Genomic DNA, 56,624 nt, shown 5'->3' with positions numbered 1-56,624 from the left:
ATCCCGGCTGGGCTTTGCCCGAACGTGGCCATAGCAACCTTGATCGCGGCCACGTGCTCCTCTCGGCCCAGAGCACCCAGATAAGGAAAGTTCTCATACGTGGCACGCAACCCATTGTGCAGATCGTCAGGCTTTTGACCTTTGGGTTTTTCAGACATAAACGCAGTGATTGGCTCATAGTTTTTATCTGAGAACATCTCAATAAGTTCGGTATCAAACGCGTTACGGGTACTGGCCAGGTTCGACCGGTTCATGAACGGTGCCAATTGTTCTTTCCACTCACGCCTGATGGTGGGAACGCTGTCCGGTGCAGGCACGGTATTAACCAGCGGCCTGTGCGGTGAACTCACAAGTGGGGTTGGGTAAGCCGTAACGGGTGGCTGTGGTTTCGGCGCCTCATTCTCCCTGCTCATCCAGGTTTTAAGTGACACGACTAATGTACCCAACAACTTCAACAGCTCCCCCAGCTCTGCGTCCCGGTTTGAGTTGACACTTGGGCCAATCGGAGAATGTGCCGGTAATTTACCAAAGTGATTGGGTTGATCTGTCACTGCCTGATCAAGGGTTTTACCAGGCGATGTAAACCTTGAGTGCGCGGGCGAATAAGCAGGCTGAGTGTGCGTGAGCATGGTAGGGCGTCTCATTTGATCGAAGGGGGATAATCGCGAACGGTCTGGCACTACTTGCCCACTGCCACTGCCGAACCCGGCACTGAACAAGTACTCTTGCGTGGCCAGGCGGGGGGAAAGGTTCCGGCTCGACAGGTAACAACATCCTTCTCGCTTAACGGACCACTATCAGCCAATTCCTCAACGTTGCGTTTTTTGTCCGACTCCTTATCAGCGCATCCCCGCCTGCCGTATCCGATACTCCCCCGGCGTCATCTGCGCATACCGCAAGAAAAACCGGCTGAAATACGCCGGGTCCTTGAACCCCAGCTGGTAGCAGATTTCATTTGCCGAACTGCCGGTAAACAACAGCAGGCGCTTGGCCTCCTGCATCAGCCGCTCCAGGATCAGGCGCTTGGAGGGCAGGTCGGCAATGCGCCGGCACACTTCATTGAGCCGCGCCTGGGTCACGCCAATACTTTCGGCATAACGCGCCAACGGCCAATGTTCCAGGTAGTGGGCTTCGATCAGCTCGTTGAAACGATGGAAGATGCGCAGGTCTTCATGGGCGGTCGGGCGTGCCGGCTGGGCGTGGGCGCACAGGCGCAGCAGGCGGATCATGATCAGCCTTGTGAGGCTGTCGAGGGCGGCGGCGCGCCCTGCCCGTTCGGTGTTGATTTCACTGCACAGCGCCTCGAAGAGTTGCTCCAGCCCCTCGGCGTCGCCATTCAAGGCGACACAGGCCGCACCGGAGGCAAGGCTGGGATCGGCGTCGATCAGACTCCACACCAGCTGCTGGCGCACCGTCAATACATGCCCATCGGCATCCGCTTCGGTGACAAAAGCGTGGGCCACCGTGGGCGGCGTGAGAAAAAACATCGGCCCCGATTCAACGTACTGGCGGTCATCCAGATACACCCGCACCGCGCCACTCTTGACGTAATGCACCTGGAAAAACCGGTCATGGCGATGCACCGCCATATTGCGCCCGAAAAAACCCGCCAGGTTGCCGAGCTTGTCGTAATGCACCTCGGCGTCGCTGTAGCGCTGGTCGTAGACCTGCCCGATGTTGATGTTGGGGATCGGCTTCACGGGGCTCTCTTCTTGTTGTTGTGAGGCCAGTGCAGTGTGCCACGCTTGACGGTAGTTAACATATTAATTATAACGTTAACAACTTAACGAACTGCCTATGCAGCCGTCGTCACCGCCAGGAGAAACGCATGAGCCGTACCCTGCATGATGTTGCCAGCGGCACCCTGTTCGGCGTTGCGCTGAACTACCAGGGCCTGCTGGACCAGCATCTCGCCGCCTTCCAACAGGCGCCCTACCAGAAGCCGCCAGCCAAGCCGGTGCTGTTTATCAAGACGCCCAACACCCGCAATGCCCATCGCGGCGTAGTGCTGCAGCCTGCGGGCGAGCGCCTGCAACCGGGCCCGGCGCTGGGCGTGGTGATCGGCCAGCGCGCCAGCCGTGTCAGCCTGGAGAACGCCATGGCCCATGTGGCCGGGTATGTGGTGGTGAATGAATTCAGCCTGCCGGAAGACAGCTACTACCGCCCCGCCGTCAAAGCCAAATGCCGCGATGGTTTTTGCGCCCTGGGCCCGCAGCTGGTTGCGCGGGATCAAGTCGCCAACCCCAACCAACTGAGCCTCAAGCTGTTCGTCAATGGTGAGCTGCGCCAAGAAAGCTCCACCGCCGATTGGGTACGGGACATCCCGCAATTGATCGCCGAGATCAGCGAGTTCATGACCCTGCATCCCGGCGACGTGCTGATCACCGGCACCCCGCAAGGCCGCGTGGATGTACAGCCAGGCGATCAGGTCGAGGTCGACATCACCGGCATTGGCCGCCTGAGCAACACCATTGCAGCAGAGGCATCGGCATGAAACGCGCACGTATCCAATTTGAAGGTACCGTCCACAATGTGCTGGTGGAGGCCGATTGCAGCGCGCGCCTGGACGATGGCCGCCTGCTCACCGAAGACCAGGTGCAATGGCTGCCACCCGCCACCGGCAACATGTTCGCCCTGGGTTTGAACTACGCCGACCACGCCGCCGAACTGGCCTTTACGCCGCCGACCGAGCCGCTGGCCTTTATCAAATCGGTGGGCACCTACACCGGCCACCGCCAAGTTACCTGGCGCCCGGACAACGTCGCCTACATGCACTACGAGTGCGAGCTGGTGGCGGTGATCGGCAAGACCGCGCGCAACGTCAAACGCGCCGACGCCCTGGACTACCTGGCCGGTTACACGGTGTGCAACGACTATGCGATCCGCGACTACCTCGAGAATTACTACCGTCCCAACCTGCGCGTGAAAAACCGTGACGCCACCACCCCGGTCGGCCCATGGATCGTCGACGTGGCCGATGTGCCCGACCCAGGCAACCTGAAGCTGCGCACCTGGATCAACGGCGAACTGCGCCAGGAAGGCAGCACGAAAGACATGATTTTCGATATCCCCTACCTCATCGAATACCTGTCCAGCTTCATGACCCTGCAACCGGGCGACATGATCGCCACCGGCACGCCCGAGGGCCTGGCCGATGTGGTGCCGGGCGATGAAGTGGTGGTGGAAGTCGAAGGTGTGGGCCGCCTGGTCAACCGTATTGTCAGTGAAACGGAGTTTTTCTCCGCGCGCAAAGAGGCTTGAGCACCATGATCAAACACTGGATCAACGGCCGTGAGGTCGAAAGCAAAGACACCTTTATCAACTACAACCCGGCCACCGGCGAGGCCATCGGCGAAGTGGCCAGCGGCGGTGCCGAAGAAGTTGCGCAGGCCGTGGCGGCGGCCAAGGCCGCGTTTCCCAAGTGGGCCAATACACCAGCCAAGGAGCGCGCACGCTTGATGCGCAAACTGGGCGAGTTGATCGAACAGAACGTGCCCCACCTGGCCGAGCTGGAAACCCTGGACACCGGCCTGCCGATCCACCAGACCAAGAACGTGTTGATTCCGCGTGCCTCGCACAATTTTGATTTCTTCGCGGAAGTCTGCACGCGCATGGACGGCCACACCTACCCGGTGGACGACCAGATGCTCAACTACACCCTGTACCAGCCAGTGGGCGTGTGCGGGCTGGTGTCGCCCTGGAACGTGCCGTTCATGACCGCCACCTGGAAGACCGCGCCGTGCCTGGCGCTGGGCAATACGGCGGTGCTGAAGATGTCGGAACTGTCGCCGCTGACCGCCAATGAACTGGGGCGCCTGGCGGTGGAAGCCGGGATCCCCAACGGCGTGCTCAATGTGATCCAGGGCTACGGCGCCACCGCGGGCGATGCCCTGGTGCGCCACCCGGACGTGCGGGCGATTTCCTTTACCGGGGGCACCGCCACCGGCAAGAAAATCATGCAGACCGCCGGCCTGAAAAAGTACTCCATGGAACTGGGCGGCAAGTCGCCGGTGCTGATTTTTGAAGACGCCGATCTGGAACGCGCCCTCGACGCAGCACTCTTCACGATCTTCTCCCTCAACGGCGAGCGTTGCACCGCTGGCAGCCGGATCTTTATCCAGGAAAGCGTCTACCCACAATTTGTCGCCGAGTTCGCGGCGCGGGCCAAGCGCCTGATCGTCGGCGACCCCCAGGACCCCAAGACTCAGGTCGGCTCGATGATCACCCAGGCCCATTACGACAAGGTCACCGGCTATATCAAGATCGGTCTGGAGGAAGGCGCCACGCTGCTGGCTGGCGGCCTGGAACGTCCGGCGAACTTGCCGGCGCACCTCAGCCGCGGCCAGTTTATCCAGCCGACGGTGTTTGCCGACGTGAACAACCGGATGCGCATCGCCCAGGAAGAAATCTTCGGCCCGGTGGTGTGCCTGATTCCGTTCAAGGATGAAGCCGAGGCGCTGCAACTGGCCAACGACACCGAATACGGGCTGGCCTCCTACATCTGGACCCAGGACATCGGCAAGGCCCACCGCCTGGCGCGCGGTATCGAAGCGGGCATGGTATTTATCAATAGCCAGAATGTACGGGATTTGCGCCAGCCGTTCGGCGGGGTCAAAGGCTCGGGCACCGGGCGTGAAGGTGGGCAGTACAGCTTCGAAGTGTTTGCCGAGATCAAGAACGTGTGTATTTCCATGGGTAGTCATCACATTCCGCGCTGGGGCGTGTAGCCCAGGCTCAAACAAGCCTCCTGTGGGAGCCGGGCTTGCCCGCGATGCAGACACCGCGGTCCTTTAGCCGTACCGAGTCGATGCCATCGCAGGCAAGCCAGCTCCCACAGGGACCTCACAGGCCATACAAGAATAATTATTCAGGAGAGTCATCATGGGCGAAGTGGTTCTGGCAGCGAAGATCTGCCACGTACCGTCGATGTACCTGTCGGAACTGCCCGGCAAGCATCACGGCTGTCGCGAAGCGGCGATTGCCGGGCACAAGGAAATCGGCCGGCGAGCCCGAGAACTGGGCGCCGACACGGCAGTGGTGTTCGACGTGCACTGGCTGGTCAACAGCGGTTATCACGTCAATTGCGGTGAACAGTTCCAGGGCACTTACACCAGCAACGAGCTGCCGCACTTCATCAAGAACATGGACTACGCCTACCCCGGCTGCCCCGAACTGGGGGAGCTGATCGCCGCCGAAGCCAACCTGGCCGGCGTGCGCAGCATGGCCCATAACATCCCGAGCCTGGAGCTGGAATACGGCACCCTGGTGCCCATGCGCTACATGCATATGGGGGTGCCCGACGCAGAGAAATTCAAGGTGATTTCCATCGCCGCCTGGTGCGCCTGGCATCGCCTGGAAGACAGCTTCGCCTTCGGCGCCGCCGTGCGCCGGGCGATTGAAAAGAGCGACCGCAAGGTGCTGGTGCTCGCTTCCGGCTCGCTGTCCCATCGGTTCTCGGACGACCGCGAGGCTGAGGCGAATATTCACAACTGGACCCGCGAATTCGACAAGCAGGTGGACCTGCATGTCGTGGAAATGTGGAAGCAAGGTCGCTTCAAAGAGTTCTGCGCCATGCTGCCCGACTACGCCGAACACTGTTTTGGCGAAGGCAAGATGCACGACACCGCCATGCTCCTGGGCCTGCTGGGTGGGCCGGACTATGCCAAGCCGGCTGAGATCATCACGCCGCCGTTCGGCAGTTCGGGCACCGGCCAGATCAACGCGATTTTCCCGCTTTAACCCTGGGAGAGCCCCATGCCGCACTTTATCGCTGAGTACACCGACAACCTCGAACAGCAGGCCGACTTGCCCGGTCTGTTTGAAAAAATCCACCGCGTGCTGGGCGACAGCGGCGTGTTTCCGCTGGGCGGCATTCGCAGTCGCGGCGTGCGCCTGGACACCTGGCGCATGGCCGACGGCAAACACGACTATGCCTTTGTGCACATGACCCTCAAGGTCGGCCACGGCCGCGACCTGGCAACCCGCGAGGCCGTCGCCCAAGCAGTGTTCGCGGTGATTACCGAGCACTTCGCCGAGCTGCAGGCGCAGCGCTTGCTCGCGCTGTCGTTCGAGATGATCGAGCTGCACCCGCAGCTCAACTTCAAGCAGAACAATGTGCACGCGTTCCTGAACAACCCGGCAAGCTGAAACGGCCCCGCCCCCCCCCTGTAGGAGCGAGCTTGCTCGCGAAAAGCCCACAGGCACCGCGGACCCAACAGCGCTGCGTTTTCGTTGACGTTTTTCGCGAGCAAGCTCGCTCCTACAACAACAAAAAGAACACCACCATGAGCACAGCCAATTCCACTGCAAGCCTGCAGCTTGCCGAGCACGACCGCACCCATCGTTTGGTGACTTGGCGCCTGATGCCCTTGTTGCTGGTGTGTTACCTGTTCGCCCATCTGGACCGCATCAACATCGGCTTTGCCAAGATGCAGATGAGCAGCGACCTGCACTTCAGCGACACCGTGTACGGCTTCGGCGCCGGGCTGTTCTTCATCGCCTACGCGTTGTTCGGCGTGCCCAGCAACATTGCCCTGGACCGCGTCGGGCCACGGCGCTGGATCGCCTGCCTGATGGTGGTGTGGGGCCTGCTCTCCACCGGCATGCTGTGGGTGGAGAGCGCGCGCGGGTTCTACGTGCTGCGCTTTCTACTGGGGGTGGCCGAGGCCGGGTTTTTCCCCGGGATTCTGGTGTTTCTCAACCGCTGGTACCCGGCACGCCGTCGCGCCCAGGTCACCGCCTTGTTTGCCATTGCGGTGCCCATGGCCGGGGTGTTGGGCGGGCCGATTTCCGGGGCGATCCTGGAGAACTTCCATGATGTCGGCAGCCTGCGCGGCTGGCAGTGGATGTTCCTGATCGAAGGCGCGCCCGTGGTGCTGCTGGGACTGGTGGTGCTCAAGTGGTTGCCGGACAGTTTCGAGTCGGTGCACTGGCTGACTGCCGAGCAAAAACAGCAACTGCGCACCCAATTGAGCAACGAGGAACAGCGCAAGACCATCACCTCGTTCGGCGGCATCCTGCGAGACCCGCAGGTGTGGCTGCTGGTGGCTGTGTACTTTGCGGTGATGCTGGCGGTCAACACCCTGGCGTTCTGGATGCCCACCCTGATCCACGGCGCCGGCATCGGCCGTGACAGCCAGGTCGGCTTGCTCAGCGCCGTGCCGTACCTGGCCGGCTGCTTCTTCATGCTCGGCTGCGGGCGCTCGTCCGACCGCCACCGCGAGCGCCGCTGGCACCTGTGTGTGCCCCTGCTGATGGCGGCGCTCGGTATCGCCGTGGCGGGCCTGGCGCCCGGCAATGCGTTGCTGGTGATGAGCGGGCTGGTGGTTGCCGGGATGGGCGCAAGCGCCGCGCTGCCGATGTTCTGGCAACTGCCACCGGCGTTTCTTTCCCACACCACCCAGGCGGCGGGCATCGCCATGATCAGCTCGTTCGGCAGTATCGCGGCGTTCCTCGCGCCGTACCTGATCGGCTGGATGCGCGACGCCACCCAGAGCGCCAGCCTGGCCCTGTACGTACTCGCCCTGTTTATCGCCCTCGGTGGCTTGCTGGTGCTGCGCACCCAGGCCGCCATCGTCAACCCACACTAGAGACCGTTGCCATGCTCGACTCCCAGCAAATCCTCGCGGCCGCCGCAAACCTTGACCGCGCCGAACGCAGCCGCGAACAGGTGCGCCAGTTTTCCCTCGACTACCCCGGCATGACGATCGAGGACGCCTACGCCATTCAGCGTGAATGGGTCGCGCAAAAGATCAAGGCCGGGCGCACGCTCAAGGGCCACAAGATCGGCCTGACCTCACGGGCCATGCAGGTGTCGTCGAATATCACCGAACCCGATTACGGCGCCCTGCTCGACGACATGTTTTTCGACGAAGGCAGCGACATCCCCTTCGAGCGTTTCATCGTGCCACGGGTGGAAGTGGAACTGGCCTTCATCCTCGGCAAACCGCTCAAAGGGCCCAACTGCACGGTGTTCGATGTGCTCGACGCCACCGAATGGGTGATCCCGGCGCTGGAAATCATCGACGCCCGCATCCAGCAAGTCGACCCCCACACCAACGCCACCCGCAAGGTGTTCGACACCATCTCCGACAACGCCGCCAACGCCGGTGTGGTGCTCGGCGGCCGCGCCGTGCGCCCCACCGAGATCGACCTGCGCAAGGTGCCGGCGGTGTTGTATCGCAATGGCGTGATCGAAGAGTCCGGGGTGTCGGCGGCGGTGCTCAACCACCCGGCCAAGGGCGTGGCGTGGCTGGCTAACAAGCTGGCGCCCTATGACGTCACCCTGCTGCCCGGCCAGGTGATTCTCGGCGGCTCGTTTACCCGCCCCGTGGCAGCCCGCCCTGGCGATACCTTCCACGTCGACTACGACCTGCTCGGCTCGATTGCCTGCCGCTTCGTCTGAACCCAGGAGGACTGTCATGGACATGCCTGTCAACCGCTTCAAGCAACGCCTGCACAACCGCGAGGTACAGATTGGCCTGTGGCTCGGCCTTGCCAACGCCTACTGCGCGGAGCTGGCCGCCAACGCCGGTTTCGACTGGCTGTTGATCGACGGCGAACATGCGCCCAACCAACTGGGGGACATGCTCGCGCAGTTACAGGCCATTGCGCCCTACCCCAGCCAGGCGTTGATTCGCCCGGTGATCGGCGACACGGCCCTGATCAAGCAACTGCTGGATATCGGCGCGCAGACGCTGCTGGTGCCCATGGTCGAAAACGCCGCCCAGGCCCGGGAACTGGTGCGGGCCCTGCGCTACCCGCCCCAGGGTATTCGCGGGGTCGGCAGCGCCCTGGCCCGCGCCTCGCGCTGGAACAGCATCGCCGATTACCTCGACCAGGCTGATGCGCAGATGTGCCTGCTGGTGCAGATTGAGAATGCCGAGGGCCTGGCCAATCTGGACGCCATTGCTGCCGTCGAAGGCGTGGACGGTGTGTTTATCGGCCCGGCAGACTTGAGCGCGTCCATGGGCCACCGTGGCAATCCGGGGCATCCCGAGGTACAAGCGGCGATTGAGGACGCCATCGTGCGTATCGTCAAGGCGGGTAAGGCGGGAGGGATTCTCAGTGCGGATGAAAATCTCGCACGACGCTATATCGAGTTGGGGGCGACGTTCGTGGCGGTAGGAGTGGATACCACGGTGTTGATGCGGGGGCTGCAAAGCCTGGCCGGGAAGTTCAAAGACATACCTGTGGCTGCCAATACCGGTGGCGTCTACTGAGACTCAATGTGGGAGCTGGCTTGCCTGCGATAGCGGTGCATCAACGACAAATAAGCCAGCTGACCCGGCGCTATCGCAGGCAAGCCAGCTCCCACAGTTGATCGGTGGTGGTTCAGCAATTGAGTCAGCGCTTGATGTTCTTCAAGTCATCCAGCAACCCCAACAAGGTCTGGAATTTCTCTGCGCCCAACTGATCCTGCAAACGCTGATAGTTGGCCTCCATGCACTGGCTCATGGACTCGAAACTCGCCTTGCCCTTGTCCGCCAGGGTAATCAGCACCCGGCGCTGGTCCTGTTCGGCCTTGCGCCGGTGCACCATGCCGGCCGCTTCCATGCGCACCAGCACGCCGGTCATGCTCGGCTTGAGGATGCAGGCCAGTTCAGCCAGTTGATAGATCTCCAACTCACCGTGCTGTTCAAGGATGCGGATGATGCGCCATTGCTGTTCGGTCAGGCCGTGTTCATTCAGGGAAGGACGGAAAAAACTCATCGCGGCCTCGCGCGCTTGCAGCAAGGCCAGGGTCAGGGATTGTCGAGGTGTAGACATAGGGCTCAGGGTCACGAAGTATTTAGTTAATAGTTTAACGAAACTCTAACATTCCCGACCGGCGAGCGCGCTATAACTTATAGGTGCCCTCGCCCGTGGCGCGCTGAATCAAAAACCCGGGCACGCAGGATCAAGACTTCCAGCCCGCCAAGGGCCCTAATGGAGGCATCCGCTTTAGCGCCTTCCTTCACTTTTTCAGGCTGCGCCATGATCAACATCGAAACCCCCACGTACTACACCGCCACCAAGAAATACAACCTCAGCTTCCCCACCCTGGAACAGGATATCGACGCGGACGTCGTGGTCATCGGGGGCGGCTTTTCCGGAATTAACACGGCCCTTGAGCTGGCGGAAAAAGGCATCACCAACATTGTCGTGCTCGAAGCGCGCTACCTGGGCTTTGGCGGCACGGGCCGCAACGGTGGGCAGATCATGGCAGGCATCGGCCATGACCTGGAGAAGATCAAGAAGGACGTGGGCGAAGACGGCCTGCGCCAAGTGTTCGAGATCAGCGACCTGGGCGCCGACATCATCAAGAACCGCATCGCCAAGTACAACATCGACGCGGACTTTTGCCACGGCTACGGCTACATGGGCTTCAACGCCCGCCAGGAAAAAACCCTGCGCGCCTGGGAGAAAGACTTCAAGTCGATCAACAGCCAGCACGAAATCCGCTTTCTCGGCGGCTCTGACGTGCAGCAGATCATCGGCTCCACCGCCTACACCAGCGCCCTGCTGCACATGGGTGGCGGGCATGTGCATTCACTGAACCTGCTGCTGGGCGAAGCCACCGCGCTGGTCAGCCATGGTGTGAAGATCTTCGAGAACAGCCCGGCCCTGGAAGTCAGCTACGGCGAGCGCATCACCGTGCGCACCGGTCGCGGTTCGGTACGCGCCAGCAAGTTGCTGTGGGCCTGTGACAGCTTCCTCAACAAGCTGGAGCCAGAACTGCACCGCTCGACCATCAACACCTACGCGTTCCAGATGATGACCGAGCCGTTGTCCGAGGAGTTGATCCAGCGCATCAGCCCGATCCGTGGGGCCTACAGCGATATCCGCCCGGTGATCGACTACTACCGCGTGACCAACGAAAACCGCCTGCTGTTCGGCGCCGCCACGCCTTTGGTGGAGCACATTCCCGGCGATCTGAAAGCCTGGAACCGCCACCTGATGCTGAAGATTTTTCCCTACCTGAAGGACGTGAAAATCGACCTGGCCTGGGGCGGCCCGATGGCGTGCAGCCCGAACCTGTTCCCGCAGGTGGGCACTTTGCCGGGGCGCAGCAATGCGTTTTTCGTGCAGGGCTATTCCGGCTTTGGCGTCACCCCCAGCCACATCATCTGCAAGGTGCTGGCCGAAGGCATGAGCGAGGGCTCGGCGCGCTATGACCTGGTCAGCTCGATCTCCCGCCCCACCATCCTCGGCAAGGACGCGATTCGCCCCCTGCTGCTGACGGCGGGCAAATCCTGGCACCAATTATCCGGCTACTGGAACGGTCGCCGCTAACCCCTGTAGGAGCGGGCTTGCCCGCGAAGAACGTCAACGATAACGCGGGCCTTCAGGTAAATCGCGGTGCCCAGACGTTCTTCGCGAGCAAGCTCGCTCCTACAAAAATCTCGTACTTATCGGAGCATCTGCCATGACACTTACCACCCTCAAACACAACGTCCAGCTGTCGGAACTCGACGCCTGGGGCACCGTGGCCGACCTCGGCTCGCAAATCCTCGAAGGCGAAGTACGCGCCTTCGGCAAGATGACTTTCGGCGCGCCCACCGATGCGGTCAGCAGTGCGTACTTCGGCACGACCCAGGGCAAGTTCCGCATGGTTTACCCGTTCGCCGAACAGGCCACGATAGTCACCGGCGAAGTGGTGCTGACCGACGAGTCCACCGGCCAATCCACCCGCTACAAGGCCGGTGACAGCTGGTTCGTGACCAAGGGCACGCCCGTGCTGTGGGAAGTGGTCAGCGAGAGTTTCGTCAAACACTACTTCGCCGTCGTGTAAGGGAGGGGTTGCCATGTCGAATTCATCTGACTGGATCACCGTAGGCGCCCTGGCTGAGGGGTTTGCACCTGAGGCGTTCATTCTGCCGAATCTGGCCGACCTGGCCGGCCAGACCTTCACTCTGCACTTTGCCAATGGCTGGCAGATCGAACACCGCTTCGAACAGGAGCGCCTGGCCTGGCACGCCGCCGATGGCCACTCCAGCGGCAGCGCTGCCTACCGCGCCAGCTCGATTCGTCCGGGCCTGTACCTGGTGGACTTTATCAAGCATGAGGCCGGGCAAAGCTGGTCGATCAGCCTGGTGCTGGACACGCCAAATGCCTCCTTTACCGCCGTGATTGGCCGTATGCCAGAACCGGCAGAGACCCACGAAGGCCTGTACCACCGCGCCCTGGCCGGCAAACCGCTGACCTCGGTACAGGTTGACTTCCTCCACGGCAGCCTCGACCGGCCCTGGCAGGATGGCCACTGCCTGCACGCCCCCACCGACGAGTTGGTCGGCCTGCGCAACCACTATCGCTACAGCCCCAGCGAGGTCTACGAACACATCTACCTCAACCCGCGGTTCTACGCCTGGCAATGCCTTGAGGGCGTGGAGAAAGGCCTGTGCGACACCGACCGCTGCCATTACTACAAGATCGCCGAACAGCTGTACCTGTTCGTCTGGCAGGAGAAGATCGTGCCGACCCTCGGCCTGGTATTGATCGACCTGCAACAGCACCGCAGCGACGGCAAGATCTTCGGCTATGCCGGGGCGTCCTTCGACGCGCTGTCGAACTTCCCGATCAGTTCCTATTGCCAGGTGCTCAACCACACGGAGTACCCCCGTGACTGAGCCGCGCACGGTGGTGATCACCGGAGCCGGCACCGGCATCGGCGCCGCCTGCGCACGCTTGTACGCACAGGAAGGCGCGCATCTGGTGCTGATCGGTCGGCGTCGTGAGCCGCTGGAACAGGTGGCGCAGGACACCGGCGGGCTGATCCTGGTGGGCGATGCCGCCTGCCCGGACACCTGGGACGGTTTCATCCAACAAATCCGCACCCACTTCGGGCGCCTCGATGTGCTGCTGGCCTGTGCCGGTGGCCACGGCCTGGGCAGCGCGACCCAGACCAGCCCGGCCACCTGGGAAGGCGCGCTGCGCAGCAACCTCGACAGTGCGTTCTACAGCGCTCGCGCCTGCCTGCCGCTGCTGCAGGAAAGCGCCGGGAACATGGTGCTGATTGGCTCCATCGCCTCATTGGCAGCAGGCCCCGAGGTGTGTGGCTACACCACCGCCAAGCATGCGCTGCTCGGGCTCAACCGCTCGCTGGCCCGTGACTATGGGCCCCATGGCGTGCGGGTGAACGCGGTGTGCCCAGGCTGGGTGCACACACCGATGGCCGACGCGGAGATGCAGCCGTTGATGGAGGCGTACGGCGAGACCTTGCAGCAGGCCTATGCGCGCGTGTGTGCCGATGTACCGCTGCGGCGCGCCGCCCGTGCCGACGAGATCGCCAAGGTGTGCCGCTTCCTGGCCAGCGACGACGCCTCGATCATTACCGGCGCCACGTTGGTGGCGGACGGTGGGTCCAGCATCGTCGACGTGCCGACGCTGGCGTTTACGCGCCTGGAACCTGCCCATGCCCCATGACCTGGATTTCAGCGGCCAAGTCGTGCTGGTCACCGGCGGTGCCCAAGGCATTGGCCTGGGCATCGTCCAGGCCTTTGCCGAACGCGGTGCGCGAGTGGTGATTGCCGACCGTCTGCTTGAACAGGCTGAAGCCCTGGCTGCCGGGTTACGCACGCAAGGGCATCAGGTTGACGCCGTTGGCGTTGACCTGGCGGATACCGAAGCGGTGTTTGCTTGCGTCCAAGGCTTGGCGCAACTGGATGTGCTGGTGCACAACGCCGGGTACTTTCCGCTGACCGCCTTTGCCGACATCACCCCAGCGATTCTGGAGCGCACCCTGGCGGTGAACCTGTCGGCGCTGTTCTGGCTGACCCAGGCGGCGTTGCCGATGTTTCGCGAACAAGGCCGGGGTTGCGTGCTGGTGACGTCTTCGGTCACCGGCAATCGGGTCGGTTATCCGGGGCTGAGCCACTATGCGGCGTCCAAAGCTGGGGTGAATGGGTTTATCCGCAATGCAGCGCTGGAGCTGGCGCCGTTGAATGTGCGGGTCAACGGCGTGGAGCCCGGCATGATCGCCACGCCGGCGATGGGCAACCTGGGCGATGCGGCCGTGAATGACAGCATCGCCCGCCGTGTGCCGCTGGGGCGCCTGGGCGCGGCGGCGGATATTGCCGGGGCGATGGTGTTTCTGGCCTCTGACCTGGCGGGCTATATCACCGGGCAGACGCTGGTGGTGGATGGTGGCGCGACGCTGCCCGAAATCTGAAACCCGATCGTTCCCACGCTCTGCGTGGGAATGCATCCTGTGACGCTCCGCGTCACGACTTCTGGAGCGGGACGCGGAGCGTCCGGGGCGGCGTTCCCACGCGGAGCGTAGGAACGATCAACAGCTGTCCTATCGGCAGACGGCGGCCTTGTTCGACATCCGTAAGTTCGACATCATCGGTCTCTGGGAACGCCGCTTTGATGAGGGCGGTTTGCCGATCGTTCCCACGCTCTGCGTGGGAATGCATCCTGTGACGCTCCGCGTCACGACTTCTGGAGCGGGACGCGGAGCGTCCGGGGCGGCGTTCCCACGCGGAGCGTGGGAACGATCACGCTTACACCGCCTGCAACCGGCTCGAACGAAAATCCTTGGGCGACACCTCAAACTGCTTCTTGAACGAGCGGCTGAAATGCGCCGAGTCGGTAAAGCCCCATTTGTAGGCAATCGAGGTAATCGACTCACTGCGCAGAAACGGGTTGGTCAAGTCATCCGCACTGCGCTTGAGCCGCGCGCGCTGGATATAGCGGCAGACGCTGTCGTCCTGTTCTTCAAACAGACGGTACAGGTGCCGCACCGAGATATTCAGGCGGTTGGCCAGGCCGATCGGGCTCAGGCCTGGCTGGCTCAGCGACTCATCAATGACCTTTTGCACATAGCTGCGTAGGTTATTACCCTGTAACGAGGCCACGCCTTCGCGGCACTCATCGCCCTGCTCCAACGCCGAACCCAACAGCGAGACGAACGCCGCTTGCAGCGCTTCCACTTGCGTGGCGTCTTCGTCGGTATCGTCCTTGCACAATTGGTCCATCAGCACATGCAGCATGCGCCCACAGGCTTTGGTCGAGGAGATCTTGCCGAAGGCCCGTGCCTGGCCACCCAGGTGCTTGCACACCGCAGTGCGCGGCAAGGACAGCGAGGCGTGTTCGATCAGGCCGAAGGGGGTAATTTCGATGGCGCCCACCGAGTCCATCAACAGCATTTCGCCGGGGGCCAGTTGTACGGTCTGGTCGTTCTGGGTGATTTGCGAATAGCCGCTGCGCTGGCTGACCAGGAAACATTCCTGGTCGTTGTCATGGTCGGCGTGGTGCATCGGGCGCTTGATCAGCCCGGCATTGGTGCGCAGGATGGCCAGGCCACGCGACAGGTTGTGGATCTCGCCGATAAACAGCGAACGGTTGAAAGCCAGCTCGGTATCGAAGTGGCCGCACGCGGCGCGCAGTTCGCGGTTCCAGCTGTCGAGCCCGTCGGGTGCATGCTGTGGGATGCTCATGGGGTGTCTCCGCAGTGGCGTTATTCTTGTTGTTCTGGTGCAATAGTTAACATGTTATCTATATGCACGCAACAACAAACCTGTTTGCCCGTTGCAGAAGCACTAATGGTGCCAATCAGAGACCCGACAGTACCCGCCGCAACCCGGCCAGGGTTGCCAAGAGATGCACGCGTTGCTCGGCGCTCAACGCAATGTAGCGCCGGAACGCCGGCATGCGGTTGACCACCTCGCTGCCACCCATATGCTCCAGGCGCACGCACCATTGCTGGTCGTGCAGCTCGATGCGCAGGCGCTTGAAATCCAGCGGCATCAACGCCTGGAACAACACGCTGTCCGCCTGTAAACGCGCCTGCAATTCACGGCCCAGTGCCTGGTTGCCGGCGCGGCGCCGCACATGAATGCCGCTGCGCCGGATCGCGCCGCCATGGTGCACCTCGAAGCTGCCAGCGCCACCCGCTGCAGCAGGAACGCGCAGGACACATTCGGTCAGCACCAGGTGCATCAACAACTGCGACTCGGTGCGCTCGACAATCTCAAAGGCCACACCGTCCACTTCAAGGGTGGCCAGGCCCAGATCACGCCGCAGATGAGCCAGGGTCACCCCCGGTCGATACCCGCTGGGTGCGCGGTCGGCACGAAACAGCTCAAACAGTTTTTGCCGCAAAGTCGTTATAACCGTCATGGGCAACCCCCGGTTCATGGCTGAATTCCTTGGCCAACACCTCCTCTACGCAGGCGGGCTTGAAGGGGTTGACCTTCTGCACCACCAGGGTCCAGAACAGCGCGTAGGTGGCCGTCACGCCGAGCATCACGCCAAACGGCACGTAGATGTCCGCCGGGTTCATGCCGGGCGGGGTGATAAACCACATGCCCAACAGGATGCCGATGCTGGAGACGATCTGCGGCAGCGGAAACCACGGCGAGCGATAGGCCCGAGGCAAGTCCGGACGCCGAATGCGCAGGATCACCACTGACAAGGTCACCAACAGGTAAGCGAAACTCCACGCGCACACCGCCGCCAGCACCAGGTGCATGATGTTGTCGGTGTTGCCGCCCAGGTACAGCGCGTGCAGGCACGGAATCAACATGGCCACCAAGATGCACAATAGCGGCGTCTTGAAACGCGGGTGCAGATAGGTGAACACCTTGGGCAAGGCGCCATCCACCGCCATACCGTAGAGGATGCGCGGCACGCCGGCCATCAGGGTATTGATGGTCGCAGCGCCAGCGAACAGAAAGCCGATGCCCAGCCACAACGGACCGATCTGCCCCATCACCTGTTCGGCGAACCGGGGGATGGCCATGGGTGTGTCCAACAGGTGAACGCCGGACGCCACATCGAGCACCACGTTCTCCACCTGGCGTTTCATCGCCGCGCCATAGATGAACATGCAGGTGGCCACGCCCATCAGCCCGAGCATCATCGCCCGTGGCATCACCTTGGCCGATTGGCGCAGGTCCGGCGCCAGCGGGGTGACGAACTCGCAGCCCACGAACATGAACATCGCCATGCCCACCAGCGACAGCACGGTGACCAGGTCGGTGCCCACCAGCGACTCACCGAACCAGCCATCCAACTGCACCGCCGGCGCGGCGATCAGCCCCAGTACGCCGAACACCATCAGGGTGGTCCACATGCCGAAGGTCAGGATGATCTCCGCGCGGCCAAATGCGCTGACGCCAAAGGCATTCAGCACACCGAACACCAGCACGAAACCGACGCCCAGCAACCACGAGCCGCCGGCCGACTCTGCCAGGGTATTGAGGTGTTCGAAGTTCACCAGGGCCATGACCCCTGCGAGGATGGTTTCGGCGGTGCCGGCGAACACATGCACGATCAGGTAGGCCGACAAGGTCCCGGTGATCGCAAAGAACCTACCCATGCCGCAGTTGATGTAGTCGTACACCGAACCGGTGGTGGGCAGTATCGAGGCGGCCTCGGCGAAGGTGGTGGCCTGGGCCAGCATCATCACCACGGCAATCAGCATCGCCAGGGCAAACGCACTGCCACCGATGCCAAAGCCCATGGTGGCGGTGAGGATCACCGGGCTGGCCATGATCAGGCCGATAGTGCTGGCCAACGCAGTGGGAAAACCTACCGTGCCCCGGTTGAGGTGTGCGGTGAGTCGGTCGTTGATCGACATGGAGGGGTCCTCGAAGCGGTTTTTTTAATGTGTCGGCACTCTGCGCCCCACTCCCGTTGATCGTCTTGCCCCTGTCTGCCGCCGGTTTTGTTGCTGCCTGCCAGGGCGTGTGGCCTGGCGGCCAGAGTCAATTGCCTGGCACGCAGGGAAAAGACTTGGCCTCATACCGCTCGCCCTAATGCGCCCTCACTCTTAACCAAGATGGGGGCAATAACAATGGAGCACACACTGAAAAACCGCCGCCTGCGCCAGGCGGTCGGCCTGGGCGTGGCACTGCTGGTGGGCCAGGCGCAGGCCATCGAGTTGTATGCCGACGCCGACACCCAGGTCACCGGCAACTTCCTCGCCGTGTACGGTATGTTCAACAGCCCGAAGAACTACGATGGCCGCAGCGGCGGCTCCACCTGGCGCGAGGCGTTCATCAAGTACGGCCTGAGCGTCGAACAGAGCCTGGGCAACCTGGGCGGCGTGTATGGCACGGCCAACCTGGTGAGTTCCGGTACCTGGGGCGATGGCGATGCGGCAGGGCTCACCAACGGCACCGAGCGCACCACCAAGTTTGACGAGGCCTTCGCCGGCTGGCGGTCTGGCGAGTTGTTGCCAGCGCTGGGCAAGGATGGCCTGGACCTGTCGTTCGGTCGCCAGATCATCATGCTCGGCGACGGTTTTATCCTTAACGACGATGGCCCCAACCTGGGCAATGGCGTGGGCGACGGCGAGTTCAATCGCGGCGGCGCCTACTACATCGCCGCGCGCCATGCCTTCGATAAGACGGCGGTGATTCGCCTGGGCGGCAAGGACGGTGTGCACGGCAGCCTGATGTGGATCAAGTCCGACAACCGCGCCCAGGCCCTTACCGAAATGGCCGCCGGCACCCTGGAATACAGTGCCGCGCCGGGCACCCTGGGGCTGACCTACATTCACGGCATCGACGTGGATGAGCGCTTCGCCACCGACCTGCAGCGCCAGCGCAAAGGCATGAACCTCTACAGCCTGCGCGGCGCCGGCAATGCCGGTATCGACAACGCGCACTTCGCCTTCGAACTGGCGCGCCAAAGCCGTCGCGACGGCCAGGAAAATGCCGGTTACGCCGAAGCCGGCTACACCTTCGCCAACCTGCCGTGGTCGCCGGATCTGACCTACCGCTACGCCCGTTATTCGAAGAACTGGGACGCCATGTTCTCAGGCTTCAACCGTGGCTACGGCACCTGGGTGCAGGGCGAAGTAGCGGGCAACTATTCCGGCCCCTTCAACAGCAACACCGCCGTGCAGCACGTGGCGCTCAAGGTCAAGCCACTGGAGAACGTCACGCTTGGGGCGCTGTTCTTCGACTACAACACCGTCAGTACCCGCGGCCAATTGAACCTCGATGGCCGCGAACTGGACCTGTATGCCGAATGGGCCGTCAACGAGCACCTGATCATCACGCCGCTGCTCGGCCTGTACAAACCGAATAAATCAGCCGAAAACGGCGGCAATCAGGTCGGCGGCAACGGCACCAATGTCTACAGCCAACTGGTGGTCGCCGTGCCGTTCTAAACCGCCTCGGGCGCGCACGGAGGCAGCGCCCGGACCTCAGCATAGGCGCCCTGATGATAGAGCAGCGGCGCACGGCCAAAATCATCAAAGGCCACCACCTTGCCGATCATGATCCAATGGTCGCCGCCGTCCACCTGCTGGTATTTCTCACAGTGAAAACGCGCCGAGCAATCGGCGAACACCGGCGAGCCACCCTCCCCCGGCTCGTATTCGATCAGGGCGAAGCGGTCTTCACGGGGGCGCGCGAAATTGTTGGATAGATGCACCTGGTCCGCCGCCAACACATTCACCGCAAAGTGGCTGGCCTCCTCGAACACCGCATGGCTGTTGGAGCGTTTGTCGATGCTCCACAGCACCAGCGGCGGGTCGAGGGACACCGAGTTGAAACTGTTGGCCGTCACGCCGACCTTGCGCCCGGAGGCGGTGGCGGCGGTGACCACGGTCACGCCAGTGGCAAAATTGCCCAAGGCGCGACGAAAGGCTCGTGGGTCGAATACGTCAGACATGCAAGACTCCCGGGTGGCCTCGATGGGCCGCCCTGATTGTTGTAGGGAAAACGCGGCTACACCATGCTCGGGTCGGGTTCCAGGCCCATCAGCTCACGGCCGAGGATCTGCGCGCACACGTCATAGTCGGTGTAGGCATGGGCGCCGGTCATATGGGCATCGCGGAATAGGCGCTGCATTTCGTTGTGTTCAAACCAGGCATTGCCACCTGCGGCGGCGAACAGCCGGTCTACCGCTTCGATGCACATCTTGGTGGCGTAGGCCTGGTTGGTGCGCCAGAACGCCAGGGTTTCTCGCGTTGGGTAGCGGTGGGCGGCGCTGTGTTCGGCGTGGTCTTGCCAGGTCTTCTCCAAAAACGCCCGAGCGGCGGCCACCTGATGGGTGGACTCGGCCAGGCGCATCAGCGCCGGGGTCGCTGCGCCGACGGCAGCGCCGGTGTAGGCACGTACGCGGTTTTTGGTTTTTTCGCGGAATACCTCCAGCATGCGCTCGGCCACGCCGAGGCTGACGGTGGAGAAGCCACTGGCGAAATACGGCCGATACGGCGCGTAGAAAATCTGGCTGTCAGGGTACAAACCAAAGCCTGCGGACTTGCCTTCCATCATGTCCTTGGCCTTCTGGATCCGGTGCTCGGGCACCCAGGCGTTGTCGATGATCAGGGTCTTGGTGCCGCTGCCTTTCATGCCGGCTGCAAACCAGTCATCGCGGATCTGATAGTCACTGCGCGGTAGCACGGCAAAGCAGTAGTCCTGGGTGCCTTCGGCATTCTGGCGACGGCAGCCGACAATCGCCCATTCGCCATGGTCACAGCCGCTGCTCCAGCCCATCTCGCCACTGAAGTACACGCCGCCCTCGCCCTCGGTCACCCGGCCGAACGGCGCAATACTGCTGCTGGCCGTGGCATCCGGGTTGGCGCCCCAGATTTCCTCCTGCAACTGCGCCGAGAACAGCGCCAGTTGATGGCTGTGGGTGCACAACAAACTCATGGCCCAGGCGGTGCTGGCACAACTGCCGGCGAGCAAGGCGATACAATCGGCGAATTCGGGCAGCGACAGTTCCAGGCCACCGAACACCTTGGGCTGGAAGGCGCGGTGCAGCCCGATGCTCTTGAGCAGCGCGATATTCTCATCCGGCACTTGTCGCAGTTGTTCGGCACGGCTGGCGTTCGCGGCAATGGCAGGCAGAAGAGGCTTGAGGTCTTCGAGGAGCGGGTTTGGCTTTTTCATGGACGGCCCTGCTTATTATTGGAAGTCCGGCAGACGCTCCGAATCGTGGAACGGCGCGGGATGCAGGGCCAGTATCGACCGGCTTGCGCCGGCACAACATGCACGTTCGGCAGGCAAGGTTGTACTTTTCACAGGCACGGCAGGCACAGGCATAAAACCTGGCAGGCACAGTCAAGCCGCGTACCTGCCCGTTGGTTAACCTCGAGTTTTCTTTTGTGAACTGCCAGGAACCTGCCATGAGCGATATCCCGCTGCTGCCTCACGTCGAAGCCTTTTTGCGCCGCCGTCATGGGCTATTCATCGACGGCGCCAGTGTGCGCAGCCACGCCGATGCACGCCTGAGCGTGACCAACCCCGCCACCGGCCAGGTGATCGCCGACGTGGCCGACGCAGACCTGGCGGATATCGACGCCGCGGTGGCTTGCGCCAACCGGGGTTTCCAGTTGTGGTCACAGACCGCACCGGCCATTCGTGGCAACGTACTGCTGAAACTGGCCGACCTGCTGGAACACCACCGCGAAGAACTGGCGCAGATCGAAACCTGCCAGTCGGGCAAGATCATCCAGATTTCCCGCGCCTTTGAGGTCGACCAGGCCGCGCACTTCCTGCGTTACTACGCAGGTTGGGCCACCAAGCTCAGCGGCAAGACCCTCACGCCGTCGCTGCCTTCGTTCAATGGCGAGCGCTACACCGCTTTCACCTTGCGCGAACCGGTAGGCGTGGTGGTAGGTATTGTGCCGTGGAATTTCTCGACCATGATCGCCATCTGGAAGCTGGCTTCTGCGCTGGTGACCGGCTGCAGCATCATCATCAAGCCCAGCGAATTCACGCCGCTGACCCTGCTGCGCATCGCCGAACTGGCCATCGACGCCGGGTTGCCGGCGGGCGTGCTCAACGTGTTGACCGGCGGCGGCCATGTCGGCAAGGGGCTGGTGGAACACCCCGGCACGCACAAGGTGTCGTTCACCGGCTCAGTGCCCACCGGTATTGCGGTGGGCCGCAGTGCCATGGGCGCAGGCCTCACCCGCGCGACCCTGGAACTGGGCGGCAAGAACGCCGCCGGCTTCCTGCGCGACATGGACGTGGACAAAGCGGTGGATGGCATCATCGAAGCGGGCTTCTTGCACTCTGGGCAAATCTGCGCAGCGGCCGAGCGTTTCTTCGTGCACCGCTCGCAGATCGATGCCGTGCTGGAAAAGCTCAAGGCACGCCTCAGCCGCCTGAACATCGGCTCGCCCCTGGACGAACACACCGACTTCGGCCCGGTGACCCACCAGCAACACCAACACAAACTGCTCGGCTACTTCAACCAGGCCCGCGCCGAAAACAACACGATCATCCACGGCGGCCACCTCATCGACCGCCCCGGCTGCTACGTCGAACCCACCGTCATCCTTGCCAACCACCTGCACGACACCCTGCTCAACGAAGAAACCTTCGGCCCCATCGCCACCTTCCTGCCCTACGACAGCGAAGACGAATTGCTGGCCATGATGAACCACGGGCCCTACGGGTTGAGCGCCAGCCTGTGGACCAATGACCTGGGCAAGGCCCTGCGCATGATCCCGGCCGTCAAGGCCGGCACCGTGTGGGTGAACATGCACACCTTGCTCGACCCGGCAGTGCCGTTTGGTGGCAGCCGGTCTTCGGGATTAGGGCGGGAGTTTGGCAGTGCGTTCATTGAGGATTACACCGAGCTTAAGTCGGTGATGGTTCGGTATTAAGGGCTGAGTGCCGACGACCGGAATCAGGGCGCAGGTTTGGCGGGTGGGCCACGAAACAGGTTCCTGGAAATGATGTCGGCCTTCAGCATCTTGAGTTGCAGATGACGATTCACTGCGCCAACCCCTTCCATATAACGGGTGACATGGCGCTTCCACGTATCGACCAACACGAAGGGCGCCAAGCCAATTGCAACAAACGGAAAAATAACCAAACCGAAAAGGATTTTCATAAGTTCCAAGCACCCTTGCAACAAATTCACAGGGCCCAAGGATTTTTCATAATGCAATTTCTTGGTCAACACGTCGGAAATCAGGTTCGTGCCGATGGCGGCGGTTACAAACGGGAAAACAAAGAGGAACAGGTTGGAGCGGTGTTTCACCTGGTCAAACAGAGCACCGCTGATTTTGCCTTTTTCGTGCAGTGACTGCGCCAGCCCATTGAATGCGTCGATAGAGACCACGGCACACGCGGCAATCGAAATCAGCGCAACGCCGGTCGCCACGACAACTTGCGGCGTGGTGTCTTTGTCGAGAATGAAGCCAATCACCGCCATCACCAACACAAAGGCCATCACCAAAAAGCCCAGTTGCACATCCAAGCCAAACAGCAATTCGTAATTCATCCGTGAATCTCTCTATCAACACTAATTAAAATAACCAGCTGTCACTGATAAGGAATCAAGTGATCGTGCTCCAGATCCCGCATCAACTCGCTCAACATCTCGCTTTCGCTGCGGGGCTCGGTCATGGGGATGTACCAGGTCGTAGCTGTCCAACCACCACGTTTGTAAGCATAGGTTTTGAGCAGTTGCCCGTCCTTGAACAGCGAGCCGTGCAACTGGCGCTCGTAGGTGTAGGGCACTGGCACGGTCAACAGCGTCAACGCGCCAAGTATCGCCGGGAGCGCACCGGCCCCTTTACCGCCGCGTTGATCGACCAACAAGCTGTAGCCCGTCTTGCTGAAACCGCCATCCATAAAACTGAAGGCACCTGTGTCACGCAACAACTGGATAACTTCGCGTTGCGTCTGCTGTTCAAACCTCGACACGGGCGACGGCATCGTGACACTCATCGGCACGTAGGCACGCTCTGCCTTGTAATCCAACGGTTTGAGGGCGGTACCGCAACCACCGAGCAACAGCACGGCGGCCAGTAACGTAGTCCTGATCATTGTGCGTGCTCCTCGGGCAGCAGCCCGTCGCGCTGTACATCTTCGGCAAAAGCCCGTGCAACACGGTGACCGCTCTGTAGCTCCATCCCGCCAGGGCCATCCAGCAGCCAGGAATATTTGTGGGTGACGTTGCGGTAGCTGTACTGCTTGAGCTGCTTCCCATTGTGCTGCAGGGAGAACTCGGTGGTGGTGTCAATGCTCACGGACAGGGGCAGCAGAAACAGAGTTGCCGCGCTCAGCAGTACCACCGGGAAAGGCGGCATATCACGCTGAACGTTGTAGCGCACCCACACCGAGTAATCGTCCGCGTTGCCCCGGCCGCTTTCGACACTGCGAAACACCCCAGTCTCACGCAATTGGTTACGAATTTGTGCTGCATTAAGCGGGTCATCGATCATGACGTGGATCGGCTTGAGGTATTCCTTGCCATCGGGCAATGCACGCTCAGGAAGCGTATGGGTGGTTGCACACCCGGTCAGCAGCGCCAGGGCGCTGAACGTAATAAAACGGTTCATGGGCGTGTCTCGTGAAGGATGTTCTGGCCCGCCCCGGATGGCAGCGGCGCGATGATATAAGGGGCGGCGCTGCGATAATCCAGCGGCAACAACTCCAGAGCCGGCAGGCCCGCAACAGAGTGCCGCGCTAGCGGCTCATCGCGTCCTTGCTGGTCGCGCCAGCGGAAGGCACACAGCGAAGCGCCAAGGCATAACGAGCGAAATTCACCGAGGTAATAGGCGTTGCCGGCCTTCAGGCGCAGTGGCAGGTTGAATTTCTCTCGCGCCTGCACCGAGGTGTAGGTCGTCCCCAGAGTGGGTGAATAACTGCTGGAGAAAAACTGAAAATCATAGAACTCATAATCCCCAGGCTTGAGCGCCAACACGAATACACTGGCGGCACCGGCCGCATCCTTCACATCCTGAGGTGTTTGCCGACCGACGCCCACCCAGATCGCTGCGGCGCCAAACTCGGAACCGCGCTTGCGAAACAGTAAACGCTGATTAGGCGCAGGAGATGCGCTAAGGCTCTGCGGGCCGATTGATCCGACTACATAAGCGACCGGGTCCTGGGGGCCAGGTTGCAACGGCTGGCTAACCAGCGACGCAGACTGAGTACCGCAACCTGCCAGGGCTGCCGTAATCAAGAACAAGGCCAAAGGCCGAGAGAAGCGAGACATATCGAATCCTGAACGCAGGCAAAAAAATAAACGGCAGGCGTCAGGAAAAATATGGGATGAGCCTTCCTGGCGCTGCGCCTCGCGTCACTGCGAGGGGGGGCGAATGGTACGGGGGGAATCGCGGTTTGACTACAGATGATCAGCAGCATGTGTCAGCGCTCGGTGAAAGCCACTCATATCACCGCCTCCGCCTCAATCTCAATCAACCACTGCGGCAACGACAAGCCGCTGACGATAATCCACGAAGACGGTGGCGGGTTGTGCGGGAAGCGCTCAAGTAGCGCATGGGCGATCGACGCTTGCTGCTCACGGGCAGACTCGACGATATACAGCCGCAGCATGATCACATGAGACAGGTCGCCACCGACCTCGGCCAGCACCTTTTCGATATTGTCCAACGCTGCGGCGGTCTGTTCGGCGATGCCGGGGCCGACCGTGTGCTCTTGAGCATCTACCCCCACCTGCCCCGACAGCATGATTCGCCGGCCCTCTGGCACGTCCATGGCCTGGCTGAAACCGTATTGCAGGGAGTTGAATACCGTCGTGGGATTAATAACCTTTCGTTGCATGACCAATCCTTGTTGTCAGTAGGAAAACAAGGCTAACCCAAAGGAATCGCTAAGGATGATGGTTCAACATCCAGCAACATGTTCGTGGGTGAAGCGCTGAACCTTGAGTGCCCGGCGGCCTGATGAAAACGCGCAAACCCACCAGGCAATCACATCCCCTGTAGGAGCGAGCTTGCTCGCGAAAACCCCACAGGCGCCGCGCTTACTCAGGAAGCGCGCGTTATCGTTGACGTTTTTCGCGAGCTCGCTCCTACATGGGTTATTCAGCGTACCCGCAATGACGCGGTTGTCGGACCGCTCTTACACAACTTTCGGGTTGCGTCCGATGAACCTCGCCGCTAACCTTCGCGGGTCGCTGCAAAATCAGCGAATGGGTGTGGTAGCCCAGTTCTTTCATAGACCCCAAAAACGCTCAAGGGCGTTTTTTTATGCGGGCTGCTTTGTGGCGGCTGTGCATGGGAGGCTTCGGCCTGCCGGGTTTCTATGACCGGTCTACCACCCCGTGTACAGTCGCCTCCTTACTTCGTGTGGTAGCGAAATGGAGGTGCTCATTCATAGGAGCTTCGCCATGAAAAAAGTCACACCCAATCCCCCACCGTCCCCCTCGGATGAAAACCCGCAACTGCCTCCAGATGTCATCTTCACCGTCCGCCCCGGACTCAGCACTGAAGCCGCCTTGAGCAATGCCAGCGAAATGCTGGAGTCCGCGACTGTCTGCGCCTACGACTGTGCCGAACAGCTTGACGGTCACGCCCGCAAGCAGGTGTTGGCGGTGGTGCAGATGATCGAGATTGCGCAGTTGCTGGTAGATGAAGCGCTGAACCGTGAGTGCCCGGTGGCCTGATGAAAACGCGCAAACCCAACAGGCAATGAGATTCCCCTGTGGGAGCCGTCGAGCTTTAGCGAGGCCGCGATAGCGGTGGGTCAGGCAATGAATATGTTGACAGTGCCGCCGCCATCGCAGCCTCGCTAAAGCTCGACTGCTCCCACATTGGATCGGCTGTGTCTCAGTAGATAGTGATCCATGCTGGAACTTCACTGCTATCATCCAGCCACTACTTATGACATGGAGGTCGCTATGCACCAGGTAACAACCCTCGCTTGCTTACTGGTATGCGGCGCCCTCACCGGCTGCAGTATCACGCAAACCGTCACCCCCGTTCCCTCCTCAACTGTTCACTCGCCCGAAATCTGCATGATTCCCGCCGCAGGCTTGCGTGAAGGCTTCAATACGACTTACACCGCTCAATTACGCAATAAGGGCTTTCAAACCCGCGAGTTGCCGCCAGGCGCCCCGCCCGCCAGTTGCGCGCTGTCGACCACTTATATCGGTACATGGAGCTGGGACATGGCGCTGTACATGAGCTTCGCCGATATCCAGGTGTTCGAGAACGGTCGAAGGGTCGGACAGGCGTTGTATGACTCAACTTCGGGTGGCGCCCGAATGGGCAAGTTCATCGATGCGCAAAGCAAAATCATCGAGATGACCAATCAGCTGTTTCCCAATGCTGATTACGGCATGACTCGACGTCAGGCTGACCTTCTTCCCTAGAGCGAGCTCATCCACCTGCCTGCGCCACACTTCACACCACCTTCTGTAGGAGCGAGCTTGCTCGCGAAAAACCCGCAGGCGCCGCGCTTACTCAGGAAGCACGCGTTATCGTTAACGTGTTTCGCGAGCAAGCTCGCTCCTACAGGGCATTATCGTGCCTGGCTACCAGGTGCCCATCGCCAGGCTGTGTGGCGAAAATTCCGCGAATTGCCAGCGCAAGGCCAACGCTGCCGGGCGGCGGACCACATGTTCCACCGTCACCGTCCACAAGCGCTGGGCGCCTTCGAACTCAGCCACTTGCGGCCCACCCAGGATCAACGAAGTACGCCCGGCCACTTGCAGCACGTCGCCGGTCTCAAAATCCACAAACAACAACCCCGCCACCGGGTTGGCGTGCAGGTTGCCGAGGGTGTTGAAGAACAGGTTGCCGGCAAAATCCGGGATGGTCAGTACGTTGCCTTGCACCCGCACAAATCCCGTATTGCCGCCTCGGTGGGAGACGTCCACCGAGCGTTCGCCGTGCAGGTCGACGTAGCTGGCGACGAAGAAGGTGTCGGCGTGGCGGATCAGTGCTTGAGCCGCGTCGTCCAGGCGGTTGCTGCGCTCTGCCAGGTTGCCAGGTTTTCGCGCAATGCCGGCGACGGGGCGCAGTTGGATGTACTTGGGGCAGTTGCCGAAGGTGTGTACCACCTCGACCGCGAAGCCCTCATGCTCAAGCGTTCCAATGCGGCCATTCATGCGGTTGCGGCGGCGGGTGTTGAGGTCGATGCCCAGCAGGCCGATCGCCGCGCCATTCGTTATTCCAGCCCAGGCGGGATCACTTTTGGTGGGCAGGCTGTCGACCTGCAGCGTGTGTGGGTCCGGTGAATGCGCAAACCCGGGTGCGCCTTCCAGCATCGTCGCCCAGGGGATGCCCTGTTCGTCCACCACACCCGCGATCACATACGGCAGTAGCGGGTAAAAATCGCGGTGCTGCTCAGGCAAATGATCACGAATGACTTTGGGCCCGATCATGGCCATGCGTTCAGAAACGCCGGCACTGTCCTGCATGTGTCGTTCGCCGACATGCCAAGGGGTTGGTTCAATCGAGTGCATGGCGCTCACCTCCGGTTAGAGACTGAAGATGCTGCGCCCATGCCGTAATAGAGAGAATGCCCACCCAGGGCAATCCACTATTACGCCAGCTGAAACGCCGGATGCTCACGCAACGCCGTGACGCAGTAGTCGACAAAGCTGCGCACGCGCATCGACGCATGGCGGCCTTCGCGGTAGACCACATGCACCGGCTGCGGCGGCAACTCGAAGGTAGGCAACAGGCGCTGCAACTGGCCGCTCACCAGGTGTTCGTGCAGCGGGTAACTCAAGGCTCGAATCACGCCCGCCCCCTGCACCGCCGCATTGATCGCCCCTTGGACAGTGGCGCAACTCAGCCGGGCGCGAGCCTTGAGGGTGTAATGCGGGAAATCCCAGTGCACCGGGTCGGTGCTGGCAATCAGATGGTGCTGCTTGAGTTCAGCCGGATGCCGGGGTTCGCCCCAGGTCGCCACGTAAGCGGGGCTGGCGCAAAGGACAGTGCCCACCTGCCCGACTTGCCTTGCAATGAGTGACGAGCTGGGCAATTCGCCGACCAGCACCGCCACGTCCAGCCCCTCTACATGCAGGTTAGGGTAATAGTCGTGGTAATGCGCGATGACACGCACCGCCGGGTAGCGATCCGCATAGCCGGCCAACAGCGGCGCCATGACATAGCGGCTGAACAGCAGCGGCAGGAATATCCGCAGGTCGCCCTGGGCCTGCACATGCAAACCGTTGGCCGAAGCCTCGGCCGCGTCCACCGCGGCCAGCAGGCGCACGCAGTCGGCAAGGTAAGCCTGGCCTGCGTCGCTCAGGCTGACGCCGCGGGTGCTGCGATGCAGCAACACCACACGCAGGCGTGCCTCCAGGCGCGCAACCGCACGTACCAGGGTCGGGCCGGAGACCTGCGCATGGCGTGCCGCCGACGCCAGGCTGGGTTGCCCGGCCAGCGCGGCAAACAGCTGCATATCGCGAAAACGCTCCATCAGGCGCGCTGCTTCGTCGCCGCGTTCAGGGCCGGGTCCTGCCCGAGGCGATGGCTGAGGAAATCCACAAACGTATTGACCTTGGCCGGTACGCGGCCGTTCTGCTGGAACACCACGTGGATCGGCAGCGGCGCCGGTTCGAAATCCTCCAGCACCAGCTCCAGCTCACCCGCCGCGACCGCTGCCGCGACTTGATAAGACAGCACCCGCGTCATGCCCCAGCCCAGACGGGCCAGGTTAATCGCGGCATTGTTGGCGGTGACCACCAGGCGCGGCTCAATCGGTACCTTCAGCGGCTGGCCGGCGTCAATGAATGTCCACTCACTGACCCGTTGGCTGGACGATGAGGTGACGAGCTTGGCCTCACGCAACTGCTCGGGCCGCTGGGGCCGCCCGTGTTGGTCAAGATAAGCCGGCGATGCGCACACCACCCGGCGTACTTCGCCGACCTTGATCGCTTGCTGCAAGGATGGCTGCAGGTGGCCGATACGCACCGCTACATCCACACCTTCGTCGGTCATATTGACCACTCTGTCGACCAGTAAGGCGTTGATACTCACCAAGGGAAAACGGTCCAGGTATTCCCCCATTACCGGCGCCACATACAGCTCGCCAAACAGTACCGGTGCGGTCACCGTCAACTGGCCGCCCGGGATGGAGTAACTGCCCGCCGCCGCTTCCTCGGCTTCGTCCAGCTCGGCAAGGATGCGTCGGCAATCGTCCAGGTAACGTTGGCCGGCTTCGGTCAAGTGCAGGCTGCGCGTGGTGCGCGCCAGCAACTGGGTGCCGATGCGTTGTTCCATGGCGGCAATCGCCCGGGTCACGCTGGGCGGCGACGTGTTCAGACGGCGCGCGGCAGCCGCGAAGCCCTCCTCCTCGGCCACGGCCAGGAACACCTGCATTTCATGAAATCGGTCCATCGGCGCCCCTCGGTTGTTATTGCGATTGCAGCCCCACCGCCGTACGCGGCATGCCAACGAAACCCGGCAGTGCTTCGATGCTGGCCAGCCAGGCGCGTACCTTAGGGTAGTCGGCCAGGGACACATTGCCTTCCGGCGCGTGGGCCACGTAGGTGTAGAAGGCGATATCGGCAATGCTGGGCTGCTCACTGGCGAGGAAACGGCTCTGGCTCAGTTGCTGCTCCATCACGCGCAGCAAGGCATGGGCACGGTTGATTGCGCTGACAGTGTCCACCTCGGCCCCAAACACCGTGGCCAAGCGCGCCGTGGCAGGCCCGGCATGGAGTGGGCCGGCGGCGGCCGAAAGCCAACGCTGCACCCGCGCTTGCCCGACAAGGTCACTGGGCAGCCATTGGCCGTTGCCATAAGTGCTGGCGAGGTAAAGCAGGATGGCATTGGAGTCGGCCAAGACCGTGCCGCCGTCATCAATCACTGGCACCTGGCCGAAGCTGTTCAGGGTGGTGAGAAACTCAGGCGTTTTATGCGCACCTTGCTTGAGGTCCACCAGGACAAATTCACTCGCCAGCCCCAGCAGGGACAACATCAGCTCAACCCGATGGGAGTGGCCGGACAGGGGGAAACCATAGAGTTTGATCGCAGGCTGGGTCATGACAGGCTCCAAATGAGTGGGTATCGACGCCAGGGATGTTCTACCGCTGCCCTGTCTGGCGGAATGACCAGGATTCACAATCCAGCATTTCATCCAGCGAAACAATACATCGTTGGCGTGGCAGCCAAGCCGGGCGCGAGCGTTTCATAAAAAAATTCAAACTATCGCCCTCCCCATCGTTCACACCTTCACGTGCAACGTTAAGTAGGAGGCAACATGCAGTACCGACAACTGGGTCATTCCGGCCTGCTGGTATCGGAAATCATCCTGGGCACCGTGCCCTTTGGCGGTCGCGCAGAATTTGAAAAATGCGGTGCGGTGGACGTGCCCCTGGCCAAGCGCATGTTCGATATGGCGTTCGACGCCGGGGTGAACATGGTCGACACCGCCGATCTCTATTCCCACGGCCTGGCCGAAGAAGTGGTGGGCAAGGCGCTGGGCGGCAAGCGCAACGACATTCTGCTGGCCACCAAGGGCCGCAGCCCGGTGGACGACAACCCCAACAACTCCGGCTCATCGCGCTACCACTTGATCCGCGCGTGCGAAGCCAGCCTCAAGCGCCTGGGCACCGACCACATCGACTTGTACCAACTGCACAACTGGGACGGTATGACGCCGATCGAAGAGACCCTGGAAGCCCTGCGCCTGTTGGTGGGTTCGGGCAAGATCCGCTACTTCGGCACCAGCAACTTCACCGCCTGGCAAATGATGAAAACCCTGGGCAAGGCTGAACTGCACGGCATGCTCAAGCCAATTACCCAACAGATCTACTACACCCCGGAATCCCGAGAGGCCGAGTACGAGTTGCTGCCGTTGGCCCTGGACCAGCAGATCGGCACGCTGGTGTGGGGGCCGATGGGCGAAGGCCTGCTGACCGGCACGACCCGACGCGGGCACAAGCCGCCGGCCAATACCCGCCAGGGCAGCGGTTGGCCGGAACCCTATGTCCACGATCAGGAACGTGCGCTGGACATTATCGAGACCCTCGCCGCCGTCGGTGATGAACACGGCGTCTCGGTCGCCCGCACCTGCCTGGCCTGGCTCAAGGATCGCCCCGGGATCACCTCGCTGATTGTCGGCGCCCGTACGGAAGCACACCTGCGCGACAACCTGGCGGCCACCGAACTGAAACTCACCGACGAGCAGTCGGCGCGCATCGAAGCCGTCACTCGCCGTCAGCCGTTGTACCCCTACTGGCACCGCTTCACCGCCGGGATTGATCGTTTTGATCCAGCGGAGCAACCCTTCCTGGCCGAGCATCAAAAAACCCTGGATGCCCGCCAGGACAAATAAAAACACCCCCCTTGGAGCAGGCTTTTCTGTAGGAGCGAGCTTGCTCGCGAAAAAACCACAGGCACCGCGTTTATTCAGGAAGCACGCGTTATCGTTGACGTTTTTCGCGAGCAAGCTCGCTCCTACATTTTTGGGGTTGCCACCCGATGGCAATGCTGCCTATATTTCCGCCTGGCGCTCTCTACGCCACCTTCCGCGGAAAGGGCTGCGCCCAAGACATCCCAGCTCCACCCATTTCTACGACTCCCAACCTTGAAGCGGAAAAGGTTTGTGCAAGGAGCTCGTATGTCGCAACGCCCTTTAGCCTCCACTACCAATGGCCGCCTCAACCTTGAGCAGCAGCGCAAGCGCGCCAAGGAACTGTTGTCGCAGCTGAAAAGCCTAGACCCCAGCGCAACCTTGTCCCAGGCTCAATGGCAGGTAGCCAAACAGCTGGGCTTCGCCAGTTGGCCCAAGCTCAAGGCCCACGTCGACGCCCTCGACTTTGCCGCCCGCCACCCTGGTTTCGATGCCAGCGATGAATCCCGCACCACCCACTGGCGCTGTGGCAACGATATTGCCCACAGCCTGCAACTGGCCGGGTTCAAGGGACAGTTCCGGATGCTCACGGACCCGTTGTGCTTGGGGCCAGTGCGTGAACTGCCCAGCGAAGCGTTCCGCGCGATGCGCAGTACCTTTATCAGCCAGGCCTTTGCCCTTGACTCCACTGAAGTTGCGCATCGCATCAACGATGAATACAACCAACTACAAGCCTTGAACAACGCCGATCCCAGTGTGCTGTGGTGCGAGGCGGACGCCTACGATCAATTGTTCCTGGTCCGCGCCCTGGCTGGCCTTGAGCAGGCGCCGCGCAAGCTGGAGCTGATTGAGGCAGACCGAATTCCCGGAGTCGAGCGATTTATCGGCATAGGCCAATTGGCCCCCGATGTGCTGGCCTGGCTCTGGCCGCAGCGGCGCTTGATCGACGACGACGCAGTGCAGTTGGCCAAACGGGTCTGGTCGGCTTACTGCGACAGCTCACCGCTCAACCTCGCGGAACTGGCCCATGGCAATCACCCTGCCCTGCCTTTTCTGGCACCGGCGTTACGGCGCCAGCTACAGGAGTTGCCGGGTATCGAGGACGGTTTGTCACTGACTGAACGTTTGTCCCTGAGGTATATCGCTGAGGCCGGGCCTGTGCCTTTCGGTCGGGTGTTTGCCGAGTTGATGGCCAAGCGCGAGCCACTGCCTTTCCTGGGCGATATGATGTTTCACGCGCTGCTGCGCCCATTGATTGATGGGACGGCGCCGCTGCTGATCGAGGCCGAAACGGACGTGGAGTGGCCGCGCCGCGTATTGGCGTTGACGCCACTGGCGCATCAGGTACTGGACGGCAATGCCTGCTGGCTGGAGCACGCCAGCCATGAGCGCTGGGTCGGTGGTGTGTGCCTGCGGCCACGGCAACCTCATTGGGCACTGGGCCTTGATGATCTGCCCGTCTGGCGTGACTGATGCTGCGCGATACGATCAGCGCTTGGGAAACAACCCCACGGCACATGCCACCACAGTCGGGTCGCCCTGGTAGACCGCCCGCGGGCTCATCGAAGGCTGGGGCGCTCGGCCGTCCACGGCGCGCAGCATGGGCCACTCAGCGGTCGGAGAACTGTGTGCCGGATCGACAATTTCCATGCAGCGACGCAGAGAGGTGAAGTCTGGCGACTGTGACAACGACAGGTGCAGGGTCTGGCTGACCGAGACCGACACTACCGAGCGCTGCGCACATTGCCCGTCATAGATCAGCGTGTGGCGGATCAACGGGTTGTCATGGCAGTACTTGAGCAGGTTGACCTGCCGCGAGTGCACCAGCGCAGTGTTGATGATCAGCAGGTCAAACGCCACAACGCCCGAGCGTGTCAGTGCCTGCAACTCGTCGAACGAACTCAACGGGGCGATGCGGTGATAGCCCAGCTGGTTGAGCATTTTCTCGATCTTGATCCGTTGCAAAAGCTCTGCATCGGCAATCAGAAGGCGTAACGCTTTATTGGACATAGGGTAAACCTGACAGTTGGGCATCCGCGTCGATCATTCAACGCTGAGCAAAGTAACCGTCAGGGGTGAACCCTGACTTTAAGGCGATTCTGAAACGGCAATCCGGGGCACACCGTACTTTTAAGAATCGCCTCAAAGCCTTCGCGCCACTCGCTACCTACCATGGGCTGCGTTCCCTTACCCGACCATGGAATTACCGTGTTCATGTTTCTACTCAGAATGGTGCTGCTGGCCTGCGGGTTGCTGGTGCTTGCGCCCCCGCCTGCCGATGCGGCGCTGAAGATCGAAGGCACCCGCCTGATCTATTTCGGCCAGGACAAGGCCGCCGGTATCAGCGTGGTCAACCAGGCCTCGCGGGAAGTGGTGGTGCAAACCTGGATCACCGGCGAGGACGAATCAGCCGACCGCACCGTGCCCTTTGCCGCCACCGAGCCATTGGTACAACTGGGCGCCGGGGAGCATCACAAGCTGCGCATCCTGTATGCCGGTGAGGGCTTGCCCAGCGATCGGGAATCGCTGTTCTGGCTCAATATCATGGAGATCCCGCTCAAGCCTGAAGACCCCAACAGCGTGCAGTTCGCGATCCGCCAGCGGCTCAAGCTGTTCTATCGGCCCCCCGCACTCCAGGGCGGCTCGGCCGAGGCGGTGCAGCAATTGGTATGGAGCAGCGACGGACGCACGGTGACGGTCAACAACCCCAGCGCCTTCCACCTGTCGCTGGTCAACCTGCGAATCGACAGCCAGACGCTCAGCGATTACCTGCTGCTCAAGCCCCATGAACGCAAAACCCTGACCGCGCTCGACGCTGTGCCCAAGGGCGCCATTCTCCACTTCACCGAAATCACCGATATCGGTTTGCAAGCCCGTCATAGCACGGCGCTCAACTGATAAATCACGGGGTATTTATACCAATGTCACTGACCAAACGCTGTTTACCCCTACTGATATGGGCCTGCGCGGTCCTGCCCGCCACCAGCCACGCACTGGCCTGCCGCGAGGACGGCACCAACTCGATCATCACCCAGGAAGCGCTGGGCACGGCGCTGGCAGTCGCCGCCGACGCACCCAACGGCACCATCATTTGGGAATCCGGCCCGCGCTCGACCAATGTCATCTGCAAGGACGACTACCTCCACGGCCGTGAGGAAGTGTATTTCTATGTCAACCCGGCCAGCGTGAGTATCGGCACCGGGATCCGCGTGGGCATTCGCTATAACAACCAACCGATTACCCAAAGCACCGGTAAGGTCGGTACCGGTTTCTTCTCCGACCGAGGCTGCAATTTGTCCAACTGCGTGGGCTGGGACAAGGCGCGCTTCACCCTCAATTTCAGCGTGTTCATCGAGAAGTACGACCCCACGCCACCGAGCGGCCAGGCCAGCACCCTGACCTCTTACCGCGTGTTCCAACTGGACGGCGTGCGCGGGCTCAACTCACGACCCAACAGCAACTTCAATTATGTGGTCACTGGCATGAACGATATCCGCTTCGTGCCTTGCACTCCCGAACTGACCATCAGCCCCAGCGTGGTCAACTTCCCCACACCTTCGCGCAAAGCCTCGATCGGTGAAGTCGCCAGCAGCGCAAACTTCAGCCTGAACCTGCGCAAAGGTTGCGACACGCCCTATACCGTCAGTGCACGCTTCGCCACCACGCCGGGCGGCGGCAGTGTGAACAATGGCCTGCTGGTGCCGGACAACAACAGCTCAGTCGGCATCTCGCTGTCTCGCGCCGAGAGCCAGCAGCAACTGCCCTTCAATAACTGGTTCACGCTGCAGGAGCTGATGGGCCTGGGCCAGAGCCACGATGAATTCCGCGCCGACCTCAAGTGGCGCACCCTACCGATTCCCGGAGCGTTCGACGCTGCCGTAGTGGTGGATATGTACTACAAGTAGGTGATTTTTAAGGATCGTCTTATGCCACCGGCAGAGGCCCAGACGTAAAGTCTGCCGATGCGATTGAAAAGTTATCTGCTCCAGATCAACCCCGTCCTCTCCCGACCCGAAGCAGCCAGAAGGCTGCTTCGTATTTTTGCGAGCGTGCTGCTGGTAGGCATCCTCAGCGGGGTCTATACCTTTTTGCTGTCGACCTTCAACAACGACATATCCCAGCGCCGCGGCTACATGAGCAGCGCCATTGCCGAAGCCCATACCTTTTTCACCAACCGCCAAGCCCTGCTCGAAAGCCTGAGCCTGTCGGCAGTGCGCAAGCAGTCCAGGGTCTATCCGTCCTCGGCCGAAGAACAACACCTGGAATTGGGCGACACATCGGGCAACCAGTGGAGCATCTGGCTGACCGCACGCATGCGCGACTACCTCAAGGCCACACAGCTGAACCTACTCTATGTAAACGCCGGCCCCAACCCGCAAGTGATGCGCCTTTACGACGCCACCGCGCAGGTATTGCCGATTTCCAAATGTATGCTCAACCGCCTCAAGGCTCTGCAGCACACCGACCCGGCCACGCTTAACGAACTTTGGCTGAGCGACAGGACTGAACAGCACTCGCACCTGTATATCTTCATCCGCCTGGACGAGCGTGATCGCGACTCCGGCTGGCTCGGCCTGGAGATGGATAGCCGTGAAGTCTCATCGACACTCAGCGACCAGAGCGCCGGTGAGTTCATGATGCTCAATTCCCAGGGCATGCTGGTGTTCACCAACAGCACCGATACACAGTTGAGCCAGCAACACCTGAGGCCCGGCGAAGACAGTTTTTTCGGTTTTGTCGGCAGCGGCTGGCTGCCCGACCACCTGGTGATTCGCAAACACCTGAAGTCCTCTGAATGGCAGTTGATGTACTCCATCGACCTGCGTGCGGTGGTCACCGGCCTGTGGAAACAGCTGCTCGGTTCGCTGCTGTTCTGCCTGTTCAGCCTGACACTGATCTGGCTGGTGATGCGCCGCGTCGATCAGCGTTTCATCATTCCGTCGATCCATCGCATCCAGGCGTTGATCGAAAGCGAAGCCTTCGGCCGCGATGTGATCCAGACCGCGCCAGTGGCCCTTTGCGTGCTGCGCCGCACCGACGGCCAGGTGGTACTGGAAAACACCCTGGCCCAGCAATGGCTGGGTAACGGGCCGGAGCGCGAGGCGCTGCGCGCCGGCTGGATCGAGCAAGCCTTTGCCAACGGACCTTCCGAGCGCAGTGACTACTTTGAAACCATCGACGGCCGTCACCTGTACCTGAGCAGTGCACCGACCCGCTACAAAGGCGAAGACGTGCTGTTTTGCGCCTTCAGTGACATCAGTGCGCGCAAGCAGGTCGAGGCGGCGCTGGAAGAGGCGCGGCAATCGGCGGACGCAGCCAACGCGGCAAAAACCCTGTTCCTGGCGACCATGAGCCATGAAATCCGTACACCGCTGTATGGCGTGCTCGGCACCCTGGAACTGCTGGCGCGCACGCAACTGGATGCACAACAAAAGGACTACTTGCAGGCGATCGAAGGCTCATCGTCGACCTTGCTGCAACTGATCTGCGATGTGCTGGACGTATCGAAGATCGAGGCCGGGCAGTTGGCACTGGAGATGGGCGAGTTCTCGCCGCTGGACCTTGTGCATGAAATCATCCAGGGCTACGCCGCAGCCGCCCACGCCAAGGGCCTGCAGCTGTATGCCTGCTTCGATCCCAAGCTGCCGGAACGCCTGATCGGCGACGTAACGCGCATCCGCCAGATTCTCAATAACCTGCTCAATAACGCGGTGAAATTTACCGACTATGGGCGCGTGGTAATGCGGGTCAAAGTGCTGGGCCGCGACGGGGAACGCTCCAGTCTGTTGTGGCAAGTCTCGGACACCGGCAAAGGTATCGCCCAGGAAGACCAGGCGATGATCTTCGAGCCGTTTTACCAGAGTGAAGGCAATACCAATGTGGTCGCCGGCACCGGCCTGGGCCTGCCTATCTGCCAGCGCCTGACGGAGTTGATGAACGGCAATATCCGCATGGTCAGCGAACTCGGCCTGGGCAGCAGTTTCAGCCTGATCCTACCGTTGGAAGAAGCATCTGTTCCACCGATGACACCGTTGCTGGCTGAGACCATTTACGTGGCCTCGCCGATCCCGGAACTGGCAAACGCGATCGCCGGCTGGTTGCGCCGCTGGGGCGCAAGGGCCCAGGCCGGCTTGCCGACGCTGGCGGACACGCATCTGCTGTTGCAAGTGCACCCCGGCAGCGTCGACCCGTTGCTGGTGCCCGAGTGGCCCGGGCCGGTGATTCACGTGAGCAGCAACGCCTGCCCCGGCGTAGAAGCCGACGCCGGCGCCTGGCACGTCAACCTCAACCACCTGGGGGCTATTCATCAGGCCGTGAGCCAGGCGCAAGGGCTATGGGTGGCCCGTGCCGATGAGCAAACGCACCGGCGGGATCTGAACAAACTCAACCTGCACCTGCTGGTGGCCGAGGACAACATCATCAACCAGCTGATTTTGCGTGATCAACTGGAAGAACTCGGCTGCACCGTGGAGCTGGCGGCCGACGGTCAGCAAGCGTTGCAGCTCCACACCGCCGGCAACTTCGACGTGGTGTTGACGGATGTGAACATGCCCCATATCAACGGCTATGAACTGGCGCGTGAACTGCGGCGCCAGGGCTGCACGTTGCCGATTATTGGGGCCACCGCCAACGCCATGCGCGGCGAGGCCGACCTGTGCCTGGCCGCCGGCATGAACCATTGCCTGGTCAAACCCTTTGCGTTGCGGGCTCTATTCAACTCCCTGGCGCCTTATGCACGGATCACCCATGAAGCCCCTTAGTATTTTGATTGTCGAGGACCATCCCCTGCAGCATGTCTACCTGCAGAACTTGCTCAGCGAGTTGGGAGACTTCCTGCTCGAAACCGCCGAGGATGGCAAAGAAGCGCTGGAGCGCCTGCGCCAGCGGGACTTCGACCTGGTACTGACCGACCTGCTGATGCCCGGCATGGACGGCGTGCAGTTTATCCAGTGCCTGGCCAGCCTGCGCTGCAAGCCGGCGCTGGCAATCATGAGTGCGGCGTCGAGGCGCATGCTGATGGCGGCCAGCCTAGTGGCGAAAAACCTCGATGTGGAAGTGCTTGGCCTGATTTCCAAGCCCGTGAACGCCGAAGCCTTACGCACCCTGGTCAACCAACTCAGGAACAGGGTGCGCACGCCTACCCCCGAACTGCCCGAGCACATGGACATCGACCGTCACACGCTGGTGCAGGCCATGAGCAGCGGCCAGTTCCAGGCCTGGTTCCAGCCGAAAAAATCCCTGGCCAACGGCCGTATCGTCGCCGCCGAAGCCCTGGTGCGCTGGATGCACCCCGAACAAGGCGTGATGCTGCCTGCCGCGTTCCTGCCGGCAATCAAGGCGTTCGCACTGGAGGAGCGGCTGTTGTGGCTGGTGCTCAAGCAAGCGATCCACGCCCAGGAACACTGGCGCCAGCGCGGCTATGAAATTCCGGTGTCGATCAACCTGCCGACCCACTTGCTCAACAGCCATGACCTGGCCGACCGTTTGCTGGAGTTCGTGCTGCACCACGATGGTATCCCGGGAATGATCTGCTTCGAGTTGATGGAATGTTCGGTGCCGCAGGACATCAGCAATTTCTACGCCGGCGCCTGCCGATTGCGGATCAAGGGGTTCGGTTTGTCCCAGGATGATTTCGGCAAGGGCTACAGCTCCTACCTCAATCTGGTGTCCACGCCATTTACCGAACTGAAGATCGACCAGGCACTGGTGCAGGGCAGCCACGACAACGAAGGCATCGCCCAGGCATTGGCGAGCATTATCGCGCTGGGCCGCAAGTTGGGTCTGACGGTGGTTGCCGAGGGCGTGGAGACCCCGCAGCAATTGGCGCTGCTGCGCAAAATCGACTGCAATCAGGTGCAGGGTTTCCTGATCTCTCACGCAGTGTCTTCGGACCAATTTCAGCAACTACTGAACAATGATGGCCCCGCGACATCTCACTAGCTGGCGGCCACGATCATAAGGAGTAAGCTCCATCCAGTGCCGATTTATCCTGCGCCTGCGGAAACCCCTGATGAAGCACAATAACGCGATTCTCGAAGCCTTTACCCGCAGCTCATTGCGTCTGAACAAAGGCTTGATGGTGTTGATGGGAGTCGCGTTGCTGCTGATGCTGACCAATTACTGGTCTCTGCACCGAGGCGTCGAAGTGCGCTACAGCGCAATGCGCTTTCACTTTGCGCGGCTGATGGAAAACCTCGCAGAACAGCAAACCTACCTCAAGAGCCTGACACACCCCGGCATCCAGGCCGAACTGCTGCGCGCCACCCACGTGCAGGTCAGCCTTAAAAGCCGCATGGTCGACAACCGCCGCACACTGTACGAAGGCCAGAAGTATTCGTTTTCGGTGCCATTCAGCGTCAAGTTCGATGAACAGCAGATCAGCACCGCCGCCAGGCCGCCGATTTTTGCCCTGGGTGCGCACTTGACCAGCTACTACAGCGCCTTCTGGTCCTCGTCGCCGTACGAGGCGCCGCAAACCTTTGTGCTCAATCGCCAGGCCGACTACGCCATCACCATTCCGTCCGTGGGCTATCAGCACCGGGAAAACCCCGAGGATACCGACAACCCGGTGGCCCGGGTCAACGCCGTGCAGCAAATCCTTGCACAGGCGCCGCAGCCACTGGAGCAGAATCGGGTGTATTGGCAGGCCGGCCCCGAACCCGAGCATTTACTGGCCTACATCGGCCTGCCACTCGACGCCCAGGGCCAGGCTGTGATCGGCACCCTGCTCGACGTGTCGCAGGTCGACGATGTACAGCGCGCGCTGAATCACTCGGCGTTTGATCGCTTTACCCTGATTGGCCCTGACGGCAACCGGTTGATTGGGCCAACCACCCAGGCGCAGCTCAGCGATGGTGTGCATTTCACGGCCGACGGCTTTGAATTCAAGGTCACCGAGGCCGGCGACCAGCCCTGGAGCGCGGTCTATGGCCTGAACTACTCGCACTTCTTTCACTCCGCATTGTGGCCGTTGAGCACCATGGCGTTGCTGCTGTTCAGCCTGATTACACTGGGTTGGGCTGGCAGCCGATGGTATCGACGCCAGGTGATCACCCCAGCACAACTGGCCCACGAACGCATCGCCGAAAGCGTGGCGTTCAGCCGCGTGATCATCGACACCGCACCTACTGGGTTATGCGTGGTGCGACGCAGCGATGGCAAGGTATTGATCGAAAACCAGCGCGCCCAGCAATGGCCGGGCACCTCACGCCTGGTGCAGGCCATGGCCGGTAAGCACGATGGCGCCGAGAGCGGTGAGACGCACTTGGAGATCGAGGGCCGGCACCTGCAGATCGGCTTTGTGTCGACCCGTTATCAGGCTCAAGACGTACGCCTGTATGCATTCAACGATATCACCCGGCACATCGAAGACGCCCAGGCCCTGGAAGAGGCACGTCATGCCGCCGATGCGGCCAGCGAGGCCAAGACGCTGTTCCTGGCAACCATGAGCCATGAGATCCGCACGCCGCTGTATGGCGTGCTCGGCACCCTCGAATTGCTCGGCCTGACCGACCTCGACCCGCACCAGAAAACCTACCTGCACACCATCCAGCGTTCGTCCGCCACACTGTTCCAACTGATCAGTGATGTGTTGGATGTCTCGAAGATCGAGTCCGGGCAAATGGCGATAGAAGCCGTGGATTTCTGTCCGCTGGACATGCTCGAAGATACCTTGCACACCTACGCCGCCTTCGCCCGGCGCAAGGGGTTGCAGCTTTACAGTTGCATCGACCCGCAGTTGCCGAACTGCCTGATGGGCGACCCGATGCGCATCCGCCAGGTCCTCAATAACCTGGTGAGCAACGCCATCAAGTTCACCGACTTTGGGTGCGTGGTGATTCGTGCCAGGGTGGTGGGCAGCGACGCCAATAATGTCGACCTGGAATGGCAAGTCACCGATTCCGGCGTGGGCATTGCCGAGGCGCAGCAGGCCAAGCTCTTCGATCTGTTCTACCAGGCACCGGACACCGCCAGCGAAGGCGGCACCGGGCTGGGCCTGCCGATCTGCCGATGGCTGGCGCAGATGATGGACGGCGAAATCCGCGTGGTCAGCGAGCCCGGACTGGGCAGCAGCTTTACCCTGAAAATGCGCTTGCCACTGTGTTGTGGCGCACTGACCAACCTGCCGCTGATCGAACCCAGCCCGACGCCGGTGTACGTGCAGGCACCGGTACGCGAACTGGCGCAGGCAATGAGTGACTGGCTCAACCGCTTGGGCATCACCGCCGCCCGGGCCGCGCCCCCCCAGGACAAAGACAGTCACCACGCGGTACTGGTAGATCTGTTACCTGGCGAGCCCCCCAAGCCATGGGCCGGCCAACGTGTGCTCTGCCTGCCCGGTGCGCACAGCCCGCCGCTGCACACGGCGCAAGGCTGGGTGGTGGATATGCACGACATACGCACCATCGCCGCCACCGTATCACTGGCGCAGCACGGCAGGCACGAGCAACCCACGGCGACCCGGCCACAAAGCGCCGGGCGGCTGGAGCTGCGCATCCTGGTGGCCGAGGACAACCCGGTCAACCAGGCGATCATCAAGGAGCAACTGGAGGCGCTCGGTTGCTCGGTGAGCCTGGCTGCCAACGGTGAACAGGCGTTGCAGTTATGGCAACCGGAGGCCTTCGACCTGGTGCTGACCGACGTGAATATGCCGTTGATGAATGGCTATGAACTGGCCAGGACCTTGCGTGAGCATGATCCACAGTTGCCGATTGTCGGCGTGACCGCCAATGCAATGCGCGAGGAAGGCGTACGTTGCCTGGCAGTGGGCATGAACGCCTGGATCGTCAAGCCCTTGAGCCTGCAGACCCTGCGCGACCAGTTGATCAAACTGTGCAAGATCAAGTCGCCGGTTGAGCCTGACGCCCAGGTATTCGACGACCGCGTGCAACTGTCGGACAAGATGCGCCCGCTGTTCATCAGCAGCGTGCAGCAGGATGTGCAGCGCATCGGCGTGGCACTGGTCCAGCGTGATGCCCGCGGCCTCGGCCAATTGCTGCACTCGATCGCTGGGGCCCTGGGCGCAGTGCAGGCGCTCAGCCTGGCCCAGGCCTGCATCGAACTGGAAAGCGCACTTAACCGCGGCAGCCTCGACACAACGCTTGAGCTCAAGGTGAAGACTGTGATGCAGCGTCTGTCGGCCGTTCTGGAGACTCTCCAGCCCGGGCACTCTTCACTCACTTGAACTGGCACTACGGACGGCCCTTTATGAAAAAATTCAACGTGGTAATCGCGGACGATCACCCGATCGTGTTGCTTGGCGTTCGCGAACTGGTAGAGCGTGACATACGTTTTCAAGTCGTCGGCGAGGCCGTGTGTTCGGCCGGCCTGATCGAGCTGTTGCAGCATCAAGGCGCTGACATCGTGATTACTGACTACAACATGCCAGGCGACTCGCCTTATGGCGATGGCCTGAAGCTGGTGGAGTACCTGAAACGACACTTCCCGCAGGTACAGATCCTGATCCTGACCATGATCTCCAACCACCTGATCCTCACCCGCCTGCAAGAGCTGGGCGTGGTCGGCATCATCCAGAAAAGCCAGTTGCATACCGAGATTCAACTGGCACTCAAGGCGATCGCCCAGGACAGCGACTATCGCAGCCTGGAGCCGCCAAAGACCTCGGTAATAGAGACCCTCACGGCAATTGACGAGCGCTTTACCAGTTTGTCGCCCAAAGAGTTCGAGATCCTGCGCCTGTTTATTTCCGGCATGAGCGTGAGTGACATTGCGCGCCGCCAGAACCGAAGTTCAAAGACCATCAGCGCACAAAAGATATCGGCCATGCGCAAACTTGAAGTCAGCAGCGACCAGGACCTACTTGCTTATTGCCTGGAACGTAACATCTTCAACTAACGCATAACTTTCAAGCCATTCCTGGACAATGGCTTTGCCCTTTATTTTCAAGCCTTTCACCGCTGCAACAGCACAAATAACCTGCCCACCCCAGCGCTTATAAGAATCGTCTTATTCGCTCCCGCCGCCTCGTCGCCTACTCTTTGCTCGCAGTTCAACAACAGCAAACTTTTCAACTAACACTTACGGACATCATCATGAAGAAGTTTTCCCTGGCTGTGATCGCCTCGGCCATTATCGCCGCTTCCGGCAGTGCATTTGCCGTGGATCCTGCTCCTACGCCAACCCTGGGCGGCAGCGGCAAAATCACCTTCACCGGCGTGATCAACAACGACGCGTGCTCGGTGGACGGCGCCAACTCCGACCGCACCATTTCGGTGGACATGGGCAACGTTTCGATCAAGGACATGGGCACCGCGGAAAACCCAACCGCAGGTCGTGTGACCGCCAAAGACTTCAACCTGAACGTCAACTGCAACCAGGGCACCAAGGTCGCCATGATCTTTGATGCCAACAACGGCGGTTCGGGCCTGGTCACCGGCAAAAAAGTACTGGCCCTGAACCCGGGTTCGGCCACTGCACAAAACGTCGGTATTGCCCTGCTCGACAGCAAGGGCGGTCTGATTGACCTCAGCTCGCCAAGCACCGCACGTATTGAAAGCACCATGCACGGTGCTGGCACTGAAGGCGGCGACGCCACCCTGAGCTTCGCGGCCGCCTACGTCACTACCGCAGCGGCGGGTTCGTCGACCGCCGGTCGCGGTGACGCCACCCTGCCGTTCATCCTGCAATACGAATAATTCGGCGCCCCGGGCACCGAACGCGCGAGGCCTTGCGGCCTCGCCATTGTCTTCTGATTACACCGGATAACCGTCATGCCGCCTCGTTCTATCGCCGCATGTCTGGGGCTGCTGGGCTTGCTCATGGCTACCCAGGCCGCCGCCAGCATTTCATTGAATGCCACCCGTATCGTGTTTGACGGTGACCACAAGGAAGCCAACATTACCGTGCGTAATGGTAACCAGGATGTATTGATTCAATCCTGGGTCGACATGAACGACGCCAGCGCCAGCCGCGCGCCGTTTGCCGTCACCCCGCCACTGGCACGGGTATTCGCCAAGGAACAACAACTGCTGCGCATTCTGTATGAAGGCACCGGCATGCCCACGGACCGCGAGTCGGTGGTGTGGCTCAATGTGCAGGAAATCCCCAAGGCCAGCGAGGCCGAGAACACCTTGCAGTTGGCCATCCGCCAACGCATCAAGATTTTCTACCGCCCTGCCGGTCTTACCGGCAGCGCGCTGCAAGCCCCTGCGCAGCTTGAATGGACGCTGGCCAAACACGGCAGCCAAACCCTGTTGCAGGTGAAAAACCCGACGTTGTACCACGTGTCCATGGCCGACATCAAAGTGCAGGCGGTCTTGGCCAGCGACTCCACCATGATTGCGCCCGGCGAGCAAAAACAGTTTGCGCTCAGTGCTCCAGTTGCCAGTGGGCCGGTGCAGTTGTCGTTTTCCAGCATCAATGACTACGGCGCGCAGAATCACTACAGCGCGCCGCTGACCAGCGGCACTGCGCTACCGGCGCATGCGACTGAATCGCGCCTCAACCCCTAAGCACTTTCGCTAACCCACAGGCTCACTTCGCGTGCGTGTTTGCGTGCCCGGCTGTCCGTCAATCAGGGATGTCATAGGTCTTCGCATGTCTTTTCTTTCCAGCAACAGGCCCGCACGTGGCGTACTGAAGTTGAAGACGCTGTCGCTGGCGATTACTGCCAGCTTGCCCAGCCTGGCCATGGCCGATGACGCTGCGCAAACCTTCAACACCACCTTCCTGCAAGGCTCGCAGTCGCCGGTGGACCTGCAGCAATTGCTCTCGGCCAACAGCGTGCTGCCGGGCAATTACCGCGTCGATTTGTACAGCAACGAAGTGCTGGTGGGCCGGCGTGATATCGACTTCAAGCGCAACCCTAAAAACGGCCGCGTCGAAACCTGCCTGACCCTCGACCTGCTCAAGCAACTGGGTATCGACCTGCACCGATTGCAGGCCGAGGGCAAACTTGACCCGCAGCAGCCGCAGGACTGCTACGCCCTTGCCGACATGATCGAAGACGCCAGCGTGCGCTACGACAGCAGCCGTCTGCGCCTGCTCGCGAGTATTCCGCAGGTAGCGATGCAGCGCGGCCTGCGCGGGTATGTCGACCCACAGTTGTGGGACGACGGTGTGTCCGCCGCCTTCATCAACTACCAGCTCAACAGCAGCCGCACCGCCGGCGACTACAAGACCCGCATCGCCAATAACCTGGGCCTGCGCAACGGCATCAACCTGGGGGCCTGGCGCCTGCGCAACGAGTCGAACCTGAGCGGCGGCACCGATCGCTCGAACACCTTCACCAGCAACCGTACTTACTTGCAGCATGACGTCACCGCGATCAAGGGCCAGTTCAGCGCCGGTGAGATTTTCTCCGACACCGACCTGTTCGACAGCGTGCGCTATCGCGGGGTCAAGCTCGCCTCGGATGATGGCATGCGCGCCGACAGCGAGCGCGGCTATGCACCCGTAATCCGTGGAGTGGCGCAGACCAACGCGACGGTGGAAATCCGCCAGAACGACTACATCCTCTATACCGCCAACGTCGCGCCGGGGCCATTCGAGATCAACGATATCTACCCCAGCGGCTCCAACGGTGACCTGCAAATCACCGTGATCGAAGCCGACGGTACGCGGCGGGTGACGATGCAGGCGTTCTCCAGCCTGCCGATCATGGTGCGCGAAGGCCAGGTGAAATACAGCGTCTCGGCGGGCACGTTCAAAAGCAATGCCGATGGCCTGGCCTCCCCGCGCTTTCTCAGCGGTACGCTGGCCTATGGCTTGACCAGCAACCTCAGTGGGATTGTCGGTGTGCAAGCCAGTGAGGACTACAGCGCGCTGTCGATCGGCGCCGGCAGGAACACTGCCTTCGGTGCGTTCTCCCTGGATACCACCCACTCGTCCAGCAAGGCTCAGGGGCGTACGTCCCAGGGCAGCAGCGTGCGCGCCTTGTACGCCAAGACCTTTGCCGGCACCGATACCAACTTCACCCTGGCCGCCTACCGTTACTCTACCGAGGGCTATCGCACCCTCACCGACCATGTGGAAGACAGCAGCGAAGACCTGCGCGTACGCACCGGTCACTCGAAAACCCGCACCGACCTGACCATCAACCAGAGCCTCGGGCGCAACAGCGAATTTGGCAGCCTGTATGTGAACGCCAGCGACCAACGCTACTGGAATCGCGGCGGTTCCCAGAGCTTTTCCGCGGGCTACACCGGCAACTGGGGCGATCTGAGCTACAACCTTGGCGTGACGCGCACCAAGCAGATCGTCACCTGGGGCGAGCCGAGCAGCGACACGCAGGTGAACCTGTCGGTGTCTTTCCCGCTGGGCAGTCAGGCCCGCGCGCCACGGGCGTTTGTCACCACCAGCCACCAACGCGGTGACACCACCACCCAAGCGGGCATCAATGGCTACGTGGCCGACACCAGCGACACTTTCTATTCGGTGCAGGCCGGCCACAGTGACACCAGCGGCGACTCAGGCTCGGTGAACATCAACAGTCGCACCGCCGTGGCAGACGTCAGCCTCGGTTACAGCCAGGGCCAGGGCTACAACTCACAAAACTTCAACCTCGCAGGCTCCGTGGTGGCTCATGCGGGTGGCGTCAACCTGGGGCAGACGGTCAGCGAGACCTTCGCCCTGGCCGAAATACCAGGCGTCTCTGGGGCCAAGATCAGCAGCTACAGCGGGGTGGAAACCGGTTACAACGGCTATGCGGTGGTGCCCACTGCGCAACCCTACCGGGTCAACTGGATCAGCCTGGACACTCGCGATCTGGGTGGCGACGTGGAAATCACCAACGCCACCCAGCAACTGGTGCCGCGCCGTGGCGCCATCGTGGTGGCGCATTACAGTGGCACTACCGGACGGCGGGTGTTGTTTGAGTTGTTTGATGCACAGCATCAACCGCTGTCGTTTGGTGCCTCACTGGAAGACGCCAATGGCAAGCAGTTGGCGATTGCAGATCCCAATGGTAATGCCCTGGCGCTGGTGGAAGAGGATCAGGGCACGCTGATCATCAAGTGGGGTGAGCAGCATTGTCGTGCCGCCTATACATTGCCACCGCAGAACAAGGCGCTGAACTACGAGCGCCAGGCACTGGTGTGTACGCCTTGATTGTGCGGGTGATTGCGCTACTGTGCTGGCCACGCGCCTACCCTCTGCGAGATTTGCCCATGCGTAACCTATTCCTTGCCAGTGCCTGCCTGTTGACCACCGCCCTGGCAGGCTGCCAGCAAACACCCCCGGCCAACGACCAACTCGATGCAGTGCTCTGGACCCAGACGTCCATCGAACACGAGCTGATCTACCGCCAGCTCTTCGCCAACGCTACCCGCCAACTCGATATAGCGCTGGCCGACCCCAACTGGGACGCACTGCCTTTGCCTGCGCGCAAGCTGACCGGTCTGCCGCCGGCGGTGATCGTGGATATCGACGAGACCCTGTTGGACAACGTGCCGCTCAACGCTCGCGACATCATCAACAATCAGGTCTATTCCTACGATCGCTGGAATACCTGGGTCGAGCAGGCCAAGGCTCAGGCGCTGCCGGGTTCCGTGGCGTTCCTGCAAGCGGCCAGGCAAAAAGGGATCAAGGTGTATTACCTCACCAACCGTGAACACAGCCAGGTCGCGGCCACCGCTGAAAACCTGCGTTTGCGCGGCTTTCCGATAGAGAGCGACGCACAGATCCTGGCGGCCAGCACGCCTACCGGCCACTGCGAAAGCGCAGGCTATGGCAAGAATTGCCGTCGCCAGTGGGTCGCCAGCCAAGCCCGCGTGTTGTTGATGGCCGGTGACTCGCTGGGAGATTTCGTGCAAGCCGAACACAACACCCTGGATGCACAACGCAAGGCCGTCGAACCCTATGTGAATTGGCTAGGCCAGCGTTGGTTCCTGCTGCCCAACCCGAGCTACGGCAACTGGTATAGCGCGCCGTATGGGGATGATGAGAGCTTGCCGTTTGCGCAGAAACGCAGGCTCAAGCAGCGGGCATTGCTGTTGCAGCAATAGGGTGAAGCTCTGCCATGATGATCGTTCCCACGCGGAGCGTACTTACACCGCCCTGGCCGCAATTGCCTCCACCTCCACCAACGCCCCCGGCAACGGCAACGCCACTACTTGCAATGCGGTGCGCGCCGGTTTGTTTGGCTGTTCGGGTGTGCCAAAGAACTGGGTATAGCCGCGCTGCAACCCGGCAAAATCCAGCTTGCCACCGGTCTCTTCGGCGCCGACCAGAAACACCCGTAACTGCACGATGTCGCCCAAGTCCAGGTCGTGTTGGCGCAGGATCTGGCGCAGTTTGTTGAACACTGAAACGCTCTGCACCTCGGTGTCGCCATACACCCCAGGCACCCTCGGGTCGGCGGGGTCCGGCAGCGTGCCGCTGACAAATACCAGGCTGGCTGAGGCCGGCACGGTGACGGTTTGCGAGATGGGGAATTCACCGACGCTGGTGCGTTGGATGCTGTCGCTCATGGTGTGGCTCCTCAGGATGCGGCCAACGCCGCGAGTTGGTGTTGTTGGGTGATGCGCTCGGCCAGTTGCGCGACCACATGGCGCGCCGAGTTGGCTGCCGATTCCTGCCAGATGCCCACGCCGCTTTGCACCAGGCCGTCGCCGGCGAAATACACGCGGCCATGGGGCTGTTCAAGCAAGGCGTGGGCCTGGGCTGGGAAATGTTCGCGTTGCAACCACGGGCCTTCGCTGAAGGGGATCTGCTCCCAGGACACCGCCAGTGGATTACGCAAATGCCTGGAATAACCTGGATGCAACAGCTCCACGGCGTGTCGGGAGGCGGCGTACTGCTGATCGAGCGGTTGGGCGCCAAACACGTCGGCGCCCTCGCCCGTCACGTAACCGGCCACCAGCACGCCTTCGCGGGTGTTGAGGTCGTTGCTGGGGTACCACAGCAGGCGCGCCGGGTGTTCGATCCACGACAGGCCGCCATAGGTGCGGTAGTCGGTCTCCCAAAAGCGCGGCGATTGCCAGGCCACCTTGGTCGCCTGGTCGCTGCGAGTGCTGAGCAGGGCCGCCTTGACCGGTGCGCTGAAGTCCGTATCGAGCTTGGCCAGCAGGGGCAGCGGCACGGTGGAGACCAGAAAGTCGGCACGCACCACCTGTTCACGGCCACTGTGCTGGTCGTGGTAGGTCACCGCCACGCCGTCCTCCAGCTGGCGGATCTGCCGCACCTGGGCGCCCAGTTGCACCTGCTCCTGCACGCGTCGGTAGAAGGCCTCGGTGATACGGTCCATGCCGCCCACCGGCTGGAACATGGTGGCCGAGAATTCCGGGAATTCGGTGTGTAACAGAGCGCCCCAGAGTTCCGGGTGCAGCAAGCGGTCCAACCCCAGCGGTATATGGCGGGCGGGCAAGGCGCCAGGGTGGGCGGCAGATTCAAGGTGCCCGGAGCGTAGGGTGCCTTCAAAAGCCAGCTCTTGGGACAGGTCACCGTACACCTGCAAAAAACCGAGCAGACGTGTGCGCTCTTCGCCACTTAATACATCATCGAGAGCGTCGCGTTGCACCGCCTTGGCCAGCAACCCCGACAGATGCCCGCGGGTATCGTTGAGCGCCTGGCCGACGCTAAACGCTGCCTGGCTCAGGTCCGGTCGCACCTGGGCGCCATGGCTGCTGTTGACCAGCACTTCCAACGGCACGCCCAGTTCACTGCAATAGTCGAGGATCGTGCGGTGCTGGCTGGGAATGCGCGCCGGCCCGGCGTTGAAATACTGGCCAGGGTCAAACCCCACCGTCTGCGAGCGACCGTCCTTATAGTCCACGCGGTCGCCGTTACGCAGAGTCCAGGTGCGGCCACCCACGCGCTCGCGGGCCTCCAGCACCTGCACGCTGAAGCCCGCGCGCGTCAACTCCAGCGCAGTGACCAACCCAGCAATCCCGGCGCCCAGCACCAGTACACGGGTGCCCTGCCCCAGGCCGTCCTTGAGTTTCAGTGGTTGCGGTCGACGGTGTGACGATGGGCCCAGGCCCAACACTGCCAGTGCATCCTTGACCCCTTTCTCACCGCCCACCGCTGCGATACTCGACAGCGCTTCACGTCGTGTCAGTCCCATGTCTGTGCCTCCTTAATCCGCCAGCCCAGGCGGGTTGATCAGCGACTGGTCGACCCGTTCCACATCCAGGCCCCAACGTTGCAGCACCTGCGCATATTGCCCCCCGGCAATCGCACCTTGCAGGGCAGTGTGAATCGGTTTGACCAGGCCGTTGTCCTTGCGCGTGGTCACCGCGATATCCGCCTGCAACGGCCAGCCACCGTTGACGGTGCCGACGCGCTTGATGCCGCCGGTGATCGCCGCCGAATAGGCGTACACCGAGTTCGGCCCGAACAGTGCGTCACTGCGCCCCGACTGCACCGCCAGTTGTGCGGCGGCCTGGTCGTCGAAGTACTGCAACAACGCAGGTTTGAGGCCGGCTTTCTCATTTGCCTCGTTCCAGGCCAGCAGGACTTTTTCCTGGTTGGTGCCGGAGCCGACAATGATCTTCAGCCCGGCAATGTCCGCCGCCTGCTTGATCTCGTTGATCTTGCTGGTGCTCTTGACGTAAAACCCGAGCACATCCTGGCGGTAGGTGGCGAAGTCGAAGCGCTTTTTGCGCGCCTCGGTCACGGTGACGTTGCTGATCACCGCGTCGTATTTGCCCGAGCTGACGCCCAGGGGCCAGTCTTCCCAACTGGTTTGCACCACGTTGAGTTGCAGGCCAAGGCTGTCGGCCACCAATTGGGCGGTGTCGGCCTCGCTGCCGATGGTGGTCTTGTCGTCACTGGCCAGCAGTGCCAGCGGTGGCCCGGCTACGCCGGAGACGGCCACGGTGAACTTGCCCGGCTGGGCGAACTTGAAGCCTGGCGGGATCTGCGCGATGGCCGCGTCATTGCGTGGCGCATGGATGCGCGGGCGGTCGGGGCTGAGGTCCACCGGTTGCACGGCGAATGCGCTGTGGGCCGTGGCCCCGGCAATTGCCAACAGGGCGACACGGGCAGTAGTGATAAACATGGGCAGTCACTCCTTGAACTAAAGCACTTTGCCGAGAAAGGCCTGGGTGCGGGGATGTCGGGGTTGGCGAAAAATCTGTTCAGGCGGGCCTTCTTCGATCAGTTGACCGTCGCAGAGGAACACCACGTGGTCGGCCACTTCGCGGGCAAAGCCGATCTCATGGGTGACGATCACCAGGGTCACGCCCAGTTGGGTCAAGCCCTTGATCACGTCCAGCACCTCGCCCACCAGTTCCGGGTCGAGGGCTGAGGTGGGCTCGTCGAACAGCAGCACTTTGGGGTCGAGCGCCAAGGCCCGGGCGATGGCGACGCGTTGCTGTTGGCCGCCGGAGAGCTGGCGCGGATAGGCGTCGGCCTTATCCGCCAGGCCGACCTTGGCGAGTAATTCATCGGCCTTGTCACGGGCCTGCACCCGGCTCCAGCGCTTGTGCGCCAGGGGCGCTTCGGCGATGTTTTCCCAGGCGGTGAGGTGGGGAAACAGGTTGAAGTTCTGGAACACGAAGCCCACGTCGATGCGGCGCTTGAGGATCTCGCGTTCGGTGAGTTCAAACAGCAGGTCGCCTTTGCGCCGATAACCGACGTATTCACCGTCGATGGTGATATGCCCGCTGTCGATCTTCTCCAAGTGGTTGATGGTGCGCAGCAAGGTGGACTTGCCCGAGCCGGACGGCCCGAGGATCACCGTGACCTTGCCAGGGTCAATGCTCAGGTCGATGTGATCGAGTACCTGCTGGTTGCCAAAGCGCTTGCCCACGCCCTGGATTTGAATGCGCCCGGCGCGTGCTTCAGGCATGGGCCTTCTCCTTGAACCAGCGGCGCACGCGCTGCAGCGGCGTGGGTGGCAGCACCCGCGCGGTGCCCCGGGCGAAGTGGCGCTCGACGTAGTACTGGGCGCTGGTGAGCGCGGTGGTGATGATCAGGTACCAGACCGTGGCGACGATGAGCAACGGGATCACCGCCTGGGTGCGGTTGTAGATGACCTGCACGGTGTAGAACAGCTCGGGCAAGGCCAGCACGTAGACAATCGAGGTGCCCTTGACCAGGCCGATGATTTCGTTGAACCCCGACGGCAAGATCGAGCGCAGCGCCTGGGGCAAAATGATCCGGAAGATGCGTCGAGAGGCCGGCAACCCCAAGGCCGCCGCCGCTTCATGCTGGCCGGCATCTACACCGATCAGCCCACCGCGAATGATCTCCGCCGCGTAGGCCGCCTGCATCAGGCTCAAGCCCAGGACGGCCACGGTAAATTGGCTGAGCACATCCACGGTCGACCACTCGGCGAACACCAGGTCGGTGAACGGCACGCCTAGCACGATGTGGTCGTACAGGTAGGCAAAGTTGTAGAGGATGATCAGCACCAGCAGGGCCGGCATCGAGCGGAAGAACCAGATATAGCCCCAGGCCAACGCCGCCAGCAACGGCGAACCCGACAGCCGCGCCAGGGCCAGCGCGGTGCCCAGCAGGATGCTGAACACTGTGCTCAGCAGCGTCAGCAGCAACGTCTGGCCCAAGCCGCGCAGCACCGAGGGCGAGAAGAACCACTGGCCGAACACCCCCCATTCCCAACGCGGGTTGCTGGCCAGGGAGTGCACGATGGCGAGCAACACCAGCGCGGCGAAAATCGACCCGGCCCAGCGCCAGGGGTGTCGGGCCGGCACCACGCGCAACGCCTTGATGGGCGTGGCCGCACGGCGCTGGCGCAGCGGTTGGGCGCTGACTTCATCCAGCAGGTCGTAGGGTTTGGCAACAATGGGCATGTTCTTTTCCTCGCAGGCCTCAGAAGGCGTAAGTCAGCCGGGTGTAGTAATACCCGCCGGTAAAACCGTAGGGCGAATAGGTGCCGTAGCTGGCAACCATGGTGCTGCTCGGCACCCCTTGTTTCTTGGGATAGAGGTCGAACAGGTTCTTGGCGCCGATGGCGATGTTCAGGTCTTTGGTGAGGCTGTAGCCAAGGTCGAGGTCGGTGATCCAGCGGGCGTTGTAGACCCGGTCCAGATCACGATTGGCCGATGAGTTCACTTCCTTGTACGAGCCGTAGCGGGTCAGGGCCAGGTTGAGATTGAAGCGCTCGATGCGCCAGTCACCGCCCAGGATCAGCTTGGTGTTGGGTTGCACGCCGGTGATCAGGTTGCGCGCCTGGCGGTCCATCAGGTCGTAGGAGGTACCGAGGATGTCGGTAGATTCCTTGTAGTTGAGGATTTTGGTCTGGTTCCAGTTGAACGCGACGGTCCACTTCAGCGCGCCGAACGCGCCCAGGTCCTGGTTATAGCTGCTGACCAGGTCCAGGCCTTTGGTGCGAGTGTCGGCTCCGTTGATAAAGTACTGGCCGCCAGAGGTGGAGTTGATACCGTTGTTCTGCAATACCTGGGTGACCTCAGGGCCCAGTAAGGTGCCGGTTAGGGTGATGCGGTCACGCAGGTTGATCACGTAGGCATCGGCGGTGAAGCTCAGGCGGTCGGTGGGTGTGAGCGTGAAACCGAGGCTGAAGTTGGTAGAACGCTCGGGCTTGAGCTCCTGCGCGCCTAGTGCCTGGGCCGCCGCCGAACCCACGGGGAGCACGCCATAGTTGATCGACTGATACACCCCATCGACGACGCCATAGGTGGTGGAGCGCGCACTGAACAGGCTGTTGGCCAGGGACGGCGCACGAAAGCCATTGCTCACCGTGGCGCGCACCGCGAACTGCGGGGTGAAGTCGTAGCGGGTGGTCAGCTTGCCGCTGCGGGTAGCGCCCACGCCCTCGTTGTAATGCTCATAACGCACCGCCGTGCCGACGTACCAGTTAGGCAAGGGGTTGAAACCCACGTCCACATAACCGGCCAGGCTGTTGCGCGAGGCGCTGCTTTCTTCGTCCGGTGAAATACCATTGGTGACCTGCGCCCCGGACGATGCGCAGTTACCCGGCGCCACGCAGTAACCGCCATTGGCATAGGACGCGTAATCGCCGGCTTGCACCTCGTAGGTGTCGCGCCGATGCTCGAAGCCGTAGGACAGGTCCAAGGGCTTTTGCAGACCGATGTCGAAGCCACGCTTGAAGTCCAAGTTGGTGGTCAGCTCGGTGGAAATCCAGGTGCCGGAGGTGAAGCTGTTCGGCGTGGCTTGGCCCAGGGAAGGGTTCTGGTTGTGGGTGGTGCCCTGCTCCGCTTCGTTGCGCCCGTAGGTGGTAGACAAGTCCCAGTCCCACTCGCCCACAGTGCCCTTGCCACCGAACGCCGCCTGGAAGTCGTCCTCGTCGATGTACCAGGTCGGAGTGTACCCGGCCGGGTAACCATTGGGCCCGGTGGTGATGGTGTTGGTGATGGTCGGCAAGCGGAAGTTCTGCCCCTGCTCGGCCTTGCGTCGCGAGTAGGTGGTAAAGGAGTAGAGGCTGAGGCTGTCGTCGATCGGCAACTCGGCGTTATAGCCCAGGGTCAGCAGGTTGGTCTTGGGTGTGCCGTAGCCGCCATAGGTGGACTTGCCCGCCAGGCCATAGGCTTGCTCATAGGTGTAGCCGTTGGCGCTGGCCTTGTTGTCATCGTTCTGGCTGCGCGCATCCAGGGCCAGTTGCACGATGCCGCCATTGCCGATTTCGAAGCCCTTGTTGAGGCTTTGCTGCACGGTCTGTTTCTTGCCATCGTAGCCAAGGCCTGCGTGGGTCACCGAGGTACCGCGGGTGTCGGCCTTGAGGATCACGTTGATCACCCCGGCGATGGCGTCAGACCCGTATTGGGCCGCCGCACCATCGCGCAGCACTTCGACATGGTCGATGGCGCTGATGGGGATCAGGTCCAGATCAGCCGGCGCCGCGCCGGTGTTGATGCCGTTGATATTCAGGGTGGCACTGGTGTGGCGGCGCTTGCCATTGACCAGCACCAACACTTCGGCAGCACTCAAGCCCCGCAGGTTCGGCGCCCGGGCAATGCCGCTGGCGTCCCAACCGGTTTTTTCCGGCAGGGTCAGCGACGGAATCACCGCGCTCAACGCCTCCATCAACCCGGGCTTGCCGGTGTTTTGCAATTGCTGGGCGCTGACCACGTCAATCGGCACCGGGCTGCTAGTGACCGTGCGCTGCTCGGCGCCACGGTTGCCGGTCACAACGACCGTAGACAAAGTGCTGTCATCCTGGGCCTGCGAAGCTGCGGCGAACAGCGACAGGGTCAGGGCAGCAGTAGGTTGCAGAATGTGCTTCATATCCATTCCCAGCTTTTTCCAAATCGCAAAGTCGGGCAGACACGCGCCTGGCGCGGTGTGGCCGGTAATCAAAGGGCCGATGCGGCTTGGGCTAGGTGTGGGGCAAGCGAGGGGGTTGAAGTGGCAACATACGTTGAGCTCCCGTCCAACGACTCTGCGGCGGCGGGAGGATTACCCGGTCAGGCGCGCAGAATCTGAATCACGCTGGGTACCATCCGAGGTCAGGGGTAGGCTGTTGGGATCAAACATAACGGAATGGATTTTAAAAATATAATGCTATTTGGGCATAAGCTAATATTCTCTACTTTCATTATTTGTAAAAATAATTATTCATAAAAATGATTTTTAATCTAAGCGTGCAGAACGCTCAAAATGTGGGAGGGGCGTGCTCCCGATGACAGTGAGCCAGCCAAAATGCATTTACCGACACGCCCCCATCGCAACGGTAACTACGATGCGAAGCGAGCCGCTCTTGATCTTGATCTGCTTGTGATCTTGATCTCAGGCGCCCCGTTAAACCACGCTGGCCGA

At 61.6% G+C, this 56,624-nt stretch carries 52 protein-coding genes and 1 pseudogene (1 of these 53 running past the window's edge); 29 read left to right on the top strand and 24 right to left on the bottom strand.

The genetic code is table 11. From position 1 onward, the window contains the following. Together QK296_RS22160 and hpaA are read right to left on the bottom strand one after the other, a co-directional pair. Positions 1 to 317 carry the 5' portion of a type III secretion protein gene (locus QK296_RS22160; protein WP_282391310.1) on the bottom strand. The gene continues 502 nt to the left of window position 1, outside the view, so 317 of the gene's 819 nt are visible here — the first part of the coding sequence; the start codon lies at positions 315 to 317; its stop codon lies off the left edge, out of view. Positions 318 to 839: 522 nt separating this feature from the next. Further along, positions 840 to 1,700 carry a 4-hydroxyphenylacetate catabolism regulatory protein HpaA gene (gene hpaA / locus QK296_RS22155; protein ID WP_034134261.1) on the bottom strand — a complete coding sequence of 287 codons (861 nt, stop codon included), beginning with the start codon at positions 1,698 to 1,700 and terminating at the stop codon, positions 840 to 842. A gap of 128 nt (positions 1,701 to 1,828) precedes the next feature. Here hpaA and QK296_RS22150 point away from each other — a divergent pair, with 128 nt between their 5' ends. The 8 genes from QK296_RS22150 to hpaI all read left to right on the top strand — a co-directional run bounded on the left by QK296_RS22150 (position 1,829) and on the right by hpaI (position 9,221). Next, entirely contained in the window at positions 1,829 to 2,494 is a 666-nt protein-coding gene (locus tag QK296_RS22150) for a fumarylacetoacetate hydrolase family protein (RefSeq protein WP_282391309.1), read from the top strand. Next, positions 2,491 to 3,261 (top strand): fumarylacetoacetate hydrolase family protein, encoded by a 771-nt coding sequence (locus QK296_RS22145; protein WP_057711183.1) that lies wholly within the window; start codon positions 2,491 to 2,493, stop codon positions 3,259 to 3,261. Before QK296_RS22150 ends, QK296_RS22145 begins: the two co-directional genes overlap by 4 nt. A 5-nt stretch (positions 3,262 to 3,266) precedes the next feature. Beyond that, complete coding sequence (hpaE, locus tag QK296_RS22140; RefSeq protein WP_034134260.1) at positions 3,267 to 4,727, top strand: 5-carboxymethyl-2-hydroxymuconate semialdehyde dehydrogenase; 1,461 nt, start codon at positions 3,267 to 3,269, stop codon at positions 4,725 to 4,727. A 154-nt stretch (positions 4,728 to 4,881) separates the two neighbouring features. Then, positions 4,882 to 5,739, top strand: coding sequence for a 3,4-dihydroxyphenylacetate 2,3-dioxygenase (gene hpaD / locus QK296_RS22135; RefSeq protein WP_003192392.1), 858 nt, complete (start codon positions 4,882 to 4,884; stop codon positions 5,737 to 5,739). Positions 5,740 to 5,754: 15 nt separating this feature from the next. Then, positions 5,755 to 6,147: a 5-carboxymethyl-2-hydroxymuconate Delta-isomerase gene (locus QK296_RS22130; protein WP_034134259.1), complete on the top strand. Its 393-nt coding sequence runs from the start codon at positions 5,755 to 5,757 to the stop codon at positions 6,145 to 6,147. Between the two features lie 137 nt (positions 6,148 to 6,284). Continuing rightward, the gene (locus QK296_RS22125; RefSeq protein ID WP_094775157.1) at positions 6,285 to 7,589 is read left to right on the top strand and encodes an MFS transporter; all 1,305 of its coding nucleotides are present in this window, start codon (positions 6,285 to 6,287) and stop codon (positions 7,587 to 7,589) included. Positions 7,590 to 7,600: 11 nt separating this feature from the next. Beyond that, entirely contained in the window at positions 7,601 to 8,404 is an 804-nt protein-coding gene (hpaH, locus tag QK296_RS22120) for a 2-oxo-hept-4-ene-1,7-dioate hydratase (RefSeq protein WP_003192397.1), read from the top strand. Between the two features lie 16 nt (positions 8,405 to 8,420). After that, a complete protein-coding gene (gene hpaI, locus QK296_RS22115) occupies positions 8,421 to 9,221 on the top strand; it encodes a 4-hydroxy-2-oxoheptanedioate aldolase (protein ID WP_057711179.1) in 801 nt (266 codons plus the stop codon). 124 nt (positions 9,222 to 9,345) lie between these two features. Here the strand turns inward: hpaI and hpaR are convergent, their stop codons facing one another. Further along, positions 9,346 to 9,768, bottom strand: coding sequence for a homoprotocatechuate degradation operon regulator HpaR (gene hpaR, locus QK296_RS22110; protein WP_044269224.1), 423 nt, complete (start codon positions 9,766 to 9,768; stop codon positions 9,346 to 9,348). 207 nt (positions 9,769 to 9,975) lie between these two features. Here hpaR and QK296_RS22105 point away from each other — a divergent pair, with 207 nt between their 5' ends. From QK296_RS22105 to QK296_RS22085, 5 genes are all read left to right on the top strand, one after another. After that, positions 9,976 to 11,274 (top strand): FAD-binding oxidoreductase, encoded by a 1,299-nt coding sequence (locus QK296_RS22105; RefSeq protein WP_003192402.1) that lies wholly within the window; start codon positions 9,976 to 9,978, stop codon positions 11,272 to 11,274. A 133-nt stretch (positions 11,275 to 11,407) separates the two neighbouring features. Then, a complete protein-coding gene (locus tag QK296_RS22100; RefSeq protein WP_034134255.1) occupies positions 11,408 to 11,773 on the top strand; it encodes a cupin domain-containing protein in 366 nt (121 codons plus the stop codon). 13 nt (positions 11,774 to 11,786) lie between these two features. Next, on the top strand, positions 11,787 to 12,608 hold the full coding sequence (locus QK296_RS22095; RefSeq protein WP_003192405.1) for a molybdenum cofactor biosynthesis F family protein: 822 nt from the start codon (positions 11,787 to 11,789) through the stop codon (positions 12,606 to 12,608). Then, positions 12,601 to 13,404 carry an SDR family oxidoreductase gene (locus QK296_RS22090; protein WP_003192406.1) on the top strand — a complete coding sequence of 268 codons (804 nt, stop codon included), beginning with the start codon at positions 12,601 to 12,603 and terminating at the stop codon, positions 13,402 to 13,404. The genes QK296_RS22095 and QK296_RS22090 overlap by 8 nt, the downstream gene beginning before the upstream one ends. After that, positions 13,394 to 14,149 (top strand): SDR family oxidoreductase, encoded by a 756-nt coding sequence (locus QK296_RS22085; RefSeq protein WP_169856118.1) that lies wholly within the window; start codon positions 13,394 to 13,396, stop codon positions 14,147 to 14,149. Before QK296_RS22090 ends, QK296_RS22085 begins: the two co-directional genes overlap by 11 nt. Positions 14,150 to 14,483: 334 nt before the next feature. Here QK296_RS22085 and feaR read toward each other — a convergent pair whose 3' ends face one another. The 3 genes from feaR to QK296_RS22070 form a co-directional block, all read right to left on the bottom strand. Further along, a complete protein-coding gene (gene feaR / locus QK296_RS22080; protein WP_003192409.1) occupies positions 14,484 to 15,419 on the bottom strand; it encodes a transcriptional regulator FeaR in 936 nt (311 codons plus the stop codon). 115 nt (positions 15,420 to 15,534) lie between these two features. Further along, a complete protein-coding gene (locus tag QK296_RS22075) occupies positions 15,535 to 16,101 on the bottom strand; it encodes a DUF3156 family protein (protein WP_032900766.1) in 567 nt (188 codons plus the stop codon). Further along, on the bottom strand, positions 16,064 to 17,563 hold the full coding sequence (locus tag QK296_RS22070; protein ID WP_057711173.1) for an APC family permease: 1,500 nt from the start codon (positions 17,561 to 17,563) through the stop codon (positions 16,064 to 16,066). Before QK296_RS22070 ends, QK296_RS22075 begins: the two co-directional genes overlap by 38 nt. A gap of 216 nt (positions 17,564 to 17,779) precedes the next feature. On the opposite strand from QK296_RS22070, the gene QK296_RS22065 reads away from it, so the two are divergent. Then, positions 17,780 to 19,102 carry a hypothetical protein gene (locus QK296_RS22065; protein ID WP_282391308.1) on the top strand — a complete coding sequence of 441 codons (1,323 nt, stop codon included), beginning with the start codon at positions 17,780 to 17,782 and terminating at the stop codon, positions 19,100 to 19,102. A gap of 38 nt (positions 19,103 to 19,140) precedes the next feature. Here QK296_RS22065 and QK296_RS22060 read toward each other — a convergent pair. Together QK296_RS22060 and QK296_RS22055 are read right to left on the bottom strand one after the other, a co-directional pair. Then, positions 19,141 to 19,608: pseudogene (locus tag QK296_RS22060) on the bottom strand (flavin reductase family protein); the annotation flags it as partial. A 56-nt stretch (positions 19,609 to 19,664) separates the two neighbouring features. Further along, entirely contained in the window at positions 19,665 to 20,834 is a 1,170-nt protein-coding gene (locus QK296_RS22055; RefSeq protein ID WP_169856115.1) for a p-hydroxyphenylacetate 3-hydroxylase oxygenase component, read from the bottom strand. Positions 20,835 to 21,070: 236 nt separating this feature from the next. On the opposite strand from QK296_RS22055, the gene QK296_RS22050 reads away from it, so the two are divergent. Then, positions 21,071 to 22,558 (top strand): aldehyde dehydrogenase family protein, encoded by a 1,488-nt coding sequence (locus tag QK296_RS22050; protein WP_282391307.1) that lies wholly within the window; start codon positions 21,071 to 21,073, stop codon positions 22,556 to 22,558. Between the two features lie 23 nt (positions 22,559 to 22,581). Here QK296_RS22050 and QK296_RS22045 read toward each other — a convergent pair whose 3' ends face one another. From QK296_RS22045 to QK296_RS22025, 5 genes are all read right to left on the bottom strand, one after another. Continuing rightward, positions 22,582 to 23,181, bottom strand: coding sequence for a hypothetical protein (locus QK296_RS22045; protein WP_003192417.1), 600 nt, complete (start codon positions 23,179 to 23,181; stop codon positions 22,582 to 22,584). 41 nt (positions 23,182 to 23,222) lie between these two features. Further along, a complete protein-coding gene (locus tag QK296_RS22040) occupies positions 23,223 to 23,729 on the bottom strand; it encodes a hypothetical protein (protein WP_003192419.1) in 507 nt (168 codons plus the stop codon). Beyond that, positions 23,726 to 24,244, bottom strand: a complete 519-nt coding sequence (locus tag QK296_RS22035; protein ID WP_003192421.1) for a hypothetical protein — start codon at positions 24,242 to 24,244, stop codon at positions 23,726 to 23,728. The genes QK296_RS22040 and QK296_RS22035 overlap by 4 nt, the downstream gene beginning before the upstream one ends. After that, a complete protein-coding gene (locus QK296_RS22030) occupies positions 24,241 to 24,903 on the bottom strand; it encodes a hypothetical protein (RefSeq protein WP_034134248.1) in 663 nt (220 codons plus the stop codon). The genes QK296_RS22035 and QK296_RS22030 overlap by 4 nt, the downstream gene beginning before the upstream one ends. A gap of 173 nt (positions 24,904 to 25,076) precedes the next feature. After that, a complete protein-coding gene (locus QK296_RS22025) occupies positions 25,077 to 25,472 on the bottom strand; it encodes a Rid family hydrolase (RefSeq protein ID WP_282391306.1) in 396 nt (131 codons plus the stop codon). Between the two features lie 568 nt (positions 25,473 to 26,040). On the opposite strand from QK296_RS22025, the gene QK296_RS22020 reads away from it, so the two are divergent. Then, a complete protein-coding gene (locus QK296_RS22020) occupies positions 26,041 to 26,316 on the top strand; it encodes a DUF6124 family protein (RefSeq protein WP_034134247.1) in 276 nt (91 codons plus the stop codon). Between the two features lie 180 nt (positions 26,317 to 26,496). Beyond that, entirely contained in the window at positions 26,497 to 27,024 is a 528-nt protein-coding gene (locus QK296_RS22015) for an Sbal_3080 family lipoprotein (RefSeq protein ID WP_282391305.1), read from the top strand. Positions 27,025 to 27,186: 162 nt separating this feature from the next. Here the strand turns inward: QK296_RS22015 and QK296_RS22010 are convergent, their stop codons facing one another. The 4 genes from QK296_RS22010 to QK296_RS21995 all read right to left on the bottom strand — a co-directional run bounded on the left by QK296_RS22010 (position 27,187) and on the right by QK296_RS21995 (position 30,653). Further along, positions 27,187 to 28,119, bottom strand: a complete 933-nt coding sequence (locus QK296_RS22010; protein WP_057711170.1) for a pyridoxamine 5'-phosphate oxidase family protein — start codon at positions 28,117 to 28,119, stop codon at positions 27,187 to 27,189. An 80-nt stretch (positions 28,120 to 28,199) separates the two neighbouring features. Further along, positions 28,200 to 29,084 (bottom strand): LysR family transcriptional regulator, encoded by an 885-nt coding sequence (locus QK296_RS22005; protein WP_169856104.1) that lies wholly within the window; start codon positions 29,082 to 29,084, stop codon positions 28,200 to 28,202. Next, a complete protein-coding gene (locus tag QK296_RS22000; protein ID WP_057711167.1) occupies positions 29,084 to 30,004 on the bottom strand; it encodes a LysR family transcriptional regulator in 921 nt (306 codons plus the stop codon). Before QK296_RS22000 ends, QK296_RS22005 begins: the two co-directional genes overlap by 1 nt. Positions 30,005 to 30,020: 16 nt before the next feature. Further along, the gene (locus tag QK296_RS21995; RefSeq protein ID WP_003192432.1) at positions 30,021 to 30,653 is read right to left on the bottom strand and encodes a glutathione S-transferase; all 633 of its coding nucleotides are present in this window, start codon (positions 30,651 to 30,653) and stop codon (positions 30,021 to 30,023) included. Between the two features lie 216 nt (positions 30,654 to 30,869). Between QK296_RS21995 and QK296_RS21990 the strand changes: the two genes are divergently transcribed. Further along, positions 30,870 to 31,946: an aldo/keto reductase gene (locus QK296_RS21990; RefSeq protein WP_282391304.1), complete on the top strand. Its 1,077-nt coding sequence runs from the start codon at positions 30,870 to 30,872 to the stop codon at positions 31,944 to 31,946. Between the two features lie 285 nt (positions 31,947 to 32,231). Beyond that, entirely contained in the window at positions 32,232 to 33,437 is a 1,206-nt protein-coding gene (locus QK296_RS21985; RefSeq protein WP_282391303.1) for a DUF1835 domain-containing protein, read from the top strand. A 15-nt stretch (positions 33,438 to 33,452) separates the two neighbouring features. On the opposite strand, the gene QK296_RS21980 is transcribed toward QK296_RS21985, so the two are convergent. Next, complete coding sequence (locus tag QK296_RS21980) at positions 33,453 to 33,974, bottom strand: hypothetical protein (RefSeq protein ID WP_003192436.1); 522 nt, start codon at positions 33,972 to 33,974, stop codon at positions 33,453 to 33,455. Positions 33,975 to 34,178: 204 nt separating this feature from the next. Between QK296_RS21980 and QK296_RS21975 the strand changes: the two genes are divergently transcribed. From QK296_RS21975 to QK296_RS21930, 10 genes are all read left to right on the top strand, one after another. Further along, positions 34,179 to 34,862 (top strand): molecular chaperone, encoded by a 684-nt coding sequence (locus QK296_RS21975; protein WP_241666027.1) that lies wholly within the window; start codon positions 34,179 to 34,181, stop codon positions 34,860 to 34,862. 23 nt (positions 34,863 to 34,885) lie between these two features. After that, on the top strand, positions 34,886 to 35,869 hold the full coding sequence (locus QK296_RS21970) for a fimbrial protein (RefSeq protein ID WP_003192439.1): 984 nt from the start codon (positions 34,886 to 34,888) through the stop codon (positions 35,867 to 35,869). A gap of 57 nt (positions 35,870 to 35,926) precedes the next feature. Beyond that, positions 35,927 to 38,725: an ATP-binding protein gene (locus QK296_RS21965; RefSeq protein ID WP_137204313.1), complete on the top strand. Its 2,799-nt coding sequence runs from the start codon at positions 35,927 to 35,929 to the stop codon at positions 38,723 to 38,725. Continuing rightward, positions 38,712 to 39,905 carry an EAL domain-containing protein gene (locus QK296_RS21960; RefSeq protein WP_282391302.1) on the top strand — a complete coding sequence of 398 codons (1,194 nt, stop codon included), beginning with the start codon at positions 38,712 to 38,714 and terminating at the stop codon, positions 39,903 to 39,905. Before QK296_RS21965 ends, QK296_RS21960 begins: the two co-directional genes overlap by 14 nt. A 70-nt stretch (positions 39,906 to 39,975) precedes the next feature. After that, complete coding sequence (locus QK296_RS21955) at positions 39,976 to 43,149, top strand: hybrid sensor histidine kinase/response regulator (RefSeq protein WP_003192444.1); 3,174 nt, start codon at positions 39,976 to 39,978, stop codon at positions 43,147 to 43,149. Between the two features lie 23 nt (positions 43,150 to 43,172). Then, positions 43,173 to 43,820 (top strand): response regulator, encoded by a 648-nt coding sequence (locus QK296_RS21950; RefSeq protein ID WP_003192445.1) that lies wholly within the window; start codon positions 43,173 to 43,175, stop codon positions 43,818 to 43,820. Between the two features lie 197 nt (positions 43,821 to 44,017). Continuing rightward, the gene (locus QK296_RS21945; RefSeq protein ID WP_003192447.1) at positions 44,018 to 44,620 is read left to right on the top strand and encodes a fimbrial protein; all 603 of its coding nucleotides are present in this window, start codon (positions 44,018 to 44,020) and stop codon (positions 44,618 to 44,620) included. 75 nt (positions 44,621 to 44,695) lie between these two features. After that, entirely contained in the window at positions 44,696 to 45,436 is a 741-nt protein-coding gene (locus tag QK296_RS21940) for a molecular chaperone (RefSeq protein WP_003192448.1), read from the top strand. Positions 45,437 to 45,521: 85 nt separating this feature from the next. Continuing rightward, positions 45,522 to 48,032 carry a fimbria/pilus outer membrane usher protein gene (locus QK296_RS21935; RefSeq protein ID WP_282391301.1) on the top strand — a complete coding sequence of 837 codons (2,511 nt, stop codon included), beginning with the start codon at positions 45,522 to 45,524 and terminating at the stop codon, positions 48,030 to 48,032. Between the two features lie 59 nt (positions 48,033 to 48,091). After that, positions 48,092 to 48,928: an HAD family acid phosphatase gene (locus QK296_RS21930; protein WP_003192452.1), complete on the top strand. Its 837-nt coding sequence runs from the start codon at positions 48,092 to 48,094 to the stop codon at positions 48,926 to 48,928. 42 nt (positions 48,929 to 48,970) lie between these two features. On the opposite strand, the gene QK296_RS21925 is transcribed toward QK296_RS21930, so the two are convergent. Genes QK296_RS21925 through QK296_RS21900 form a run of 6 tightly spaced genes read right to left on the bottom strand, consistent with a single transcriptional unit; the run spans position 48,971 to position 56,093 of the window. Next, a complete protein-coding gene (locus tag QK296_RS21925; protein ID WP_034134238.1) occupies positions 48,971 to 49,393 on the bottom strand; it encodes a RidA family protein in 423 nt (140 codons plus the stop codon). A gap of 11 nt (positions 49,394 to 49,404) precedes the next feature. Next, entirely contained in the window at positions 49,405 to 50,988 is a 1,584-nt protein-coding gene (locus tag QK296_RS21920; RefSeq protein WP_282391300.1) for an FAD-dependent oxidoreductase, read from the bottom strand. Positions 50,989 to 51,000: 12 nt separating this feature from the next. After that, positions 51,001 to 51,924: an ABC transporter substrate-binding protein gene (locus tag QK296_RS21915; RefSeq protein ID WP_003192458.1), complete on the bottom strand. Its 924-nt coding sequence runs from the start codon at positions 51,922 to 51,924 to the stop codon at positions 51,001 to 51,003. Positions 51,925 to 51,942: 18 nt separating this feature from the next. Further along, positions 51,943 to 52,716, bottom strand: coding sequence for an amino acid ABC transporter ATP-binding protein (locus QK296_RS21910; protein ID WP_003192459.1), 774 nt, complete (start codon positions 52,714 to 52,716; stop codon positions 51,943 to 51,945). Next, a complete protein-coding gene (locus QK296_RS21905) occupies positions 52,709 to 53,680 on the bottom strand; it encodes an amino acid ABC transporter permease (RefSeq protein WP_003192460.1) in 972 nt (323 codons plus the stop codon). Before QK296_RS21905 ends, QK296_RS21910 begins: the two co-directional genes overlap by 8 nt. Positions 53,681 to 53,699: 19 nt before the next feature. Continuing rightward, positions 53,700 to 56,093, bottom strand: coding sequence for a TonB-dependent receptor (locus tag QK296_RS21900; protein WP_282391299.1), 2,394 nt, complete (start codon positions 56,091 to 56,093; stop codon positions 53,700 to 53,702). Positions 56,094 to 56,624: the final 531 nt, after the last annotated feature.

The sequence above is a fragment of the Pseudomonas sp. AL10 genome (genome assembly GCF_029960685.1).
Lineage (GTDB): Bacteria > Pseudomonadota > Gammaproteobacteria > Pseudomonadales > Pseudomonadaceae > Aquipseudomonas > Aquipseudomonas lactis.
This window is presented reverse-complemented; position numbering and strand designations above follow the sequence as displayed.

Excerpts from the sequence above, each read along its gene's own strand:
- QK296_RS22150 (WP_282391309.1), top strand. The coding sequence starts at position 1,829 with ATGAGCCGTACCCTGCATGATGTTGCCAGCGGCACCCTGTTCGGCGTT.
- QK296_RS22145 (WP_057711183.1), top strand. The coding sequence starts at position 2,491 with ATGAAACGCGCACGTATCCAATTTGAAGGTACCGTCCACAATGTGCTG.
- hpaE (WP_034134260.1), top strand. The coding sequence starts at position 3,267 with ATGATCAAACACTGGATCAACGGCCGTGAGGTCGAAAGCAAAGACACC.
- hpaD (WP_003192392.1), top strand. The coding sequence starts at position 4,882 with ATGGGCGAAGTGGTTCTGGCAGCGAAGATCTGCCACGTACCGTCGATG.
- QK296_RS22130 (WP_034134259.1), top strand. The coding sequence starts at position 5,755 with ATGCCGCACTTTATCGCTGAGTACACCGACAACCTCGAACAGCAGGCC.
- QK296_RS22125 (WP_094775157.1), top strand. The coding sequence starts at position 6,285 with ATGAGCACAGCCAATTCCACTGCAAGCCTGCAGCTTGCCGAGCACGAC.
- hpaH (WP_003192397.1), top strand. The coding sequence starts at position 7,601 with ATGCTCGACTCCCAGCAAATCCTCGCGGCCGCCGCAAACCTTGACCGC.
- hpaI (WP_057711179.1), top strand. The coding sequence starts at position 8,421 with ATGGACATGCCTGTCAACCGCTTCAAGCAACGCCTGCACAACCGCGAG.
- hpaR (WP_044269224.1), bottom strand. The coding sequence starts at position 9,768 with ATGTCTACACCTCGACAATCCCTGACCCTGGCCTTGCTGCAAGCGCGC.
- QK296_RS22105 (WP_003192402.1), top strand. The coding sequence starts at position 9,976 with ATGATCAACATCGAAACCCCCACGTACTACACCGCCACCAAGAAATAC.
- QK296_RS22100 (WP_034134255.1), top strand. The coding sequence starts at position 11,408 with ATGACACTTACCACCCTCAAACACAACGTCCAGCTGTCGGAACTCGAC.
- QK296_RS22095 (WP_003192405.1), top strand. The coding sequence starts at position 11,787 with ATGTCGAATTCATCTGACTGGATCACCGTAGGCGCCCTGGCTGAGGGG.
- QK296_RS22085 (WP_169856118.1), top strand. The coding sequence starts at position 13,394 with ATGCCCCATGACCTGGATTTCAGCGGCCAAGTCGTGCTGGTCACCGGC.
- feaR (WP_003192409.1), bottom strand. The coding sequence starts at position 15,419 with ATGAGCATCCCACAGCATGCACCCGACGGGCTCGACAGCTGGAACCGC.
- QK296_RS22075 (WP_032900766.1), bottom strand. The coding sequence starts at position 16,101 with ATGACGGTTATAACGACTTTGCGGCAAAAACTGTTTGAGCTGTTTCGT.
- QK296_RS22070 (WP_057711173.1), bottom strand. The coding sequence starts at position 17,563 with ATGTCGATCAACGACCGACTCACCGCACACCTCAACCGGGGCACGGTA.
- QK296_RS22065 (WP_282391308.1), top strand. The coding sequence starts at position 17,780 with ATGGAGCACACACTGAAAAACCGCCGCCTGCGCCAGGCGGTCGGCCTG.
- QK296_RS22055 (WP_169856115.1), bottom strand. The coding sequence starts at position 20,834 with ATGAAAAAGCCAAACCCGCTCCTCGAAGACCTCAAGCCTCTTCTGCCT.
- QK296_RS22050 (WP_282391307.1), top strand. The coding sequence starts at position 21,071 with ATGAGCGATATCCCGCTGCTGCCTCACGTCGAAGCCTTTTTGCGCCGC.
- QK296_RS22045 (WP_003192417.1), bottom strand. The coding sequence starts at position 23,181 with ATGAATTACGAATTGCTGTTTGGCTTGGATGTGCAACTGGGCTTTTTG.
- QK296_RS22040 (WP_003192419.1), bottom strand. The coding sequence starts at position 23,729 with ATGATCAGGACTACGTTACTGGCCGCCGTGCTGTTGCTCGGTGGTTGC.
- QK296_RS22035 (WP_003192421.1), bottom strand. The coding sequence starts at position 24,244 with ATGAACCGTTTTATTACGTTCAGCGCCCTGGCGCTGCTGACCGGGTGT.
- QK296_RS22030 (WP_034134248.1), bottom strand. The coding sequence starts at position 24,903 with ATGTCTCGCTTCTCTCGGCCTTTGGCCTTGTTCTTGATTACGGCAGCC.
- QK296_RS22025 (WP_282391306.1), bottom strand. The coding sequence starts at position 25,472 with ATGCAACGAAAGGTTATTAATCCCACGACGGTATTCAACTCCCTGCAA.
- QK296_RS22020 (WP_034134247.1), top strand. The coding sequence starts at position 26,041 with ATGAAAAAAGTCACACCCAATCCCCCACCGTCCCCCTCGGATGAAAAC.
- QK296_RS22015 (WP_282391305.1), top strand. The coding sequence starts at position 26,497 with ATGCTGGAACTTCACTGCTATCATCCAGCCACTACTTATGACATGGAG.
- QK296_RS22010 (WP_057711170.1), bottom strand. The coding sequence starts at position 28,119 with ATGCACTCGATTGAACCAACCCCTTGGCATGTCGGCGAACGACACATG.
- QK296_RS22005 (WP_169856104.1), bottom strand. The coding sequence starts at position 29,084 with ATGGAGCGTTTTCGCGATATGCAGCTGTTTGCCGCGCTGGCCGGGCAA.
- QK296_RS22000 (WP_057711167.1), bottom strand. The coding sequence starts at position 30,004 with ATGGACCGATTTCATGAAATGCAGGTGTTCCTGGCCGTGGCCGAGGAG.
- QK296_RS21995 (WP_003192432.1), bottom strand. The coding sequence starts at position 30,653 with ATGACCCAGCCTGCGATCAAACTCTATGGTTTCCCCCTGTCCGGCCAC.
- QK296_RS21990 (WP_282391304.1), top strand. The coding sequence starts at position 30,870 with ATGCAGTACCGACAACTGGGTCATTCCGGCCTGCTGGTATCGGAAATC.
- QK296_RS21985 (WP_282391303.1), top strand. The coding sequence starts at position 32,232 with ATGTCGCAACGCCCTTTAGCCTCCACTACCAATGGCCGCCTCAACCTT.
- QK296_RS21980 (WP_003192436.1), bottom strand. The coding sequence starts at position 33,974 with ATGTCCAATAAAGCGTTACGCCTTCTGATTGCCGATGCAGAGCTTTTG.
- QK296_RS21975 (WP_241666027.1), top strand. The coding sequence starts at position 34,179 with ATGTTTCTACTCAGAATGGTGCTGCTGGCCTGCGGGTTGCTGGTGCTT.
- QK296_RS21970 (WP_003192439.1), top strand. The coding sequence starts at position 34,886 with ATGTCACTGACCAAACGCTGTTTACCCCTACTGATATGGGCCTGCGCG.
- QK296_RS21965 (WP_137204313.1), top strand. The coding sequence starts at position 35,927 with ATGCGATTGAAAAGTTATCTGCTCCAGATCAACCCCGTCCTCTCCCGA.
- QK296_RS21960 (WP_282391302.1), top strand. The coding sequence starts at position 38,712 with ATGAAGCCCCTTAGTATTTTGATTGTCGAGGACCATCCCCTGCAGCAT.
- QK296_RS21955 (WP_003192444.1), top strand. The coding sequence starts at position 39,976 with ATGAAGCACAATAACGCGATTCTCGAAGCCTTTACCCGCAGCTCATTG.
- QK296_RS21950 (WP_003192445.1), top strand. The coding sequence starts at position 43,173 with ATGAAAAAATTCAACGTGGTAATCGCGGACGATCACCCGATCGTGTTG.
- QK296_RS21945 (WP_003192447.1), top strand. The coding sequence starts at position 44,018 with ATGAAGAAGTTTTCCCTGGCTGTGATCGCCTCGGCCATTATCGCCGCT.
- QK296_RS21940 (WP_003192448.1), top strand. The coding sequence starts at position 44,696 with ATGCCGCCTCGTTCTATCGCCGCATGTCTGGGGCTGCTGGGCTTGCTC.
- QK296_RS21935 (WP_282391301.1), top strand. The coding sequence starts at position 45,522 with ATGTCTTTTCTTTCCAGCAACAGGCCCGCACGTGGCGTACTGAAGTTG.
- QK296_RS21930 (WP_003192452.1), top strand. The coding sequence starts at position 48,092 with ATGCGTAACCTATTCCTTGCCAGTGCCTGCCTGTTGACCACCGCCCTG.
- QK296_RS21925 (WP_034134238.1), bottom strand. The coding sequence starts at position 49,393 with ATGAGCGACAGCATCCAACGCACCAGCGTCGGTGAATTCCCCATCTCG.
- QK296_RS21920 (WP_282391300.1), bottom strand. The coding sequence starts at position 50,988 with ATGGGACTGACACGACGTGAAGCGCTGTCGAGTATCGCAGCGGTGGGC.
- QK296_RS21915 (WP_003192458.1), bottom strand. The coding sequence starts at position 51,924 with ATGTTTATCACTACTGCCCGTGTCGCCCTGTTGGCAATTGCCGGGGCC.
- QK296_RS21910 (WP_003192459.1), bottom strand. The coding sequence starts at position 52,716 with ATGCCTGAAGCACGCGCCGGGCGCATTCAAATCCAGGGCGTGGGCAAG.
- QK296_RS21905 (WP_003192460.1), bottom strand. The coding sequence starts at position 53,680 with ATGCCCATTGTTGCCAAACCCTACGACCTGCTGGATGAAGTCAGCGCC.
- QK296_RS21900 (WP_282391299.1), bottom strand. The coding sequence starts at position 56,093 with ATGAAGCACATTCTGCAACCTACTGCTGCCCTGACCCTGTCGCTGTTC.